General features: G+C 69.7%; 50 protein-coding genes and 1 pseudogene (1 of these 51 cut by a window edge). 25 read left to right on the top strand and 26 right to left on the bottom strand.

The window, feature by feature from the left end; translation table 11 throughout:
* Nucleotides 1-2,130 carry the 3' portion of an ATP-binding protein gene (locus ACX28W_RS27025; RefSeq protein ID WP_459002095.1) on the top strand. It extends 456 nt beyond the left edge of the window, so 2,130 of the gene's 2,586 nt are visible here — the last part of the coding sequence; its start codon lies off the left edge, out of view; the stop codon is at nt 2,128-2,130.
* 109 nt (nt 2,131-2,239) lie between these two features.
* Here the strand turns inward: ACX28W_RS27025 and nucS are convergent, their stop codons facing one another.
* Nucleotides 2,240-2,911, bottom strand: a complete 672-nt coding sequence (nucS, locus tag ACX28W_RS27020; RefSeq protein ID WP_459002093.1) for an endonuclease NucS — start codon at nt 2,909-2,911, stop codon at nt 2,240-2,242.
* Nucleotides 2,912-3,154: 243 nt separating this feature from the next.
* On the opposite strand from nucS, the gene ACX28W_RS27015 reads away from it, so the two are divergent.
* Nucleotides 3,155-3,547, top strand: a complete 393-nt coding sequence (locus ACX28W_RS27015) for an SCO5389 family protein (protein ID WP_459002092.1) — start codon at nt 3,155-3,157, stop codon at nt 3,545-3,547.
* 123 nt (nt 3,548-3,670) lie between these two features.
* On the opposite strand, the gene ACX28W_RS27010 is transcribed toward ACX28W_RS27015, so the two are convergent.
* Nucleotides 3,671-4,699, bottom strand: coding sequence for an LLM class flavin-dependent oxidoreductase (locus ACX28W_RS27010; protein WP_459002090.1), 1,029 nt, complete (start codon nt 4,697-4,699; stop codon nt 3,671-3,673).
* Nucleotides 4,700-4,919: 220 nt separating this feature from the next.
* Here ACX28W_RS27010 and ACX28W_RS27005 point away from each other — a divergent pair, with 220 nt between their 5' ends.
* Complete coding sequence (locus tag ACX28W_RS27005) at nt 4,920-5,261, top strand: ATP/GTP-binding protein (protein WP_459002088.1); 342 nt, start codon at nt 4,920-4,922, stop codon at nt 5,259-5,261.
* 28 nt (nt 5,262-5,289) lie between these two features.
* Here the strand turns inward: ACX28W_RS27005 and ACX28W_RS27000 are convergent, their stop codons facing one another.
* The 7 genes from ACX28W_RS27000 to mce form a co-directional block, all read right to left on the bottom strand.
* On the bottom strand, nt 5,290-6,135 hold the full coding sequence (locus ACX28W_RS27000; protein WP_459002086.1) for an ABC transporter permease: 846 nt from the start codon (nt 6,133-6,135) through the stop codon (nt 5,290-5,292).
* On the bottom strand, nt 6,132-7,415 hold the full coding sequence (locus tag ACX28W_RS26995) for an ABC transporter ATP-binding protein (RefSeq protein ID WP_459002084.1): 1,284 nt from the start codon (nt 7,413-7,415) through the stop codon (nt 6,132-6,134). The genes ACX28W_RS27000 and ACX28W_RS26995 overlap by 4 nt, the downstream gene beginning before the upstream one ends.
* A 209-nt stretch (nt 7,416-7,624) precedes the next feature.
* A complete protein-coding gene (locus tag ACX28W_RS26990; RefSeq protein WP_459002082.1) occupies nt 7,625-8,395 on the bottom strand; it encodes an ABC transporter permease in 771 nt (256 codons plus the stop codon).
* A gap of 2 nt (nt 8,396-8,397) precedes the next feature.
* Nucleotides 8,398-9,363 (bottom strand): ABC transporter ATP-binding protein, encoded by a 966-nt coding sequence (locus ACX28W_RS26985; protein WP_459002080.1) that lies wholly within the window; start codon nt 9,361-9,363, stop codon nt 8,398-8,400.
* Between the two features lie 217 nt (nt 9,364-9,580).
* Entirely contained in the window at nt 9,581-10,516 is a 936-nt protein-coding gene (locus ACX28W_RS26980) for a cellulose-binding protein (protein WP_459002079.1), read from the bottom strand.
* Nucleotides 10,517-10,699: 183 nt separating this feature from the next.
* On the bottom strand, nt 10,700-14,551 hold the full coding sequence (gene scy / locus ACX28W_RS26975) for a polarized growth protein Scy (RefSeq protein WP_459002078.1): 3,852 nt from the start codon (nt 14,549-14,551) through the stop codon (nt 10,700-10,702).
* A 266-nt stretch (nt 14,552-14,817) separates the two neighbouring features.
* Nucleotides 14,818-15,258, bottom strand: coding sequence for a methylmalonyl-CoA epimerase (gene mce, locus ACX28W_RS26970; protein WP_459002076.1), 441 nt, complete (start codon nt 15,256-15,258; stop codon nt 14,818-14,820).
* A 146-nt stretch (nt 15,259-15,404) separates the two neighbouring features.
* Here mce and ACX28W_RS26965 point away from each other — a divergent pair, with 146 nt between their 5' ends.
* From ACX28W_RS26965 to ACX28W_RS26955, 3 genes are all read left to right on the top strand, one after another.
* A complete protein-coding gene (locus ACX28W_RS26965; RefSeq protein ID WP_459002075.1) occupies nt 15,405-16,607 on the top strand; it encodes an acetyl-CoA C-acetyltransferase in 1,203 nt (400 codons plus the stop codon).
* 61 nt (nt 16,608-16,668) lie between these two features.
* Complete coding sequence (meaB, locus tag ACX28W_RS26960; protein WP_459002074.1) at nt 16,669-17,625, top strand: methylmalonyl Co-A mutase-associated GTPase MeaB; 957 nt, start codon at nt 16,669-16,671, stop codon at nt 17,623-17,625.
* A gap of 389 nt (nt 17,626-18,014) precedes the next feature.
* Nucleotides 18,015-19,382: an MFS transporter gene (locus tag ACX28W_RS26955; protein WP_459002072.1), complete on the top strand. Its 1,368-nt coding sequence runs from the start codon at nt 18,015-18,017 to the stop codon at nt 19,380-19,382.
* A gap of 359 nt (nt 19,383-19,741) precedes the next feature.
* Here ACX28W_RS26955 and ACX28W_RS26950 read toward each other — a convergent pair whose 3' ends face one another.
* The 4 genes from ACX28W_RS26950 to ACX28W_RS26935 form a co-directional block, all read right to left on the bottom strand.
* A complete protein-coding gene (locus ACX28W_RS26950) occupies nt 19,742-20,218 on the bottom strand; it encodes a MarR family winged helix-turn-helix transcriptional regulator (protein ID WP_362088608.1) in 477 nt (158 codons plus the stop codon).
* A gap of 92 nt (nt 20,219-20,310) precedes the next feature.
* Nucleotides 20,311-21,120, bottom strand: a complete 810-nt coding sequence (locus tag ACX28W_RS26945) for an AIM24 family protein (RefSeq protein WP_459002069.1) — start codon at nt 21,118-21,120, stop codon at nt 20,311-20,313.
* Nucleotides 21,117-21,767 (bottom strand): AIM24 family protein, encoded by a 651-nt coding sequence (locus ACX28W_RS26940; protein ID WP_459002177.1) that lies wholly within the window; start codon nt 21,765-21,767, stop codon nt 21,117-21,119. The genes ACX28W_RS26945 and ACX28W_RS26940 overlap by 4 nt, the downstream gene beginning before the upstream one ends.
* Before the next feature lies 1 nt (nt 21,768).
* Nucleotides 21,769-22,401 carry an AIM24 family protein gene (locus ACX28W_RS26935; RefSeq protein WP_459002176.1) on the bottom strand — a complete coding sequence of 211 codons (633 nt, stop codon included), beginning with the start codon at nt 22,399-22,401 and terminating at the stop codon, nt 21,769-21,771.
* 219 nt (nt 22,402-22,620) lie between these two features.
* Between ACX28W_RS26935 and ACX28W_RS26930 the strand changes: the two genes are divergently transcribed.
* The 5 genes from ACX28W_RS26930 (at nt 22,621) to ACX28W_RS26910 (ending at nt 26,155) form a co-directional block, all read left to right on the top strand.
* On the top strand, nt 22,621-22,968 hold the full coding sequence (locus tag ACX28W_RS26930) for a DUF3817 domain-containing protein (protein ID WP_459002068.1): 348 nt from the start codon (nt 22,621-22,623) through the stop codon (nt 22,966-22,968).
* Nucleotides 22,965-23,258 (top strand): MTH1187 family thiamine-binding protein, encoded by a 294-nt coding sequence (locus tag ACX28W_RS26925; protein ID WP_014176340.1) that lies wholly within the window; start codon nt 22,965-22,967, stop codon nt 23,256-23,258. Before ACX28W_RS26930 ends, ACX28W_RS26925 begins: the two co-directional genes overlap by 4 nt.
* A 177-nt stretch (nt 23,259-23,435) precedes the next feature.
* Nucleotides 23,436-23,945, top strand: a complete 510-nt coding sequence (locus tag ACX28W_RS26920; protein ID WP_459002066.1) for a MarR family winged helix-turn-helix transcriptional regulator — start codon at nt 23,436-23,438, stop codon at nt 23,943-23,945.
* 52 nt (nt 23,946-23,997) lie between these two features.
* Nucleotides 23,998-24,336, top strand: coding sequence for a DUF3817 domain-containing protein (locus ACX28W_RS26915; RefSeq protein WP_362088612.1), 339 nt, complete (start codon nt 23,998-24,000; stop codon nt 24,334-24,336).
* 118 nt (nt 24,337-24,454) lie between these two features.
* Nucleotides 24,455-26,155, top strand: a complete 1,701-nt coding sequence (locus ACX28W_RS26910) for an acyl-CoA mutase large subunit family protein (protein ID WP_459002064.1) — start codon at nt 24,455-24,457, stop codon at nt 26,153-26,155.
* 176 nt (nt 26,156-26,331) lie between these two features.
* Here the strand turns inward: ACX28W_RS26910 and ACX28W_RS26905 are convergent, their stop codons facing one another.
* Entirely contained in the window at nt 26,332-26,961 is a 630-nt protein-coding gene (locus ACX28W_RS26905; RefSeq protein ID WP_459002063.1) for a TetR/AcrR family transcriptional regulator, read from the bottom strand.
* Nucleotides 26,962-27,242: 281 nt separating this feature from the next.
* Here ACX28W_RS26905 and ACX28W_RS26900 point away from each other — a divergent pair, with 281 nt between their 5' ends.
* From ACX28W_RS26900 to ACX28W_RS26885, 4 genes are all read left to right on the top strand, one after another.
* Nucleotides 27,243-28,220 carry a tetratricopeptide repeat protein gene (locus ACX28W_RS26900; RefSeq protein ID WP_459002062.1) on the top strand — a complete coding sequence of 326 codons (978 nt, stop codon included), beginning with the start codon at nt 27,243-27,245 and terminating at the stop codon, nt 28,218-28,220.
* A 685-nt stretch (nt 28,221-28,905) separates the two neighbouring features.
* Entirely contained in the window at nt 28,906-29,487 is a 582-nt protein-coding gene (locus ACX28W_RS26895) for a DUF6230 family protein (protein WP_459002060.1), read from the top strand.
* 119 nt (nt 29,488-29,606) lie between these two features.
* Nucleotides 29,607-30,254, top strand: coding sequence for a DUF6114 domain-containing protein (locus ACX28W_RS26890; RefSeq protein ID WP_459002059.1), 648 nt, complete (start codon nt 29,607-29,609; stop codon nt 30,252-30,254).
* The gene (locus ACX28W_RS26885) at nt 30,244-31,557 is read left to right on the top strand and encodes a hypothetical protein (RefSeq protein ID WP_459002058.1); all 1,314 of its coding nucleotides are present in this window, start codon (nt 30,244-30,246) and stop codon (nt 31,555-31,557) included. The genes ACX28W_RS26890 and ACX28W_RS26885 overlap by 11 nt, the downstream gene beginning before the upstream one ends.
* A 348-nt stretch (nt 31,558-31,905) precedes the next feature.
* On the opposite strand, the gene pyk is transcribed toward ACX28W_RS26885, so the two are convergent.
* From pyk to pta, 3 genes are all read right to left on the bottom strand, one after another.
* On the bottom strand, nt 31,906-33,336 hold the full coding sequence (pyk, locus tag ACX28W_RS26880; protein WP_459002057.1) for a pyruvate kinase: 1,431 nt from the start codon (nt 33,334-33,336) through the stop codon (nt 31,906-31,908).
* A gap of 73 nt (nt 33,337-33,409) precedes the next feature.
* On the bottom strand, nt 33,410-34,639 hold the full coding sequence (locus tag ACX28W_RS26875) for an acetate kinase (RefSeq protein ID WP_459002056.1): 1,230 nt from the start codon (nt 34,637-34,639) through the stop codon (nt 33,410-33,412).
* A gap of 35 nt (nt 34,640-34,674) precedes the next feature.
* Nucleotides 34,675-36,789 (bottom strand): phosphate acetyltransferase, encoded by a 2,115-nt coding sequence (gene pta, locus ACX28W_RS26870; protein ID WP_459002055.1) that lies wholly within the window; start codon nt 36,787-36,789, stop codon nt 34,675-34,677.
* A 309-nt stretch (nt 36,790-37,098) separates the two neighbouring features.
* On the opposite strand from pta, the gene ACX28W_RS26865 reads away from it, so the two are divergent.
* A complete protein-coding gene (locus tag ACX28W_RS26865) occupies nt 37,099-38,124 on the top strand; it encodes an ATP-dependent 6-phosphofructokinase (protein ID WP_459002053.1) in 1,026 nt (341 codons plus the stop codon).
* A gap of 21 nt (nt 38,125-38,145) precedes the next feature.
* Here ACX28W_RS26865 and ACX28W_RS26860 read toward each other — a convergent pair whose 3' ends face one another.
* The 4 genes from ACX28W_RS26860 to ACX28W_RS26845 form a co-directional block, all read right to left on the bottom strand.
* The gene (locus tag ACX28W_RS26860; protein WP_459002175.1) at nt 38,146-38,775 is read right to left on the bottom strand and encodes a helix-turn-helix domain-containing protein; all 630 of its coding nucleotides are present in this window, start codon (nt 38,773-38,775) and stop codon (nt 38,146-38,148) included.
* 232 nt (nt 38,776-39,007) lie between these two features.
* Nucleotides 39,008-39,847 carry a carbohydrate ABC transporter permease gene (locus ACX28W_RS26855; RefSeq protein WP_459002051.1) on the bottom strand — a complete coding sequence of 280 codons (840 nt, stop codon included), beginning with the start codon at nt 39,845-39,847 and terminating at the stop codon, nt 39,008-39,010.
* Nucleotide 39,848: 1 nt separating this feature from the next.
* On the bottom strand, nt 39,849-40,694 hold the full coding sequence (locus ACX28W_RS26850) for a carbohydrate ABC transporter permease (RefSeq protein ID WP_459002173.1): 846 nt from the start codon (nt 40,692-40,694) through the stop codon (nt 39,849-39,851).
* Nucleotides 40,695-40,774: 80 nt separating this feature from the next.
* Entirely contained in the window at nt 40,775-42,145 is a 1,371-nt protein-coding gene (locus ACX28W_RS26845) for an extracellular solute-binding protein (RefSeq protein ID WP_459002050.1), read from the bottom strand.
* A 114-nt stretch (nt 42,146-42,259) separates the two neighbouring features.
* Between ACX28W_RS26845 and ACX28W_RS26840 the strand changes: the two are divergent.
* Nucleotides 42,260-42,530: pseudogene (locus tag ACX28W_RS26840) on the top strand (NAD(P)-dependent alcohol dehydrogenase); the annotation flags it as partial.
* 42 nt (nt 42,531-42,572) lie between these two features.
* On the opposite strand, the gene ACX28W_RS26835 reads toward ACX28W_RS26840, so the two are convergent.
* Both ACX28W_RS26835 and ACX28W_RS26830 read right to left on the bottom strand, forming a co-directional pair.
* Nucleotides 42,573-43,250 (bottom strand): response regulator, encoded by a 678-nt coding sequence (locus tag ACX28W_RS26835; protein ID WP_459002049.1) that lies wholly within the window; start codon nt 43,248-43,250, stop codon nt 42,573-42,575.
* Nucleotides 43,247-44,923, bottom strand: a complete 1,677-nt coding sequence (locus ACX28W_RS26830; protein WP_459002047.1) for an ATP-binding protein — start codon at nt 44,921-44,923, stop codon at nt 43,247-43,249. Before ACX28W_RS26830 ends, ACX28W_RS26835 begins: the two co-directional genes overlap by 4 nt.
* A 169-nt stretch (nt 44,924-45,092) precedes the next feature.
* Between ACX28W_RS26830 and ACX28W_RS26825 the strand changes: the two genes are divergently transcribed.
* Entirely contained in the window at nt 45,093-46,502 is a 1,410-nt protein-coding gene (locus ACX28W_RS26825; RefSeq protein ID WP_459002171.1) for a cation:dicarboxylate symporter family transporter, read from the top strand.
* A 212-nt stretch (nt 46,503-46,714) separates the two neighbouring features.
* Here the strand turns inward: ACX28W_RS26825 and ACX28W_RS26820 are convergent, their stop codons facing one another.
* Nucleotides 46,715-47,332 carry a TetR/AcrR family transcriptional regulator gene (locus tag ACX28W_RS26820; protein ID WP_459002045.1) on the bottom strand — a complete coding sequence of 206 codons (618 nt, stop codon included), beginning with the start codon at nt 47,330-47,332 and terminating at the stop codon, nt 46,715-46,717.
* A gap of 195 nt (nt 47,333-47,527) precedes the next feature.
* Between ACX28W_RS26820 and ACX28W_RS26815 the strand changes: the two genes are divergently transcribed.
* The 3 genes from ACX28W_RS26815 (at nt 47,528) to ACX28W_RS26805 (ending at nt 51,041) form a co-directional block, all read left to right on the top strand.
* The gene (locus tag ACX28W_RS26815; protein WP_459002170.1) at nt 47,528-49,228 is read left to right on the top strand and encodes an MFS transporter; all 1,701 of its coding nucleotides are present in this window, start codon (nt 47,528-47,530) and stop codon (nt 49,226-49,228) included.
* Nucleotides 49,229-49,359: 131 nt separating this feature from the next.
* Nucleotides 49,360-50,472, top strand: coding sequence for an RHS repeat-associated core domain-containing protein (locus tag ACX28W_RS26810; protein WP_459002044.1), 1,113 nt, complete (start codon nt 49,360-49,362; stop codon nt 50,470-50,472).
* Nucleotides 50,469-51,041, top strand: coding sequence for a suppressor of fused domain protein (locus ACX28W_RS26805; RefSeq protein ID WP_459002042.1), 573 nt, complete (start codon nt 50,469-50,471; stop codon nt 51,039-51,041). Before ACX28W_RS26810 ends, ACX28W_RS26805 begins: the two co-directional genes overlap by 4 nt.
* 126 nt (nt 51,042-51,167) lie before the next feature.
* Here ACX28W_RS26805 and ACX28W_RS26800 read toward each other — a convergent pair whose 3' ends face one another.
* Nucleotides 51,168-52,055 carry an aldo/keto reductase gene (locus ACX28W_RS26800; protein WP_459002041.1) on the bottom strand — a complete coding sequence of 296 codons (888 nt, stop codon included), beginning with the start codon at nt 52,053-52,055 and terminating at the stop codon, nt 51,168-51,170.
* 1 nt (nt 52,056) lies between these two features.
* The gene (locus tag ACX28W_RS26795) at nt 52,057-52,962 is read right to left on the bottom strand and encodes an NAD-dependent epimerase/dehydratase family protein (protein ID WP_459002039.1); all 906 of its coding nucleotides are present in this window, start codon (nt 52,960-52,962) and stop codon (nt 52,057-52,059) included.
* Nucleotides 52,963-53,070: 108 nt separating this feature from the next.
* Here ACX28W_RS26795 and ACX28W_RS26790 point away from each other — a divergent pair, with 108 nt between their 5' ends.
* The 4 genes from ACX28W_RS26790 (at nt 53,071) to ACX28W_RS26775 (ending at nt 56,902) form a co-directional block, all read left to right on the top strand.
* Nucleotides 53,071-53,586: an Lrp/AsnC family transcriptional regulator gene (locus ACX28W_RS26790; RefSeq protein WP_459002037.1), complete on the top strand. Its 516-nt coding sequence runs from the start codon at nt 53,071-53,073 to the stop codon at nt 53,584-53,586.
* A gap of 46 nt (nt 53,587-53,632) precedes the next feature.
* Nucleotides 53,633-54,136, top strand: coding sequence for a MerR family transcriptional regulator (locus tag ACX28W_RS26785; RefSeq protein ID WP_459002168.1), 504 nt, complete (start codon nt 53,633-53,635; stop codon nt 54,134-54,136).
* 23 nt (nt 54,137-54,159) lie between these two features.
* Nucleotides 54,160-54,474 carry a thioredoxin family protein gene (locus ACX28W_RS26780; protein WP_459002036.1) on the top strand — a complete coding sequence of 105 codons (315 nt, stop codon included), beginning with the start codon at nt 54,160-54,162 and terminating at the stop codon, nt 54,472-54,474.
* A gap of 154 nt (nt 54,475-54,628) precedes the next feature.
* The gene (locus ACX28W_RS26775; RefSeq protein WP_459002035.1) at nt 54,629-56,902 is read left to right on the top strand and encodes a HelD family protein; all 2,274 of its coding nucleotides are present in this window, start codon (nt 54,629-54,631) and stop codon (nt 56,900-56,902) included.
* Nucleotides 56,903-56,992 lie beyond the last annotated feature (90 nt).

Raw genomic sequence — 56,992 nt, 5'->3', positions numbered from 1 at the left:
GGTGTCGTACGCCTCAGCGGGTACCGGCGCACGGCGAGCGACCTGCTCCACGACCTCTTCGCCGCCGTCCACAACGCGCCGCTGTACCGGCCGGAACGGGACGAACTGCTCGAATTCGTCCACGGCATCGGCGCGGTGGTCGTCCTCGACGACGTGGAGATCGGCGGCAGCGCGCTCGACGAACTCCTCGACGCCACGCCCGAGTGCGCCTTCGTCATCGCCGCGACACCCGACGTGCCCGCCCCGTCGGCCGACTCGCTCCTCGAAGAGGTCCTCCTCGGCGGACTCGACCGCAGTGGTGGTCTCGAACTGCTCGAGCGGGCCGTCGGACGCGTCCTCACCGAGGAGGAGTCGAACTGGGCGGGCGACCTCTGGTTCGAGTCCGAGGGACTTCCGCTGCGCTTCGTACAGGCCGGGGCGCTGCTGCGGCAGCGCGACCAGCAGCGCGCCGAGCTGAGCGCCGTCGACGAGTACGGCCTCTTCGCCGACGCGCCCTTCGATGCGCCGGTGGACGCGCCCTTCGACACCGCGGACGGCCCCGAGGTGCCGCTGCCCTCGCTCGCCGAGGGCGCCGCACCCGCCTCCCTGCTCGCCTCCCGGCTCAGCGAGTCGGCCCGCGCCACCCTGCGATTCGCGGTCGCGCTGGGCGGCGAGGTGCCGCACCAGACCCATCTGCCCGCCCTCGTGGACGACACCCACGCCGATGCCGCGCTCGCCGAGCTGGCGAGCTGCGCGCTGGTCTCGCCGGTCGGCTCCCGCTACCGGCTCGCGGCCGGCGTGCAAGCCCAGCTGGAGGCCGACGGCTACGCCGACGGCCTGGCGGAACAGGCCCGCGCCGCGGCCCGGCACTACACCTGGTGGGCCGGACATCCCTCGGTCACCCCGGAGCGGGTCTGCGCCGAGGCCGACGCCGTGCTCGCCGCGCTCGCCGTCCTGGTCCCGCTCACCACGGCTCCGGTCGACGAGCAGGACGAGAGCCTCGCCGTGGAGCTGGCCCGCACGGCCGCGCCCGCGTTCGCCGGCGGCCTGAACTGGGGCGTCTGGGAGCGTGCGCTGCGCTTCGGCGCCGAGGCCTCCCGGCTCTCCGGTGAGGTCGGCGAACAGGCCTACTTCCACCACGAGTTGGGCATCCTCGCGCTCTGCGGCGGCCAGCTGGACCGGGCCCGCGCCGAGCTGGAGGCCTCCATCGGGCTGCGCGGCGCCCTCGCCGACAAGCGCGGCACCGTGGCGGGCCGCCGCGCCCTCGCGCTGGTCGCCGACCGCTCCGGAGCGGTGCTGCCCGGCGGGCTGCTGCCGGGCGGGCGTACGGCGGCGGGCGAGGAGGTGCCCGACGCGCGGCACGAGGAGTCGGCGTCGCCGCCCGGTGGCGTACCGTCCGCCTTCGCCCTTCAGGAGCCGGGCGGTGAGCCCTCGACGCTGGTCACCCACCGGGCCGAACCGGGTCCCGCGGCGAAGCGCGCGGGTGTCGCGGGCGTCGCGGGTCGGCTCGTCAGCGGCACCCGGCGCAACCTGGCAGCTGCGGGCGCGGGCGCGCTCCTGGCCGCCGTGCTCGGCACCGTGGTGACGCTCGGCGCGACCTCGAACAACAACACCGACGACCCGTCCGAGAAGGTCGGCGTCAACCCCTCGGCCAGCCAGGGCGCCGATGACGACAGCCTGGGCGCGGACAAGGCGAAGAACGACGACGGGGGCGGTGGTGGGGGGAGCGACACGGGCGCGGTGAGCGTGCCGACGGATCCGGGTCCTGACGGCACGTACGGGACGTCGGACGACCCGACGCCTCCGGTCAGCAGCGGTCAGCCGTCGGACGATCCGAGTGGGACGCAGGGGTCCGGCGATCCGTCGTCCCCGTCCACGACCAAGCCGCCGTCGACGTCGCCGACGACCAAGCCGCCGTCGTCCACGTCGAAGCCGCCGTCGCCGACGCCGACGACCAGTGAGCCGCCGTCGCCGACGACCAGTGAGCCGCCGTCGCCGACGCCGTCGACCGAGCCGTCCACCTCGGACTCCGCCAGCGGCCCCGCCTCCAGCGTCCCGGCGAGCACCACCGCCAGTGCCCCGGAGAGCAGTGCTGTCAGCGTTCCGGAGAGCAGCAGCGCCGCCGGTTCGCCCAGCGGCCCGGTGATCTGAGAGCACGGCAGAAAGGGAGGGAGGGCCGGGTCCGCCGACGGGACCCGGCCCTCCCTCTTTCTTGGCCGTTTGAGTCAGATTCGTGCGCGTCGGGACACGCGCCGGAACGTCAGAACAACCGCAGCTTGTCGTCCTCGATGCCGCGCATCGCGTTGTAGTCGAGGACGGTGCAGCCGATGCCGCGGTCCGTGGCGAGGACACGGGCCTGCGGCTTGATCTCCTGGGCGGCGAAGATCCCGCGGACCGGCGCGAGGTGCGGGTCGCGGTTCAGCAGCTCGAGATAGCGGGTGAGCTGCTCCACGCCGTCGATCTCGCCGCGCCGTTTGATCTCGATGGCGACGGTCTGGCCCTCCGCGTCACGGCACAGGATGTCGACGGGGCCGATGGCCGTCATGTACTCGCGGCGGATGAGCGTGTAGCCCTCGCCGAGGGTCTCGATGCGGTCGGCGAGGAGCTCCTGGAGGTGCGCTTCCACGCCGTCCTTGATCAGGCCGGGGTCCACGCCGAGTTCGTGCGAGGAGTCGTGGAGGATCTCCTCCATCGTGATGATGAGCTTCTCGCCCGCCTTGTTGATGACGGTCCAGACGCCTTCCTCGTCGCCCGAACCCTCCTTCAGGGTGCAGGGCGGAGACATCCAGTTGAGGGGCTTGTAGGCCCGGTCGTCCGCGTGGATCGAGACGCTGCCGTCCGCCTTCACGAGGATGAGGCGAGGGGCCGACGGGAGATGGGCGGTGAGCCGGCCCGCGTAGTCAACGGAACAGCGGGCAATGACGAGACGCATGGTCGGCAACGCTACTCGACGGGCACAGGTCCACGCGATTCGCCCTGGAAGACGCCTGTTCGGTGGTGGCTGATTGTGTGCCTACTGGGAGTCCACTGTGTGCGCATTCTCCTGGTGCCGTCACCGTCCGTTGCTTACCGTATAAACGGGTGGTCGCGATGCGTGTACTCATCGTGTTCGATATCGCGAATTCCCTGACCTGTCCGGCAACCCCCGAGGTCTGGGGGTGCGAGAGGAGAACCCATGTCGCTCGACGTCTCACCGGCCCTACTCGAACAGGCCGAGCGAGGCGAGGTCGACGAAGCTGAATTCGTCGACTGCGTCCGGACCTCCCTGCCCTACGCATGGGAGATGATCAGCTCCCTGGTGGCTCAGCTGAAGGTGGACGGCGGCAACTTCGCCGACAACCAGACGCCTCCGCCGGACGAGCAGGCACGTGGCCAGTTGCTGCGTGCGCTCGCGAGTGACGCGATACGCGGCGCGCTGCAGCGGCACTTCGGTGTCCGGCTGGCTTTCCAGAACTGCCACCGGGTGGCGGTGTTCCCACTGGACGCCTCAGTGGACGGCACGCTGACACGCTTCACCTCGGTCCGCAGTCAGGTGCTGAATCAGTCGCCGGAGTTCCGGGACTGCTGACGCCTTGATGCCGCATTGCTTGCCGCTCCGTACGCGGGAGGTGCATCTGTACCGGGGCGGCAAGCTCCCCGAGGGGCGGGGCGGGTCGCGAGGAGTGCTCGCGGCTGTGGACGGGCGCGTGGCTCAGTGGAGATGGGGGAGCACCTCGGTGCCGAGCCGTCGGACGTTCTCCTCCGTCGCCGCGAGGTCGCCCGAGCCCTCGACGAGGAGGGCGAAGTGGGAGATGCCGGTGCGTTCGGAGGTGGCCGCCAGACGGTCGGCGCACAGCCGTGGGGTGCCCACGGGGTGCAGCCCGCAGAGCAGTTCGGTGTACGCCAGCGGGTCCCGCATCGAGCGGGCGCGGCCGTCGACCGTCACATGGGCGTCCAGACCCTGCTTCAGCCAGCCCGGCATCGCCTTGGTGAGCGTCTCGACGGCGTCGCTGCGGCGGTCCGCGATCTGGCAGACGCCGGCCGAGACATGGGCGGCGGCGAAGATCTCGTCCGTCGGGTGGCCCGCCACACGCGCGTACTGCCGCCACAACGACACCATTTCAGCCTTCTCCTCGTCACCGACATGCATCCCGAGGAGCATCGGCAGCCCGCGCTCGGCCGCGAGCCGCACACTGGCCGGTGAGGTGCAGGCGACGACGACCTCGGGACCCGGCGCACCGCTCAGGGACTCCGACGGCCGTGGGACGACGGGGACTTCACGGAACGTGAACCGCTCGCCCCGGCCCTCGACGGACGGCTCGCGCAGCCAGCGCACCAGCAGATCGAGTGATTCCGGGAACCCCTTCTCGTACGCCTCGAGCCCCGAGCCGAAGACCTCCAGGTCGACCCACGGGCCGCCGCGCCCCACGCCCAGCGTGAAGCGGCCGCCGGAGGTCATGTGCAGCAGCGCGGCCTGTTCGCCGAGTGCGACGGGGTGGACGGTGGGCAGCACGCTCACCGCGGTGCCCACGCGGATGCGGTGGGTGCGGCCGAGCAGCAGCGCGGCCAGGGTGACGGCCGACGGGCATGTCCCGTACGGCACGAAGTGGTGCTCGGCCAGCCATACTGCGGCGAGGCCCGCTTCCTCGGTGAGTTCGGCGGTCCGCACCGCGCGGTGCAGTGCTTCTCCCTGGCCCTGTCCAGGGAATTGGGCCGCCAGTACAAAACTTCCAACGTGCATGGTGCTTCCTGCTTCCTCGGCTCCGACGTGGAGCTCCCCCACCGGCATAACCGTCCGACACGTGCCGAAGACACGGCTTGTCGGAGAGATTTGCGGATTGTCTGCAGAATGGGCCGACGGGAGGGCGATCTGTGAGGGTTGGCGGAGTACGCCTACCCTTGCGCGCGCCGCGTAGGCTGGACGAGGCCCCTGCTCCCTGTACAGCTCCGTGAGGTGTCCTGTGTCCCCGCGTCGCAACCGCCCCAAGGGTTCCGACTCGTCCGCCCGGGGCGCGTCCCCCGAAGACGGTGACCGCTCCGGGCGGTACGGCGGCTGGCAGTCCACGGAGAGCTGGCAGGGCGAGGCATGGAGCGTGCGCCACGTGGCGGGTGCCAGCGCCGAGGGCAAGACCTACCGATGCCCGGGGTGCGACCAGATGATCCCCTCCGGCGTCCCGCACGTGGTGGCCTGGCCGGAGCACTCGGGCGTCGACGAGCGCCGCCACTGGCACAAGGCCTGCTGGAACGCGAAGGACCGCCGCACCTCGAGGGTGCAGCGGTCCCGTAACGCGCCCAGGTTCTAGTTCCAGGCGACTTGTCTCTGCGGCGACTTCACACGTCCCGGCGCTCCAGCAGCAGGAACGCGCCGGCGATCGCCGCCGCCGTCACCCCGACGAGCAGGCCCAGTTGCGCGCCGCCGCCCCCGCTCTCACCGTCGAGCTGGAAGATCGTGGCGAGGGAACTGGGCGCGTTGTAGTCCAGCATCTTCTCGCCGATGCTGCGCATGCTGTCGGTCAGCAGCAGAAACTCGGGCAGGATCGCGGGCACCAGGACGACACCGAGCATCGCGGTGATCGCGCCCGCCGAGTGCCGCAGCATCGAGCCCACCGCGAGCGAGAGAACCCCGAGCAGCGAGACGTACAGCGCGCCCTTGATCACCGAGCCGCCCGATGAGACCGCCGCGGAGCCGTCGTGCAGTCCCGCGGTCACCAGGCCGACCAGGCCGATGGAGAACGCCGAGACGACATACGCGACCGCGAAGAAGATGATCAGCTTGGCGGCGAGTACCCGGTGCCGCTGCGGCGAGGCCGTGAACGTGGTCCGGATCATGCCCGTGCCGTACTCGGACGAGACCACGAGGACGCCCAGGGTGATCAGGCAGATCTGCCCGAGGATCAGCCCGAAGAAGGCCGGGACCGTGTACGGCACGTCGCTGAAGTCGGAGTCCTGGGTCTGCACCGCGACCAGGAACCCGATGCCGACCACCAGGAGCAGGAAGATGCCGAGCGTCCACATCGTGGAGCGCACCGACTTGATCTTCGTCCACTCGGAGCTGAGCGCGTGACCGAGGTGGGTGCGGGTGACCGGGATCGGCGAGGTGTACGAAGTGCCGGGCGCCGCCTGCCAGTTGGGGGCAGCGGCGGCCTGCTGCGGCATCGGGGGCTGGGGCGTGCTCATCGGGCGTCCTCGGGCTTGGTCAGGTCAGGGGCGGCAGGGGCGGCGGGTGCCGCGGAAGCCTGGGGGGCGGGCTGGGCGTACGGGTTGACGGCCGCGGCGCCGGGGGTGGTCGGAGCGGCCGGAGCACCGTACGGGCCGGGCTGAGCCGCACCCGGACCGCCCGGGCCACCCGGAGCCCCCGGGACGCCCGGAGCGCCGTACGGGCCCGCCTGGGGCCCTCCCTGCGGCATCGCGAACGGCTGCCCGCCCTGCTGGGGCGGCGGCGGGGCGTACCAGCCCGGCTGGCCCTGGCCCGGCACCGGCATGTGCGGCGGCGGCATGGCGCCCGGCGGCAGCTCCTGCTGGAGTCCGGCCCGCTGGTCGATCGTCGAGCGGTAGTCGACGGCGCTCTGCGTCATCCGCATGTACGCCTCCTCCAGCGAGGCCTGGTGCGGCGACAGCTCCCACAGGCGTACGTCGGAGGAGTGCGCGAGGTCGCTGATGCGCGCCAGCGGCAGGCCGGTGACACGGAGGGCGCCGTCCTGCTCGGGCAGCACCTGGCCGCCGGCCTCGGTCAGCGCGGCGGTGAGCTTCTCGCGCTGCTGCGGCTCGGTGTCCGGGGTGCGGACCCGGGCGAAGTCGGCCGAGTTGTGCGAGATGAAGTCCTTGATGTTCTGGTCGGCGAGCAGCTGCCCGCGGCCGATCACGATCAGGTGGTCGGCGGTCACCGCCATCTCGCTCATCAGGTGCGAGGAGACGAAGACCGTACGTCCCTCCGCCGCGAGTGCCTTCATCAGGTTGCGGACCCAGAGGATGCCCTCGGGGTCGAGGCCGTTGACCGGCTCGTCGAAGAGCAGCACCTGCGGGTCGCCGAGCAGCGCCGCCGCGATGCCGAGCCGCTGTCCCATGCCGAGCGAGAAGCCCTTGGAGCGCTTCTTGGCCACGTCCTGCAGGCCGACGACACCGAGGACCTCGTCCACGCGGCGGGCCGGGATGCCGGAGAGCTGGGCGAGGCAGAGCAGGTGGTTGCGGGCGTGCCGGCCGCCGTGCACGGCCTTGGCGTCGAGGAGGGCGCCGACCTGACGGGGCGCGTTGGGCAGCTTGCGGTACGGGAAGCCGCCGATCGTGACCTGCCCCGAGGTCGGGTTGTCGAGGCCGAGGATCATCCGCATCGTGGTCGACTTGCCCGAGCCGTTGGGCCCGAGGAAGCCGGTGACGGCGCCCGGCCGCACCTGGAAGGAAAGGTTGTACACGGCCGTCTTGGCGCCGTAGCGCTTCGTCAGGCCGACTGCCTCGATCATGCTCCGCACCCATCGAAAGGTTCAGGACGTCGGGGCACACGCCCCCGTAAGGCTTAGGAGGATATCGGGGCGCTGACGGTTCCACTCAAGAGAAAGTAAAAGAACGCAGGTCACGCCCATGCTTTGTCAGGTGCGCGTCGTGGCAGGTCCGAGGGTGAAACGGAATCCCGAGGGGCGAAAAATGGAAACCTGTCAGTCGCTCTCCGGCATCACGCGTCGCGCTTCTTGAGTACCGCGTACCCCCCGATGAGAGCCACGATCACCCAGAGCACCATGATCGCGAGACCGCCCCATGGCCCGTACGGAGTGTCGTCGTCGATCGGGGTCACCACCTGCATGATCTTGCTGCCGGCCTGGTCGGGCAGGTAACGGCCGACCTTCTTGGTCGCGGAAACGGCGCCGAGGATGTTGGAGATCAGGAAGAAGAACGGCATCAGGATGCCGAGCGAGAGCATCGGACTGCGCAACATCGCCGCGACGCCCATCGAGAAAACGGCGATGAGCGTCATATAGAGCCCGCCGCCGATCACCGCGCGCAGCACGCCGGGGTCACCGATCGACGCCTTGTGCGGGCCGAGCATGGCCTGGCCGAGGAAGAAGGCGACGAAGCTGGTGATGATGCCGACCACGAAGGCGAGGCCCGCCGCGACGGCGATCTTGCTGAAGAGGAAGCTGCCGCGCTGCGGAACCGCGGCGAGCGAGGTGCGGATCATTCCGGTGCTGTACTCGTTGCCGACGACGAGCACCCCGAAGACGATCATCGCCAGCTGACCGAGGCTCATCCCCGCGAAGCTGGTGAACGTCGGATCGAAGGAGAGCTGGTCGTTCACGGCCATGCTGTCGAACTCGTTCTTCGACAGCAGCGAGATCAGGATGCCCAGGGCGATCGTGACGACCGCGGCGAGACCGAGCGTCCAGACGGTGGACGCGACGGACCGGATCTTGGTCCACTCGGACCTGAGGACCTGCGTCGCGGCCATGGTCAGTCGCCCTTCTTCCAGTCGCTGCCCCAGGCCGGGCCGGGAGTCGGTCGGACGTGGGTGTCCGCGTGCGCGTGGTACTCCACCGACTCCGCTGTCAGCTGCATGAACGCCGCCTCCAGGGAGGCCTGTTGCGGACTGAGTTCGTGCAGCACGATCTGGTGCTGCGAGGCCAGCTCGCCGATGCGCTCGGACTTCGCGCCGTCCACTTCGAGCGTTTCGCCGCCCGCCTCGACGACCGTGATGCCCGCCCCGCGCAGCACGTCGAGCAGCCGTTCGCGCTGGGGGGAGCGGATACGGATGTACGACCGGGAGTTCTGCTGGATGAAGTCGGCCATGGACGTGTCCGCCAGCAGCCGTCCCTGGCCGATGACGACGATGTGGTCGGCGGTCAGCGCCATCTCGCTCATCAGATGGGAGGAGACGAAGACGGTACGGCCCTGGGCGGCAAGGGATTTCATGAGGTTGCGGATCCAGTGGATGCCCTCGGGGTCGAGGCCGTTGACCGGCTCGTCGAACATCAGGATCCGCGGGTCGCCGAGCAGCGCGCCCGCGATGCCCAGACGCTGGCCCATACCGAGCGAGAAGCCCTTGGCCTTCTGCCTCGCGACCGAGGTGAGGCCCACCGTGTCGAGGACCTCGTGCACCCGCGCCTTCGGGATGCCGTTGCTCTGGGCGAGGCAGAGCAGGTGGTTGAAGGCGCTGCGGCCGCCGTGCATGGCCTTGGCGTCGAGCAAAGCGCCGATGTACTTCAGCGGGTTCTTGAGGTGGTCGTAGTGCTGTCCGTCGATCCGTACGTCGCCGGTGGTGGGGTGGTCGAGACCGAGGATCATGCGCATGGTCGTGGACTTGCCGGCGCCGTTCGGTCCGAGGAAGCCGGTCACGATGCCGGGTCTGACGGCGAAGGTCAGATGGTTGACTGCCACCTTCTCGCCGTACCGCTTGGTCAGCCCCTCGAGCTCGATCATGCGGCAACGCTAAGACGGGCCCTTTGGCTGTGCCACTTGAACGGGTCTGCCCTGCCGCGTGTTCGCCGTTGCTGGGTGCCGCGCCGTCGGGGCTGGTCGCGCCCACGCGGCGGAGCCGGATGATGTCCCAGCCCCGCGCCCCTGGAAGCCTCGTATACATGGCAACGGCCCGCACCCCCGATGAAGAAGGGTGCGGGCCGGAGTCGATACCAGGAACTTACCGGGTCTGCTGGGCCGGAACCCCGCGGGAGATCGGCTCTTCCTCGGCCGGGGCGGTCGTGGCGGCCACCGCGGCGCCCGTGAGCGTGGCGAGCATCTCGCGGACGTTCGTCAGCTGGGCGTTGATCGAGTCGCGACGGTTCGTCAGCGCCGCCAGCTCGCGCTCGGATTCCGAGCGGATGCGGTCGGCCTTGGCGTTCGCGTCGGCCACGATGTCCTCGGCCTGGCGCTGAGCCGTCTCCACCGTCTGGCGAGCGCGACGCTCGGCGTCCGTGCGCAGCTTCTCGGCCTCCAGGCGCAGCTGCTCCGCGCGGTGCTCGATCTCCGCGAGGCGCTTCTCGGCCTTGGCCTGACGCGACGCCAGGTCGCGCTCGGACTGCTCGCGACGCTTGGCGAGGTTCGTCTCGAAGTCGGCGGCGGCCTGGGCGGCCTTCGCGCGGGTCTCCTCGAAGAGGGCGTCCGCCTCCTCGCGCTTGGACTGCGCGTCCTTCTGCGCCTCCTGGCGCAGCTGCGAGGCGTCGCTCTTGGCCTTCTCGACGATCCGGACGCCCTCGTCCTCCGCCTTGGCCTTGCGGTCCGACGCGAACGATTCTGCGTCGTTGCGCACCTGCTGGGCCGCCGACTCGGCGAGCTCACGGTGCTGCTCGGACGCGCGACGGGCCTCCTCGCGCAGGTCCTTCGCCTCCTCCTCGGCGAGGCGGAGGATCTTCTCGACGCGCGCGCCGAGACCCGCGTACGACGGCTCTGCGTCGCTGACCTGGGCCTGGGCGTTCTGCGTCTCGAGGTGGAGTTCCTCGATGCGCTTTTCCAGAGCAGTGATACGGGCCAGAGCGCTGTCACGGTCGGAGACGAGCTTCGAAATGCGTTCGTCCACCTGAGCGCGGTCGTACCCACGCCGCACAAGCTCGAAGCCGTAGGGGGAAGTGTCGCTCATGGGGTTCCTGTCGAATGAGACCGGTGAGGTGATAGGGGGAATCCTAGGGGTCAAAGCGGCGAGTCATCGAGCGGATGCGTGTTTGATCTGGAGAATGAGACTCCTTTTGGGTGGCTAACTGTCGGAGGACTTGCCAGAGCCTGTGTCAAAGACCCCTGCAAAGCACGGAATAGGCACTTCTGGCTAGCCCTCTGACGACTTGCCACTCGAACGAGTCGCACCGACGGCAGCGCCCGCCTTGACCCCACCGTCCTTGTTACCGGATGGGGCCTCAAAGGACTCCAAAGCCTCGAGGACGTCCTGGACACGGGAAATCTCGGCGTTGATGTCCTCGCGCCGGCGGACCAGCACTTCGAGTTCGCGCTTGCCCTCCTCGACCGCGCGCCGCGCCTCGCGGATGGCCTCGGCCTTGATCTCCGTCGCCTCGGCGACGAGCGAGGTCTTCTTCTGCTCGGCCTCCTTGAGGAGACCCTCGGCCTTCCTGACGGCGGCGATCCGGACCTTGCTCGCTTCGGAGTTGGCCTCCGAAACCAGGTCCTTCGCCTTCGCCTCGGCCTCGGCGAGCTGCTCCTCGGCAGCCTTCACGAGCGCGTCGCAGCGCTCGCCGGCGGTCTTCATCGTCTCCGCCGACTCACGGCGGGCCCGTTCGTGCAGTTCCTCGATCTCGCCGGTGATCCGGTCCCGCAGCTCCTCCGCGCGCTCCCTGATGGCCGTCGCGTCCCGGCGCGCGCCGACCAGCAGCTCGTCCGCGTCCGTACGGGACCGCTCCACCAGGGAGTTGCCTTCGATGGTTGCTTCGGAGACCAGCCGCTCGGCCTCGTTGCGCGCGGCGCCGACCATCGAGTCGGCCTGCGCCTCGGCGTCCGCCGTGGTCTTCTGCGCGGACTGCTGCGCCTCGGCGAGCAGCTTGTCGGCCTCGGACGCCGTCTCCGTGATGAGCGTGTCGACCTGCTCGGCCGCCTCGGAGCGCCGCTTGTTGGCCTCCTGGCGTGCCGCGTCCAGCGTCCGGTCCGCCTCCTCGCGCGCGGCCGACGTGAGCCGCTCGGCCTCCGACTCCGCCTGGGACTTGAGCCGCTCGGACTCGCTGCGGATCCGCTCGGCGTGCTGCTGTGCGGAACCGACCGTCTCGGCGGCCTCGGCACGCAGCCGCTCGGCCTCCCCGGTCGCGTCCGAGACCAACTGGTCCGCCGTGGCCACGGATTCCGCGCGGACCCGCTCGGCCTCCGCGTTCGTCTCCGTGGTGAGCCGCTCGGCCTCGGAACGCGCCTCGTTGATGAGTGTGTCCGCCTGCGTGGCCGCGTCCGAACGGATCCGGTTCGCGTCCTCCCGAGCCTCGGCGCGGCTGCGCGAGGCGTCCTGCTCGGCGCCGGCGATCGTGTCCGACGCCTCGGTCCGGACCCGCTGGGCGTGCTCGGCGGCGTCGGAGCGCAGCCGCTCGGACTCGGCGATCGCCTCCGAAACCGTGCGCTCCGCAAGCGACTTGGCGGCGTCCGTCTCCGCGGCGGCCTCGCGCCGGATGCGGCTCGCGTCCTCGGACGCCCGCTCCCGCTCCGCGTACGCGTCGGCGCGGACCCGGTCCGCCTCCTCCTGCGCCTCGGTGCGGGTACGGTCCGCGGCGTGCTCGGCGGCGCTGCGCAGGCCGGTGATCTCGTCCTGGGCCTGCTCGTGCAGCCCGGCCACGGAGTCACGCACCTGCTGCGCGGTCTGCTCGGCGTTCAAGACCATCTCGGTCGCGCGCCGGTCGGCCTCCTCGACCAGCCGTACGGCCTCGGTCTGGGCCTCCTCCACGCGGTTACGGGCGGACGCGAGGAGTTCCTCGCTCTGCTCGCGGGCCCGCTCGCGCTCCTGGCCGGCCTCCTGGCGTGCCGAACCGAGGAGCTCCTCGGCCTCGCGGCGGCGCCGGACGGCCTCCTCCTGGGCGGCGGCCAGCGTCTCGGCGCCCTCGGACGCCAGCCGCTCGGCCGCGGCCTGCGCCTCCGCCCGTACCCGATCGGCGCTGTCCTGGGCCTCCGACTTCAGCCGCTCGGCCTCCGCCGCGGCCTCCGAACGCAGTCGTACGGCGATGGACTCGCCCTCGGCCCGCGAGGCGGACGCGTCCGCGGCGGCCTCGTCGCGCAGCCGCTCGGCCTCCGCCTCGGCCTGCGCCTGGAGCGTACGCAGCCGCTCGGCGGCCTCGCCACGCAGCCGGTCCGTCTCCTCGGCGGCCTCGCGGCGGATCCGCTCGGCCTCCGCGCGCGCGTCGCTGAGCGCCTGCTCGGCCGAGGCGAGCCGCTGCTCGGCCTCGGTGTGCAGCCGGGTCAGCTCCTCGGCGGCATCCGCCCGACGGGCCGCTATGGCCCGCTCGGTCTCCTCGCGCATCCCCTCGGAGGCCCGCTCGGCCTCCGCCTTGATCGTGTCGGCCAGCTCGACGGCCTCGGCGCGATTGCGCTCGGCCTCCTTGCGGGTGCGCTCCAGGGTCTCCTCGGCCTGCCGGCGCAACGTGGTCGCCCGCTCGATGGCCTCGGTGCGAACGCGCTCGCTGTCGGTGGTGGCGGTGGCGCGCAGTTCGTCCGCGTCCGCCTTGGCCTTCGCGAGCAGTTCCTCAGCGGTCTTGGCCGCTTCCTCGATCTGCTGTACGGCCTCACGGCGGGCCTCGGCGCGAATGCGCTCGCCCTCGGCCACCGCGTCGGCGCGCAGCTGCTCGGCGTCGCCGCGCAGCCGGCGCGCCTCCTCCTGCAGCTCGACCGTCTTGGCCCGGTACTCCTTGGTGTCGTCCTTCGCCGTGCCCTTGAGCTGCTCGGCGATGTCGTGTGCCTCGGCGCGCAGCCGGTCCGCCTCGGTCTCCGCCTCGGTGCGGATCCGCTCGGCCTCCTCGGCCGCCGCCTTCGTGGTCGCCTTGGCCTCGTCGGACGCCTTGTTGAGTACGTCCTCGGCGGTACGGGCCGCCTTGGCCAGCTGGGACGCCGTCTCCTCGGCGGTGAGGCTGCGGGCGGTCTCCTCGGCCTCCGTGACGATCTGCTCGGCCTTGGTACGCGCGTCCGCGACGACCTGCTCGGCCTCCGACTTGGTGGTCTCGGCCTCCTGGTTGGCCTCGCTGACCAGCCGGGCGACCTGCTCCTTCGCCGTACGAGTGCGCTGCTCGTTCGCCGACTCCGCGCTGGAGAGGGCCTTGGCCGCGGCCTCCTTCGCCTCGGCCACGAGCTTGTCCGCCTCGGACCGCGCCTCGCGCAGCGCCGCCTCGGCCTCGGTCATGCGCTGCTCGGCGGCCCGGCTCAGCTCGGTGGCCTGGCGACGGGCGGAGTCCGACTCGCTCGCCGTGGAGCTGCGCAGTTGCTCGGCGTGGTCGGTGGCCTCCTGGGCCTGCGTGGACGCGGCGTTCAGCAGCCGCTCAGCGTCCGTGCGGGCCCGGCGCAGCAGCGCCTCGGCCTCCGCGCGGGCCGACTCGGCGTCGGTCGTGAGCCGCTGGCGGGCCTCGGCGGCGATCCGCTCGGCCTCGGCGCGGGCGGTGCTCAGCGCCTGGTCGGCCTCGGTGCGCGACTCCTCCAGGAGCCGGCGGGCCTGCTGCTCGCTCCGGGCGCGCAGCTGCTCGGCCCACGCCACGTTCTCGTTGACGTGCGACTCGACGGTCTGGCGGCGCTCGGCCAGCTCCTGATCGAGCTGCTGGCGCCGTGTGACCGCCTCGGCGTGCAGCTCGGCCTGCAGCCGGGCGGCCTGCTCGGCGTGCTCCTGCAGGATGCGCTGCGTCTGCGCACGGGCCTGACTCATCTCGCGCTCGGCATCGGCGCGCAGCTGGTCGGCCTGCATCTGGGCATTACGGAGCAGCTGCTCGGCCTGATAGCCGAGGTCGCCGCCGCTCTCGTAGGCAGGCCGGGTCGCCAGACTGCGCCGCGCCTCGTGCAGCTTGGCGCGCAGCACCTCGACCTGGTAGCCGAGGTCCTCGGCGTGCTGGATCGCCTTTTCCCGCTCGGTCTTCAGCCGCTCCATCTCGGCCTCGAACCGAGAGAGGTGGTCGACGTCAGCCGCCGGCTCTCGCTCCTGGCGTTCGTAGCCCCGCACTGCGCGGTCCCATCCGTCCCCTGGTCGCAAGTTTCTCCAAACGAGCCCCGTCCATCCGCCGAACGGTGCCCCCGGGGAATGGTGTCAGATCAGCAGCGGAGCACGGGCTGTCGCCCCGACGCTCGTCCCCCGAAACCTGGACCCCGGCCCTTGGTCAAGCCACCGCGAGGACGGCATGACCTCGGGGCCTGTCACCGGACAGGCCCCGGTGCCGCCCCGAAATGGCAGCGGCTGTCCCCAACCCTACCGGCCCCGATATACGGAGGTCAGTGCTCAGGTGACTCAACAGCCGCCGAAGTGACCAGTTCTGTCAGGACACCGTGGCAATCCTTTGGGTGAAGGAAGGTGATTCGGGAGCCCATGGAGCCGCGCCGGGGCTCGTCATAGAGGACTCGTACGCCTTTGCCCCTGATGTCGGTGGCATCGGCGTCGACGTCCGCCGTGCCGAAGGCGATGTGATGGACACCCTCACCGTTCTTCGCCAGCCACTTCCCGACGGCGGAATCCTCCCGCGTCGGCTCCAGGAGCTGGAGGTAGGAGGCGCCGCCGTCGGACGTCTCATTGATCTTGAGCATGGCCTCGCGCACGCCCTGCTCTTCGTTGACCTCGGAGTGGTGGACCTCGAAGCCGTATGTCGCCCGGTAGAACTCGACTGTCTTGTCGAGGTCGAAGCAGGCGATCCCGATGTGGTCGATTCGCGTCAGCATGGTGTCAGTGCAGCGCTCCCGCGGCGGTTACGCAACGTGCGCGCTGTCACACTGACCGCCGGATGACGGGTGGCCTACCGCTCAGTACATTCAAGTAAACCCTCGTTCACTCCTCAGCTGTGCAGGCTGAAAGGGGATCGCACCACATGTCTGGAACGAACAGCACGACCTCCGTGATCGTCGCGGGTGCTCGCACCCCGATGGGACGGTTGCTCGGCTCGCTGAAGAGCTTCTCCGGAGCCGACCTCGGTGGCTTCGCGATCAAGTCCGCCCTCGACCGTGCGGGTATCGGTGGCGACCAGGTGCAGTACGTGATCATGGGTCAGGTGCTGCAGGCCGGGGCAGGGCAGATCCCGGCACGACAGGCAGCCGTCAAGGCGGGCATCCCGATGAGCGTTCCGGCGCTCACCATCAACAAGGTGTGTCTGTCCGGCCTCGACGCGATCGCGCTGGCGGACCAGTTGATCCGAGCCGGTGAATTCGACGTCGTCGTCGCGGGCGGCCAGGAGTCCATGACGAACGCGCCGCACCTGCTCCCGAAATCCCGCGAGGGATTCAAGTACGGCGCCATCGAGATGCTCGACGCCATGGCGTACGACGGTCTCACGGACGCCTTCGAGAACATCGCCATGGGTGAGTCGACCGAGAAGCACAACACACGCCTCGGCCTCGCCCGCCCCGAGCAGGACGAGATCGCGGCCCTGTCGCACCAGCGTGCGGCCGCCGCGCAGAAGAACGGAATCTTCGAAGCGGAGATCACGCCGATCGAGATTCCGCAGCGGCGTGGTGAGCCGGTCGTCTTCAGCCAGGACGAGGGCATCCGCGCCGAGACCACGGTGGAGTCGCTCGGCAAACTGCGCCCCGCGTTCACCAAGGACGGCACCATCACGGCCGGTACGTCCTCGCAGATCTCGGACGGCGCCGCCGCCGTCGTGGTCATGAGCAAGGCGAAGGCGCAGGAACTCGGCCTCGACTGGATCGCCGAGATCGGCGCGCACGGCAACGTCGCCGGACCGGACAACTCCCTCCAGTCCCAGCCCTCGAACGCCATCCAGCACGCCCTGAAGAAGGAGGGACTCGAGGTCGAGGACCTCGACCTCATCGAGATCAACGAGGCGTTCGCCGCGGTTGCGGTGCAGTCAATGAAGGACCTCGGTGTATCCACGGAAAGGGTGAACGTCAACGGTGGCGCCATCGCCCTCGGTCACCCGATCGGAATGTCGGGCGCCCGGCTCGTACTGCACCTTGCCCTCGAGCTGAAGCGGCGCGGTGGGGGAGTCGGTGCGGCGGCGCTGTGTGGTGGCGGCGGGCAGGGTGACGCGCTGATCGTGCGGGTACCCAAGGCCTGAGTCCTTCTGTACGTCTGTTCTTCCGAACAGGTGTTACGTCTCTACTCGGAACGGAGCTGTGATGCAGGACGTCTCCTCGCTGGTGGCCCAGGCCAGGGAAGGCCGACCGCGGGCCGTGGCCCGGCTGATCTCCCTGGTGGAGGGGGCGTCCCCGCAGCTGCGCGAGGTCATGGCGGCGCTGGCTCCGCTGGCCGGCGGGGCGTACGTCGTCGGGCTCACCGGGTCGCCGGGTGTCGGCAAGTCGACGTCGACCTCGGGGCTGGTGACCGCGTACCGGCGGCAGGGGAAGCGGGTCGGCGTCCTGGCCGTCGACCCGTCGTCCCCGTTCTCCGGGGGCGCGCTGCTGGGCGACCGCGTCCGCATGTCCGAGCACGCGTCGGACCCCGGGGTGTACATCCGCTCGATGGCGACGCGCGGCCACCTCGGCGGACTCGCCTGGGCGGCACCCCAGGCCATCCGCGTCCTCGACGCGGCGGGCTGCGACGTGATCCTGGTGGAGACGGTGGGCGTGGGCCAGTCGGAGGTCGAGATCGCCTCCCAGGCCGACACCTCGGTCGTCCTCCTCGCCCCCGGCATGGGCGACGGCATCCAGGCAGCCAAGGCCGGAATCCTGGAGATCGGCGATGTGTACGTGGTCAACAAGGCCGACCGTGACGGCGCCGACGCCACCGCCCGCGAGTTGAACCACATGCTCGGCCTCGGCGAGTCCCGGGGCCCCGGCGACTGGCGTCCCCCCATCGTCAAGACGGTCGCCGCTCGGGGCGAGGGCATCGACGAGGTCGTCGAGGCCCTGGAGAAGCACCGGGCGTGGATGGAGGAGCACGGCGTCCTCGCCTCGCGCCGCCTCGCCCGCGCCTCCCAGGAGGTCGAGACGATCGCCGTCACGGCCCTACGGGAGCGGATCGGGGACCTGCATGGCGACCGCCGCCTCAGCGCACTCGCGCAGCGGATCGTGGCGGGCGAGCTGGACCCTTACCGGGCGGCCGACTCACTGGTGGAGGGGCTGACGGAGGGCTGACCGGTGGGCGGGTTCTGCTCGCCCCCGCCGCCCCTACCCTCCCCCAAGCTCTCGGCTTCGCTCGAGCGGGGGGGGACCCCCATGACGGGCTGGATATCCCCGGCCGGGGCTTGGTCCTTCAGCCCGTCCGGCGTTTGAGGACGAGGCTGTCCAGGCCGAACGGGGGTCTGGGGGCGGAGCCCCCGGGTAGGGATGGGACGGGTAGGGGCGGCGGGGGCGAGACTCCCTCCCTGGTCAACTCCCAACGCTCGCTGTTAAGTTAAGTCGCATGTTCCTCCTCGTGGCATAGGGCCCGCCCAGGCCCGCGACGAACTCGCAGCACTTCGGCTGCAGCCGTCGCGGCACTCAGGCGTCCCCCTTTCCCGCCTCGCTTTTGAGGAACACTCCACATGCTTACGTCACCTCCGCGGCCGTCGTACGCCGCCGTACTCCGCATCCCGTACGCCCGCCGTACCTTCACCACCGCCCTCCTCGGCCGGCTCTCCTACGGGATCGTCTCCCTCTCCGTGATGCTGACCGTGACCCGGGCCACCGGGTCGTATGCCGTGGCCGGCACGGTCATGGCGCTGTTCGGCGCCACGAGCGTGCTCCTGTCGCCGGGTCGGGCGGCCCTGGTCGACCGTTATGGCCCCCGCCGCGCTCTCGTCCCCATGGCCCTGACCTACGCCGGCCTCCTCACCGCCCTCGCGGCAGTCGGCTGGCGCCCGGGCGCACCCCCGGTGGTACTGGGCGCGGTCGCCGTCGCGGCGGGCGCCTGTACGCCCCCGCTCGGCCCCACCATGCGCACCGTCTGGGCCGAACTCGCCGGCGACCGGCCGCTGCTGTTGCAGCGTGCGTACAGCCTGGACGGCGTCGCCGAGGAGGTGCTGTTCGTCTCCGGGCCGCTGCTGGTCGGCGTGGTGGTGCAGTTCGCGCCCCCGGCGGCGGGTGTGGCGCTCAGCGCGCTGCTCGTGGCCGTCGGGACCCTCGCGTTCGTCACGTCCCCGGCGGTGCGGGACGTACCGCCCGCCGCCGTGAAAGCGGCGCACTCCGGGGCAGCCCGGCCGCATGGCGCGCGGGCCCTGGCGCGGCCCGTGGTCGTGGCCGCGACGGTCGGGCTCTCGCTGGGCGCCGTGGACCTGCTGGTCCTGGCCTTCGCCGAGCAACGGCACCAAGGTGACGGCGCCGTGGCCTGGGTGCTCGCCGCGCTGTCCGCGGGCAGCGCGGTCGGCGGCCTGCTCAACGGCGCCGTCAACTGGCGCGTCAGCGCCCGCGTACGCCTGCCGCTACTGGCCGCCGGTCTCGGGCTGGCCCTGGCCGCCGCGGGGCTGGCCCCGAGCCTCGGCACGCTCACGGTGGCGGTGGCGTGCGCCGGGTTCTTCGTCGCCCCCGCACTGACGACGTCGTACCTGATCGCCGACGAGTCGGTACCGCCCGGTCACCGCACCCAGGCCGGGGCGTGGGTCAACACGGCCGTGAACGCCGGCATTTCGGGCGGCACGGCGGCGACCGGCCTGCTGGTGGGGCGACTGCCGCTGAGCGCGTGCTTCGCGATCTCAGGGGGCGTGGCACTGCTCGCGGCGCTGGCCTCCTCCGCCAGGACCGCCGGCAGTGCCACGGCATCGCCCACGCCGGGTGACGGGCCGCAGCAGCTGTGCCGGAACACCCGCCCCGGGTCCGGCGCGGAACGGGACGCGGTACCAGTGGCCGGCGCCGACGCGTCGGCCACCGCGGGCGAATGCTCCGGCACGTCGACTTCTACCGGCGGACGTCTTTGACATCCTCGCCGCCCTGCGCATTGACGATTTCGGTCTCCGCAGGCGTGGCTACCCGTCCCCCCTAGGCCCGCCAACTATGTGGTCGGACAAGGTGAATTCACCAGTGGCTCGGCGGCCCTCAGGGCTGGGCAAGTGTCTGGTAGTCGGCCCTGGGCGCGGGCGGCCGGGGGTGGGTTCGACTCGCCTTCTTGGTCGCGACAGGCCGGGGAACGCTCACGGTCCGCTGCCCACCGATGGTGAAGCACTGCGAACTCCGCCTACCGAGCGCCCCGTAGGGAGCGCGAGGCCCTGACCTGTGTGGCTCCGCCGCGGGCCGCCGCACGCCGACCCGCAGGCCCCCCGCACACCCCAGCGGAGCGCTACGGCTTGCCGCGCTGCCCCCGCAGATGCTCCGCGATGGGCCGCAGCGACTTGTTGAGGTCCTCCAGGGCCTCGGGGGACAGCAGGTCCATGAAGTGCCTGCGCACGGATGCCACATGATGCGGGGCGACCTTCGTCATCGTCTCCCTGCCATGCTCGGTGAGGACGGCGAACAGGCCCCGGCGGTCGGACTCGCAGTTCTCGCGGCGGACCAGGTCCGCGTTCTCCATGCGGGTGATCTGGTGCGAGAGGCGGCTCTTGGACTGGAGGGTGGCGGCCGCGAGGTCGCTCATCCGCATCCGGTCGCCCTCCGACTCGGAGAGGTTCACCAGGATCTCGTAGTCGTTCATCGTCAGCCCGAACGGCTGCAGATCTCTCTCGAGCTGGTACGTCAACAGCCTGTTGACCTCCAGGTGGGTGCGCCAGGCGCACTGCTCCGCATCGGTCAGCCAGCGCGTGGCCGTCTCGGTCTCCATGAATGAAGTCTACCTAAAATGTTGAAAGGCGAACTAGTGAGGGTGGCGTGACGGCGCGCACACGTTCGACGTCACACTCCGCAGACTACCGCTCACAGCCCGAAGCGACGTTGGAGGTCTCCGAGCTGTCCGGGAAGACGCGGTGCGCCGGCCTGCTGTCCGTGTTGACCATGCTGGCCTGGTGTCCCGCCGCCGCCGGGTACTCCCGGCTCGTGCGGAACCGCCCCCGTGGCCTGCTCGGCCATGAGGACCTCGGTGGACTGGAGCAGCACGGTGCCGGCCCCTACGAACTCGAACTGATGCTCCTCTCCGGAGGCCCCGCCGAGGCCTGTCAGCGCACGTAGGCCGCCCATCACACCGGTCATGTACCCGTGGTCGTAGTGATGACACGGGGACGGGCAGTCGGCCCAGCCGACGAGCGCCTGCGGATCAACCCGGATCGGAGGTTCCATGAACACCACCGGACCATTGGAGGCCGCCACGAACTTGCCGGTTCCGATCAGCGTCAAAAAGCCCGGCACGATCGACTGCTTGAGCGCGAGGGTTGGCTGAAAAGCGAGGAGGTTGCCGGAGCGAATGGTCAGATTGCCGTTCTCGAGGTCGTACGAATTGACGTCGAAGGCCCGGTCGGCGAGGAGCATCTTGCCCGAGCCCTCGGCCACCACCCAGTCGCTCGCGTGCAGAGGCGAATGGAACGACGTACGGACGAGGCGGTCGAGGCGACCGTGCCCGATGCCGTTGAATTCCATCGTCCCGTAGTAGGCGATCATCTTGCCCTTCTGCAGGAACCACTGGCTCCCCTTGAGCTCCACGCAGAAGGTGTAGTTGTTGACGTTGTCGTCGACCGGCAGGGTCATGGGGTCGTAGACCGCCGGGCCGCCAGGAGTCCCGTACGCGCTCACAGCTTCTCCTCCGAGGCCTGGACGTACACCGCACCGCTGCCGCTCAGCTCCAGCTGGAACGCCTCGCCCGAGCCGCGGCCCACCATGTCGCGCCAGCCGAGCGCCGTGGACAGCTTGTTGCGTACGTCGCCGTGGTGCGCCACGTACGCCTGGGGGTCGACGTGGACGGGACGCTGGGGAGTGATCGGGACCTCGATGACCCCGCCGTGCGCCATCACGGCGACCGAGCCGTGCCCCTTGAGGGTGGTCGTGAAGAGCCCCTGGCCCGTCACCTGACCCCGGACCAGGCCCATGACACCGCCCTGCGAGCCCATGAACATCGTGCCCTGCTGGAGGGTGCCGTCGAAGGCGAGCAGTCGGTCCGCCTCGACGTACAAGGTGTCGCCCGCGAGGCTGATCACCTGGATGTGGTGGCCGCCGTGCCCGAAGAGGACGGTGCCGCTGCCCTCCACGGTCATCAGCGGGGTGGACTCATTGGCGACCCGGCGCCCGAGCATCGACATGACCCCGCCCTGGCCACCCTGCATATTGGGCGTGAAGGAAACCTCGCCCTTGTAGGCGAGCATCGCGCCGCGCTGGCTGAACAGGCGCTGGCCCGGCATGACGGTCGCCTCGATCATCTTGGCGTTCACTTCGCGGAACGGCATCTCACACATCACCCGCGATCGTGTTGCGCTCGCTGGGCTGTACGTAGACCAGGCCGTCGCCCTCGAAACGGATCTGGAACGCCTCGCCGCCGCCCTCGCCCATGAAGGTGCGGAACGTCACACCGGCCTGGAAGGACTGCCGGACATTGCCCTGGTGCGCGATGTACGCCCCCGGGTCGACCGTCAGCGGGTACTGGGAGCTGACGCGCAGCACCACCGCCGGACCGTCGGAGGTGATCGCCGCCTGGCCGTGCCCCTCGACGGTCGTGGTGAACAGCCCGTTGCCCTGCGAGGCGCCGCGCAGCCCGGTGAAGGACGTGCCCGTCCGCAGTCCCGCGTCCGTCGCGAGCAGATTGCTCGACTCGACGTACAGCTTGTCGCCCTGGAGGTTCACGAGGTTTATCTCGGAGGCCCGGTCCGCGAACCAGCAGGTCCCGTGCCCCTTCACCTCCATCACCGTCATCTGCTCGCCGGTGATCCGCCGGGTCACCATCCCGCGGATCCCCTCGCCGCCACCGCTCATCTTCTTGAAGGCCATCTGACCGTCGTACGCGACCATGGAGCCGTTCTTCGCCTTCACGGCGTCGCCGGTCATGTCGACGGCCAGCACCTTGCTGCCTTGGAGTCGGAACATCGCCACGTTGTGAAGGTAACCAACAGGTGGCGCTGTCAACCAGGGCCTACGGGATGATCCGGACCCTGAGGACACCCCGAGGACACCCCGAGCCCCCTGTCGGGGGCGGCGGGGCCTCAGATGCCACAATGGCCGGGACGTTTGTGCTTGCGTTCACAAAGCGTCGGCGACTCTCCCCGCCGAACCCACCAAGCCCACCAAACCCACCGAAGGTGAACCGTGGACATAAAGACCGCCTCCGCCCTCCGCCGCCTCCGCCTGGTCTCGGCCCCCGAGGCCGTCTCCTTCCTGCTGCTGCTCGTCTGCTCGGTACTGAAGCGGACCACGGACTTCAACGCGGTGCCCGTCATGGGCGCGATCCACGGCGTCCTCTTCATCCTGTACGTGATCTTCTGGGCGGACGCCTGGAACCGCACCAAGTGGAGCGCGGGCACCGGGATCCTCTACTTCGTCCTCTCCGTGCTGCCCACCGGCGGTTTCTTCGCCGAGCGCAAGCTCAAGCGCGAGGCCGAGGACGCGGTCATCGCCTCCCGCGCCCGCCGCGAGGGAGTGGTGAAGGCGTCATGATCGTCGCCTTCTCCGTGACACCGCTGGGTGTCGGCGAGGACGTGGGGGAGTACGTCGCCGACGCCGTCAGGGTCGTCCGCGAGTCGGGTCTGCCGAACCGCACGGACGCCATGTTCACCTCCATCGAAGGTGAGTGGGACGAGGTGATGGACGTGGTCAAGCGCGCCGTCGCCGCCGTCGAGGCGCGGGCGCCGCGCGTCTCCGTCGTCCTGAAGGCGGACATCCGCCCCGGTGTGACGGACGGCCTGACCTCCAAGGTGGAAACGGTGGAGCGGCACCTGTCCGCATAGCCCGCCGGCGGGCTGTGCGGCAACGAAGAACCCCGGTCCAGTGGGCCGGGGTTTTCGCTCGTGTGCGGACGCCCGCTTCCCCGGGGCGAGGGTGCGCGACTCTCCGGGGCGAGGGTGCGCGACCGAAACCCGAGACGATGCTGACCGCGATGTGACCGGCGGGTAAGGTCTTATGCCGTGCCGAAGCCGCTCAGCCTTGCCTTTGATCCCATCGCCCGCGCCGACGAACTCTGGAAGCAGCGCTGGGGCTCCGTGCCGTCCATGGCCGCGATCACCTCGATCATGCGCGCGCACCAGATCCTGCTGGCCGAGGTGGACGCGGTCGTCAAGCCGTACGGGCTGACCTTCGCACGCTACGAGGCGCTGGTGCTGCTCACCTTCTCCAAGGCGGGCGAGCTGACGATGTCCAAGATCGGCGAGCGGCTCATGGTGCACCCGACGTCGGTCACGAACACCGTGGACCGCCTGGTGAAGTCGGGGCTCGTCGACAAGCGGCCCAACCCCAACGACGGGCGCGGCACGCTCGCCTCCATCACCCCGAAGGGCCGCGAGGTCTGCGACGCGGCGACCCGTGACTTGATGGCGATGGACTTCGGGCTCGGGGTGTACGACGCCGAGGAGTGCGGGGAGATCTTCGCGATGCTTCGGCCGTTGCGCGTGGCGGCGCACGACTTCGACGGGGAGTAAAGGCGTAGGGGCGCCGGAAGATCGCGCATATGGGGTCGTTACGCTCGTCCTCATGAAGAAGAGCGTGCTGACCAGGTACCGCGTGATGGCCTACGTCACCGGTGTGCTGCTGGTCCTGCTGACCCTCGGTGTGATCGCCAAGTACCTGCTCGACATGGACGGTGCGGTGGACTTCACGCGCGTCGTCGCCATCGCGCACGGCTGGCTGTATGTCCTCTACCTGGTCTTCGCCTTCGACCTCGGCGCCAAGGCGAAGTGGCCGGTCGGCAAGCAGCTGTGGGTGCTGCTCGCCGGGACGATCCCCACGGCCGCGTTCTTCGTGGAGCGCAAGGTCTCCCAGGAGCTCGAGGCGAAGATCACGGACGACTCGCCCGCGGTCGCCAAGGCCTAGGCCGGACCTCGGGCGCCGCTTGATCGTCGCTCGAGGGGGATCGGTTTTCACCGCCGTGACAAGGCTCGCGGCGGTTTGCCGTCGACATTTACTAGGACGTCCTAGTAAATTCATTGGTATGGACGCTGACGCCATCGAAGAGGGCCGCCGTCGCTGGCAGGCCCGGTACGACGCCTCGCACAAGCGCGATGCCGACTTCACCACGCTCTCCGGTGATCCCGTGGACCCGGTGTACGGGCCGCGGCCCGGCGACAGGTACGACGGCTTCGAGCGGATCGGATGGCCCGGTGAGTACCCCTTCACCCGCGGGCTCTACGCGACCGGCTACCGAGGGCGTACCTGGACGATCCGCCAGTTCGCCGGCTTCGGGAACGCCGAGCAGACCAACGAGCGCTACAAGATGATCCTCGCCAACGGCGGCGGTGGACTGTCCGTGGCCTTCGACATGCCCACCCTCATGGGACGCGACTCCGACGAGCCGCGCTCGCTCGGCGAGGTCGGGCACTGCGGGGTCGCGATCGACTCGGCGGCCGACATGGAGGTCCTGTTCAAGGACATCCCGCTGGGTGACGTCACGACGTCGATGACGATCAGCGGACCCGCCGTGCCGGTCTTCTGCATGTACCTGGTCGCGGCGGAGCGGCAGGGCGTGGACCCGTCCGTCCTCAACGGCACGCTCCAGACCGACATCTTCAAGGAGTACATCGCGCAGAAGGAGTGGCTCTTCCAGCCCGAGCCGCACCTGCGCCTCATCGGCGACCTGATGGAGCACTGCGCGTCGAAGATCCCCGCCTACAAGCCGCTGTCCGTCTCCGGGTACCACATCCGGGAGGCGGGCTCCACGGCCGCGCAGGAGCTGGCGTACACGCTGGCGGACGGGTTCGGATACGTGGAGCTGGGGCTGAGCCGCGGCCTTGACGTGGACGTCTTCGCCCCCGGCCTCTCCTTCTTCTTCGACGCGCACGTCGATTTCTTCGAGGAGATCGCCAAGTTCCGGGCGGCGCGGCGCATCTGGGCGCGGTGGATGCGGGATGTGTACGGTGCCCGGTCCGAGAAGGCGCAGTGGCTCCGCTTCCACACGCAGACCGCCGGGGTCTCGCTGACCGCCCAGCAGCCGTACAACAACGTCGTCCGTACGGCGGTGGAGGCGCTCGCGGCGGTCCTGGGCGGCACGAACTCCCTCCACACCAACGCGCTGGACGAGACGCTGGCCCTCCCCTCCGAGCAGGCCGCCGAGATCGCCCTCCGTACGCAGCAGGTGCTGATGGAGGAGACCGGCGTCGCCAACGTGGCCGACCCGCTGGGTGGTTCCTGGTACGTGGAGCAGCTCACCGACCGGATCGAGGCCGACGCGGAGAAGATCTTCGAGCAGATCAGGGAGCGGGGGCTGCGGGCGCATCCCGACGGACTCCACCCGATCGGGCCGATCACCTCCGGCATTCTCCGGGGGATCGAGGACGGCTGGTTCACCGGGGAGATCGCCGAGTCCGCGTTCCAGTACCAGCGGGCGCTGGAGAAGGGCGACAAGCGGGTGGTGGGTGTGAACGTCCATCACGGGTCCGTGACCGGGGATCTGGAGATTCTGCGGGTCAGTCATGAGGTGGAGCGGGAGCAGGTGCGGGTGTTGGGGGCGCGGAAGGTCGGGCGGGATGACGCGCGGGTGCGGGCGTCCCTGGACGCGATGCTTGCCGCCGCCCGTGACGGGTCCAACATGATTGCGCCCATGCTGGACGCGGTGCGGGCGGAGGCCACGTTGGGTGAGATGTGCGATGCGCTCCGGGACGAGTGGGGGGTGTACACGGAGCCGGCGGGCTTCTGAGGGGTTTCTTCGCCCCCGCCGCCCCTACCCGTCCCCTCCCGTTCCTGGGGGCTCCGCCCCCAGGCCCCCGTTCGGCCTGGACGGCCTCGTCCTCAAACGCCGGACGGGCTGGGATGCCTGGCGGGGTCTGGGGCGGGTAGGGGCGGCGGGGGCGGGCAAAACCCGTGCCGCGCCGCTCAGGTCTCCGCCGCCGCCCCCGTGAGCCCCAGCAGAAGTACCCGGGTGAACCGGCGTACCCACTCCTCGTCCGCCGGCTCCGCGCTGACCAGCGTGCGGTGCAGGACCGCACCCGCGACCACGTCGAAGATGAGGTCGGCGGTGCGGGCGGCCGCGTCGGGGTCGGACTCCGGAGGGAGCTCGCCGCGGGCGGTGGCGCGGGCCCGGCCCTCCAGGACGAGACGTTTCTGCCGGTCGACGATCGACGTGCGGATGCGTTCGCGCAGGGGCTCGTCCCGGGTGGACTCGGCGATGACGGCCATGAGGGCCGTCTTGGTCTCCGGACGGTCCAGGATCGCCGCGAATTGGAGGACCACGCCCTCGATGTCCGTGGCGAGGCTGCCACGGTCGGGGAGTTCCAGTTCGTCGAAGAGGACGGCGACGGCGTCGACGACGAGTTCGTTCTTGCCCGCCCAGCGGCGGTAGAGGGTCGTCTTGGCGACCCCTGCCCGCGTCGCCACGTCCCCCAATGTCAGCTTGGACCAGCCCAGTTCGACCAGTGCCGCCCGCGTCGCCCGCAGGATGGCGGCGTCCGCGGCGGCGCTGCGCGGGCGCCCCGTACGAGGGGCGGCGGAAGTGCGACTGTGCATGTCGGTGACCCTATCCGCCGGGTCTGTGAGGTCGTATCGGGCGGTTGTGTGAAGCCGTGAGGGAGATCACCGGGGTGGGGCGGACAGGGGTGCCCTCGGACAGTTACGCTACGACTCGTAGCGAAAGCTCGAACGCGGGTGACAACCGCATCGGCGCCAGGTGGGGACCCGGCGCCCTGTAGTGCCGAACGCAGTGCCAGTGCGGTACCCGATCAGGGTGTGACCCGCCTGGGTTTCACAACGCTTTTCACACACGCGCGGGAACGGGGGAGGATAGACGCATGCAGCCACGGAACATGTCCATGAGCGGAGTCGTCGACCTCGCCGCGGTGAAGGCGGCCCAGGAGGCCAAGGCGAAGGCGGAGCAGGCGCGCGCCGAAGCGGCCAGGCAGGGCGGCGGAGGTGGGGCCGTATCCCCCACCAGTCTCGTCATCGACGTAGACGAGGCGGGGTTCGAGCGCGAGGTCCTGCAGCGATCCACCGAGGTCCCGGTCGTCATCGACTTCTGGGCCGAGTGGTGTGAGCCCTGCAAGCAACTGAGCCCGGTGCTGGAGCGGCTGGCCGCCGAGTACAACGGGCGGTTCCTCCTCGCCAAGATCGACGTAGATGCCAATCAGATGCTGATGCAGCAGTTCGGGATCCAGGGGATCCCGGCCGTCTTCGCGGTGGTCGCGGGGCAGGCGCTGCCGCTCTTCCAGGGCGCCGCGGGTGAGCAGCAGATCCGCGAGACGCTCGACCAGCTCGTCGAGGTCGCCGAGCAGCGCTTCGGCCTCACCGGCCTGACGGTGGACCCCGATGCCGAGCCGGGCAGCGCCCCCGCTGCCCAAGAGGTGCCGGCCGGACCGTACGACGCGCTTCTCGAGGCCGCCGTACAGGCTCTGGACGCGGGCGACTTGGGCGGTGCCGTACAGGCGTACAAGAACGTGCTCAATGACGACCCGGGCAACACGGAAGCCAAGCTGGGCCTCGCCCAGGCGGAGTTGCTGCAGCGCGTGCAGGGCGCCGATCCGCTTCAGGTGCGCAAGGACGCCGCGGAGAAGCCTGGTGACGTGGCGGCACAGATCGCGGCCGCCGACCTGGACCTGGTCGGCGGGCATGTCGACGACGCGTTCGGGCGGCTCATCGGCACGGTGCAGCGCACGGCGGGCGACGACCGTGACGCCGTACGGGTGCGACTGCTCGAACTGTTCGAGGTGGTCGGCGCCGACGACCCGCGGGTGATCGCGGCGCGCCGGGCACTGGCCAGGGCTTTGTTCTAACCGGTGCGCTGACCTGTTCCTAAACGCCGGGACCTGTGATGCCCAGGTGAAAGGTTGGCCGAGAGAGCGACATGTGGCCGCGCTTTACCAAATCTTGGTAAACGCGGCCGCTGTTACTGGGAGTAAGTCGGGGGCGTCGATCTGCCGGATTCCGTCCAGGGATCAACAGTTTTGTCACCACCCCTGACACCACCCTGTGTCGCCGACCGATACCGACGGGTCGTTGTTCGGTTATCCGGCCGTTACTAGCCAGTAACGAACCCCCTTGTGCGGGCGGCGAGAATGCACCACGATCGGCGACGCTCGGTCCATTCCCCCTACCCCGACAGCCAATCGGGTCAAGGCGTTTCGTGGGTCCCCACCGGGTGGAGGCGGCGGCAGTGGAGCCGCCTCGTGGACAGGGGGGTCTCTGCCGTTCGGCGGAGCCTGTCCAGCAGGTTGTGCGTGATGTGTGTCAGGCGCGACCAGTGGTTGTCGCTCGGGGGTGATCGCCAGTGATTCGGGCACGGTTCGCGCCTGAAGAGTACGGGCGCTCTCCTTCCCGAGGACGTAGCACTTCTCCCATCCCTGCCCGGCTGAGCCGCCGATGTGGGTCAGTCAGGGCCAGGAGATGTACGTCCGAGAAGGAGGAAATATGGAGTCCCAGGTGCGTGGCGGGACCAGATGGAAGCGGTTCGCTGTGGTCATGGTGCCCAGCGTGGCCGCCACAGCAGCGATAGGTGTCGCCCTCGCGCAGGGTGCTCTCGCGGCGTCGTTCAGCGTTTCCGGTCAGTCGTTCAAGGTGACGGCGGACCAGCTTGTCGGTACGGGCTTCTCGCAGTACGGAGCCATCGACTCGGGGTACACCCTCGACGGCAAGAAGACGGCTCACCCCGTCGCGGTCTCCGCGTTCAAGAACGCGACGATCACCAACATGTGCCAGTCGGTGGTCACCCCGAACATCCCGCTCATCGGTTCCGTCAGCCTGCAGCTGAAGGCCGGCGGGGACGGTAAGCCGGTCGAGGCCGACAACCTGTACATCGACGTCGAGGACCTTCAGGCCAACGCGACGTTCACCAACATCGACATCGGTGTTGCGGCCAAGGACGCCAGCAAGGGTCCGGGCATCAAGAGCGGTGACACGGCCAACCCGTATGGCTTCGCTCAGCAGGCCGAGAAGGCCGTGCTGACCGACGTCAAGCAGACGGCGTGGGCGACCACCGCCGGTACGTTCAAGCTCAGCGGCCTCAAGATGTCGCTGTCCACGGGCGTCAAGGAGTGCTACTAGGCACTCCATGGGGCGGGCGAGGGGGCCCCGGCTGTCTCGCCCGCCCCGCTCCTTATCGCCGTACGCGGAACACTCGCGCGTACTTTTCACAGTAAAGCCGTTCCAGGGAGCTGTTTTCCATGAGCGCCGAGACTCCTGCCGCGCCCGGCCAGAACGAGCACTACCTCCGGGTCTTCCGGCGGCACTTCCGTATCTGGAGGGGGCAACGCCCGTTCTGGGCCGGCCTGTTCGTGCTGCTCGGCGGTTTCCCCATCGCCTACTTCCCGTACGCGAACCTCCAGATCGGCCACTTGACGCTGGCGATGGCCACCACCGCCGGCGCCGGCTCTCTGATCATCGGCGTGCTTCTCGGGGTGCTGGGCGTGAGCCTCTGGTTCCAGAAGCACGTACGGACCTTCGCCGGAGTCGCGGCGATTCTGCTGGCGCTCGTCTCCATCCCGGTGTCCAACCTCGGCGGCTTCCTCATCGGCTTCCTGTTCGCCATGATCGGCGGCGCGATGGCGGTCTCCTGGGTCCCGGGCGAGCCCGGCGAGGAGCAGGGCGCCGTGGCGCACAAGACCGAGGGCGGCACCCCGAGCGCCCCGAGCAACCCGAACACCCCGATCACCCCGCACCTCCCGGAAACCCCGGCATCCCCGGTATTCCCGGACAGCGCGAACGGCGTGAACAGCGACGCCCCTGCGGTCGCCGACGAGGTGGGCGAGCCGAAGGATCTGTCAGGTACGAGCCCCGCCATTGGGGCGAACGGGAGGCACAGTGCCGGCTGACGAGGTGACCCACGGGACTGATGTGGACGAGTCCCGTGTGAGAACCGGGCCGCGCCACGCGGCCCCCAGGAAGCCGCTGTTCACCAGGTTCCACATGCCTGCCGGGAAGGCCGTGGCGCTCGCGGCGATGCCGACCGCGGTCCTCATGGGGATGGGTTTCACGCCGACGCTCGCACAGGCCGACGACCAGGCGTCGACGTCGAAGACCCTGACGGCCGACGAGTACCAGGCGTGCGTGGAGGCCGTGGACGGCTCCACGGACGGCGAGGACGCGTCGGTGAGCGCCACCCCCAACCCGTCCGCCTCCGCCTCGGCGAGCGCCACCGCGTCCCCCGACGAGGCCGAGCCGACCCCTTCGGACACGGCGTCCTCGGGCGAGAGCTCTTCGCCGGATTCAGGTTCCGACGACGAGGCCGAGCCCACGCCCACGCCGTCCGCGAGCAAGACGGCCCAGAGCGGCGGCAGCGACGACACGGCCACGGCGACCCCCTCGGCCTCCGCGAGCAGCGACAACGTGCTGGAGACCATCGGCGACGCGATCACCGACGCCTTCACGGGCGACGAGGACGCCGCGGCGAGCGCCACCCCCACGCCGTCCGCGTCCGCCTTGGCGAGCGCGAGCGAGGGCGAGGACACGTCCGACACGGCCACCACCGACACCGTGAAGGACACGACCGACAAGGTCACCACGACGGTCGACGACACCGTGAAGGACGCGACCGACACGGCGTCCGAGGTGGCCGAGGACGCCACGGAGACGGTCACGGAGGCGGCCGACGAGGCCGCTACGTCGTCCCCCAGCCCGTCCGAGAGCTCCGCCGTGGACCCGGACGACTGCCCGGTCGCCACGGACGAGGAGGGCGGCGTCGACAACCCCGTGACGCTGCCCGACGACCCCTGGTACCTGAACGCCAGTTCGCTGCTGCTCAAGGGTGCGGACTACCAGGGCATCGTGAAGGTGAAGACCGCCAACGGCACGGTCAAGAAGGTCCTGAAGTACGTGATCTCCGACGGCACCGACATAGGCGATCTGCACCAGACGGTGGACGACAAGCAGGCGGGCAAGACCTACCACGTGCAGGCGGGCAGTGGCACGACGTCCACCATCCGCGACGGCAAGACCGTCATGTACACGGAGAGCATCTCCGGCAACCTGCTCGGCCTGATCCCGGTCGAGTTCAGCCCGGAGAACCCTCCGCCGCTGAACATCCCGCTGATCTACTTCACCAAGGTGAAGGTCGTGCAGGCGGGCCAGTTCGGCGGAACGCTGACCATACCCGGGCTGCACCAGTACACCACCTGACCGTCACGCACACAGACCCGTTCGGGAGCCGCGCACAAGCACTGTGGCCCGGTACTTCACCATCAGGTGAGGGACCGGGCCACAGTGCTTGACCGAGCCACAGTGCTTGTCACGTGACGGCCTTTTCGCGCTGGAGGCAGCGATGCGCGGCTTGTTCGAGGACCTGGGCCTGCTCGGTGTGATGGGCCCGCGCGGGGACGAGCCCCTGTTCGATCCCGGACCCGTGCTCGAACGAGTCCTGGACGCCATGCCGATGAGCCCGGAGGCGGCCGCCGCGCTCGCCCTGACGCAGCGAGGGCGCCCCCTGTCGCAAGGGGCGCCCTCGGCGGCGTACGGAAAGTGCGCGGGTCAGGCGCGGCCGCCCTCGCCCAGGTGGTGGACGCGGACCATGTTGGTGGTGCCGGGGACGCCGGGGGGCGAGCCGGCGGTCATGACGACGACGTCGCCCTCGTTGAAGACCTTGAGCTTCTGCAGCTCGCGGTCGACGAGGTCGACCATCTCGTCGGTGCTCTTCACGAACGGCACGACGTGGGACTCGACGCCCCAGCTCAGCGCGAGCTGGTTGCGGGTGCCCTCGTCCGTGGTGAAGGCCAGGATGGGCTGGGAGGCGCGGTAGCGGGAGAGGCGTCGGGCCGTGTCACCGGACTTGGTGAAGGCGACCAGGCCCTTGCCGCCGAGGAAGTCGGCGATCTCGCAGGCGGCACGGGCGACCGAACCACCCTGCGTACGCGGCTTCTTGCCCGGGACCAGGGGCTGCAGGCCCTTGGAGAGGAGCTCCTGCTCGGCCGCGACGACGATCTTCGACATCGTCTTGACCGTCTCGATCGGGTACGCGCCCACGCTCGACTCGGCGGACAGCATGACCGCGTCGGCGCCGTCCAGGATCGCGTTGGCGACGTCGGAGGCCTCGGCGCGGGTCGGGCGGGAGTTGGTGATCATCGACTCCATCATCTGGGTCGCGACGATCACCGGCTTGGCGTTGCGGCGGCAGAGCTCCACGAGGCGCTTCTGCACCATCGGGACCTTCTCGAGCGGGTACTCGACGGCCAGGTCGCCACGGGCCACCATGACGGCGTCGAACGCCGCGACGACGGCCTCCATGTTCTCGACCGCCTGCGGCTTCTCCACCTTGGCGATGACGGGGACCCGGCGGCCCTCCTCGTCCATCACCTTGTGGACGTCGTTCACGTCGTGGGCGTCGCGCACGAAGGACAGGGCGACCATGTCGCAGCCCATCTTCAGGGCGAAGCGCAGGTCCTCGATGTCCTTCTCGGACAGCGCGGGCACGTTCACCGCCGCGCCGGGCAGGTTGATGCCCTTGTGGTCCGAGATCACACCGCCCTCGATGACGACCGACTTGACCCGGGAACCGTCGACCTCGACGACCTTCAGCTCGACATTGCCGTCGTTGATGAGGATCGGGTCGCCCTTGGAGACGTCGCCGGGCAGGCCCTTGTAGGTCGTGCCGCAGATGTGCTTGTCGCCGGGCACGTCCTCGATGGTGATGGTGAACTCGTCACCGCGCACCAGCTCGACGGGTCCCTCGGCGAAGGTCTCCAGGCGGATCTTCGGACCCTGCAGGTCGGCGAGTACACCGATGGCCTTGCCGGTCTCGGCGGCGGCGGCCCGGACGCGGTCGTACCGCCCCTGGTGCTCGGCGTGCGTGCCGTGGCTGAAGTTGAAGCGGGCCACATTCATGCCGGCCTCGATCAGCGCGACCAGCTGCTCGTGGGAGTCGACCGCGGGGCCGAGAGTACAGACGATTTTCGAACGGCGCATAGGGCGATCCTATCGGTTTGTTTCGCTACGGAATATTCCGACTGGTGGAAGATACAAAGGGGCGGGGCGCCGCTCAGGTGAGGTTCTGGCCATCGCTCACGCCATCGCTCACCAGGGCGTACGTCTGCGTGGCGATCTCCAGTTCCTCGTCGGTCGGCACCACGGCGACCGCCACCCGCGCACCCTCGGGCGAGATGAGCCTGGGCCCGTCCGCTCGTACGGCGTTCAGGTCGGCGTCGACCGCCAGACCGAGCTCCTCCAGACCGGCGACCGCGGCCTCGCGCACCGGCGCGGCGTTCTCGCCCACTCCGGCGGTGAAGGCGATCGCGTCCACCCGGCCCAGTACCGCGTAGTACGCGCCGATGTATTTCTTCAGGCGGTGGATGTAGATGTCGAAGGCGAGCTGCGCCTGCTCGTCACCTTCGTCGATACGGCGGCGGATCTCCCGCATGTCGTTGTCGCCGCACAGACCGATCAGGCCGCTCTTCTTGTTGAGCAAAGTGTCGATCTCGTCGGTGGACATCCCGCCAACCCGCATCAAATGGAAGATGACCGCCGGATCCATGTCGCCCGACCGGGTCCCCATGACCAGTCCCTCCAAGGGCGTGAGCCCCATGGAGGTGTCCACGCACCGGCCGTTTTTGACCGCCGACGCCGAGGCGCCGTTGCCGAGGTGCAGCACGATGACGTTCACGTCCTCCGGCGCCTTGCCGAGGAGCCGCGCCGTCTCCCGGGACACGTACGCGTGCGAGGTGCCGTGGAACCCGTACCGCTGGATGCGGTGCTCGTCGGCGGTCTTCACGTCGATCGCGTAGCGCGCCGCCGACTCCGGCATCGTCGTGTGGAACGCGGTGTCGAAGACGGCGACCTGGGGCAGGTCCGGGCGCAGTGCCTGGGCGGTACGGATGCCGGTCAGGTTCGCCGGGTTGTGCAGCGGCGCCACCGGGATCAGCCGTTCGATCTCGGCGAGCACGGTGTCGTCGACGACGGTCGGGTCGGAGAAGAACTTGCCGCCGTGCACGACCCGGTGGCCGATCGCGGCCAGTTCGGGGGAGTCCAGGCCGAGCCCGTCCTTGGCCAGCTCCTCGGCGACGGCCTTCAGGGCGGCGGCGTGGTCGGGGATGGGGCCGTTCGCCTCGCGGGACTCACCGGTGGTGAGCGCGGTGTGCTTCAGGCGGGAGGTTCCCTCGCCGATGCGCTCGACGAGGCCCATGGCGAGGCGGCTGCTGTCGCGCATGTCGAGCAGCTGGTACTTCACCGACGAGGAGCCGGAGTTGAGGACGAGGACGCGGGTGGCGGTCACTGCGGGGGTGCTTTCTGGGTTGGGGACGGTGGCGGTCATGCGGTGCCGGCGGTCTGGACCTGATGGGCAGACTCGGCCTTATGGGGAGTCTGGGCCTGGATCGCGGTGATGGCGACCGTGTTGACGATGTCCTGTACCAGCGCGCCGCGGGACAGGTCGTTGACGGGCTTGCGCAGGCCCTGCAGGACCGGGCCGACGGCGATCGCGCCGGCCGAGCGCTGCACGGCCTTGTAGGTGTTGTTGCCGGTGTTGAGGTCGGGGAAGATCAACACGCTGGCCTGACCGGCGACTTCGGAGTCGGGCAGCTTGGTGGCGGCGACCGTCGGCTCGACCGCGGCGTCGTACTGGATCGGCCCCTCGATCCTCAGATCGTCGCGCCGCAGCCGCACCAGGTCGGTGGCCTCGCGCACCTTGTCGACGTCCGCGCCCGACCCGGACGTACCCGTCGAGTACGACAGCATCGCGATCCGCGGTTCGACGCCGAACTGCCGGGCGGTGGCGGCCGACTGGATGGCGATGTCGCAGAGCTGCTCGGCGTTCGGGTCGGGGTTCACGGCGCAGTCGCCGTAGACGAGGACCTTGTCGGCGAGGCACATGAAGAAGACGGACGACACGATCTTCGCGTCCGGCTTGGTCTTGATGATCTCGAAGGCGGGCCGGATGGTCGCGGCGGTGGAGTGCACCGCGCCCGACACCATGCCGTCGGCGAGCCCCTCCTGCACCATCAGCGTCCCGAAGTAGTTCACGTCGGCGACCACGTCGTAGGCCAGCTCGACCGTGACCCCCTTGTGGGCGCGCAGCGCGGCGTACTTCTCGGCGAACGCGTCGCGCAGCTCGGAGGTCGCCGGGTCGATCAGCTGGCAGTCGCCCAGGTCGATGCCGAGGTCGGCGGCCTTCTTGCGGATCTGGTCGACCGGGCCGAGCAGCGTCAGATCGCACACGCCGCGGCGCAGCAGCACCTCGGCAGCGTGCAGGACGCGTGCCTCGGTGCCCTCGGGCAGGACGACCCGCCGCTTGTCGGAGCGCGCCTGTTCGAGCAGCTTGTGCTCGAACATCATCGGCGTGAGCCGGTCGCTGCTCGGCGCGGAGACGCGCCCCAGCAGGTCGCTCGTGGCCACGTGCCGCTCGAAGAGGCCGAGGGCGATCTCCGCCTTGCGGGGCGTGGCGGCGTTCAGCTTCCCCTCCAGGGAGAAGAGCTCGGCCGCGGTGGGGAAGGAGTTCCCGGCCACGGAGACCACCGGGGTGCCCGGCGCGAGGCGTGCGGCGAGGGTGAGGATCTCGTCGCTGGGCCGCTCGCCCAGGGTGAGCAGCATGCCGGCGATCGGCGGAGTGCCCGCGCTGTGCGCGGCCAGCGCGCCCACGACGAGGTCGGCGCGGTCGCCGGGGGTGACGACCATGCAGCCCGGGGTGAGGGCCTTCAGGAAATTCGGCAGCATGGCGCCGCCGAAGACGAAGTCGAGGGCGTCACGCGCGAGCCCCGCGTCGTCGCCGAGGAGCACGCTGCCGTCGAGGGAGTGGGTGATCTGCGCGACGGTGGGCGCGGCGAGCGCGGGCTCGTCGGGAAGGACGTAGCAGGGCACGGGGAGCTGGGAGTCGAGCCGCTCGTTGATCCTGGCGCGGTCGGCCGGGGCCACCCGGTTCACCACCATCGCGAGGACGTCGCAGCCGAGACCGTCGTACGCGCGATAGGCGTTGCGTGTCTCCGCGCGCACGGACTCGGCGGTCTGCCCGCGGCCGCCGACGACCGGGATGACGGAGGCGGCGAACTCGTTCGCGAGGCGGGCGTTGAGCGCCAGCTCGTCGGGGAGCTGGGTGGCGGCGAAGTCGGTGCCGAGGACGAGGACCATGTCGTAGTCGCGGGCGACGCGGTGGAAACGGTCGACGAGGGTGGAGACCAGCTCGTCCGTCCCCTGCTCGGCCTGGAGCGCGGACGCCTCGCGGTAGTCCATGCCGTACACGGTGGCCGGGTCCTGGGTCAGCCGGTAGCGGGCGCGCAGCAGCTCGAAGAGCCGGTCCGGGCCGTCGTGGACGAGCGGGCGGAACACGCCCACCCGGTCGACCTGACGGGTCAGGAGTTCCATGACCCCCAGTTCGACGACCTGGCGGCCGTCGCCGCGGTCGATCCCGGTCACGTACACGCTGCGGGTCACGCGTGCTCTCCATCCGTTTCGTCGCTGGGGTGAGCCGCGTGGCACACCGTGATGTTCGGGGCTGATTTTTGGGGCTGTTTTTTGAGGCTCGGGAAAATAGCCCACCAGGGTGAGCAGAACCCTCTTGACAATACCTGTGTGGGTGGTTAAGGCGCTCGCCAGGACAAACGTCCTGGTGAGGCCGGGATGGGGGGTCGGCGCGGGGGGTGTTCCCCGGCTGTTCTCCGGGCGGAATCGGCGATGGTCCAGCTGCCGTGAAACAATCAGACCGGCTCACACGTACCAGCAGCGAGCAGGAGACACAGCACGATGCGTATCGGAGTTCTCACCGCAGGCGGCGACTGCCCGGGCCTGAACGCCGTGATCCGGTCGGTCGTGCACCGAGCGGTCACCAACTTCGGCGACGAGGTCATCGGCTTCGAGGACGGCTACGCGGGCCTGCTCGACGGCCACTACCGCAGCCTCGACCTCAACGCGGTCAGCGGCATCCTCGCCCGCGGCGGCACCATACTCGGCTCCTCGCGGCTGCAGCGCGACCGGCTCCGCGAGGCCTGCGAGAACGCGCAGGACATGGCCCGCGAGTTCGGTATCGATGTGCTGATCCCGATCGGCGGCGAGGGCACGCTGACCGCCGCCCGGATGCTGTCGGACGCGGGCCTGCCCGTGGTCGGCGTCCCGAAGACGATCGACAACGACATCTCGTCGACCGACCGTACGTTCGGTTTCGATACGGCGGTGGGTGTGGCGTCGGAGGCGATGGACCGCCTCAAGACCACGGCCGAATCCCATCAGCGCGTGATGGTCGTCGAGGTCATGGGCCGGCACGCGGGCTGGATCGCCCTGGAGTCCGGCATGGCGGCCGGCGCCCACGGCATCTGCCTGCCCGAGCGCCCCTTCGACCCGGCCGACCTGGTGGCGATGGTCGAGGAGCGCTTCGCCCGCGGCAAGAAGTTCGCGGTCATCTGTGTCGCCGAGGGCGCCCACCCCGCCGAGGGCACCATGGACTACGGCCACGGCGAGATCGACCAGTTCGGCCACGAGCGCTTCCAGGGCATCGGTACGGCACTGGCGTACGAGCTGGAGCGCCGCCTCGGCAAGGAGGCCAAGCCGGTCATTCTCGGCCATGTGCAGCGCGGAGGCACGCCGACGGCGTACGACCGCGTGCTCGCCACCCGGTTCGGCTGGCACGCGGTCGAGGCCGCGCATCGGGGGGACTTCGGCCGGATGACGGCGCTGCGCGGTACGGACGTGCTGATGGTGCCGCTCGCGGAGGCGGTCACGGAGCTGAAGACGGTGCCGAAGGATCGGATGGACGAGGCGGAGTCGGTGTTCTAGTAGGTACTCCTCTGGACTGTTTCAGTACGTACTCCTCTGGATCGTCGACCAGAAGTGGTCGACGATCCGGTCGAGGAAGTCCCGGCCCGAGTCGCCGGCGTCGGCGGCGGCCGAGCCGGCGCCCCAGCTGAGCGTGGCGACCATCTGCCCCTGATACTCCGAGTGCATCTCCTGGAGGGCACCCTCCAGGAGGCGCCGGTCCAGCGGCACCATCTTCCCGAGTGGCCGCACGTACGCCTGCCAGCGCGTCGTGACCGCGCTGCGCAGCAGCTCCGCGAGCTTGCCGTCGCGTCCCGTGACGGTGATGAAGTCGGGCAGCGACAGCTCGAGCACGTCGGCGAGCATGGCCGACTGTCGCTCGTTGCCGCGCCACTCGCCGGCCTCCTCCATCCGCTGGTACGCCAGGAGTTCGAGGCCGACGGCGCGGGCGACGTCCTCCTGGGCGAGGCCGCGCGCGACGCGGTGCTCACGCAACGTTCGTGGCGCGCCGATGAGTTCGCTCGGAGAGCACCACAACACCGCCGCGAGCGCGGTGAGTTCGGGTCCGCTCGGCTCGGTGGTCCCGCGCTCCCAGGCGGTGACGAGATCGGGTGTGACATACGGCAGCCCGTACGAGGCTCTCATCCCGTACGCGACATGCTCGGGCCCCATGCCGAGCGCCGTCCTGATTCGGCGGGCGGCCGGAGCGTTGAAGGGCGGGGTGGGCCGGTGGGCCTGCGGTGGTTGCACGCGCACAAAATATGGGGCTGGGGCCAGCGGGGACTACGTTCTGTTCGGCCACAATCACAGATTGTAGGAACATACGGTTTCGGATGTGGGCGAGCTTCGTCAGCGCGGCGGAAGCCGGTCGTACGCCTTGAAGGTGTAATGCGCGGCTCCGCGCTCACCCCTTGACCGCCCCGCCCAAAGCGAACCCCCCACCCAGCCGCCGGGCAACCGCCACGTACAGCACCAGCACCGGCGTCGAATAGATCACCGAGAACGCCGCCAGTTGCCCGTACACCACCATCCCCCGATTCCCGAAGAACTCGTTGATGCTCACCGACGCCGGCATCTGGTCCGGTGTGAGCAGCAGCATGAACGGAACGAAGAAGTTCCCCCACATCATCACGAAGGAGAAGACCGTCACCACCGCCACCCCCGGGCCCATCAGCGGCAGCACGATGCGGACCAGTGACTGGAGCGACGACGCGCCGTCCGTCCAGGCCGCCTCCTCCAACTCCTTCGGTACTCCGTCCATGAAGTTCTTCATCAGCCAGATGGCGAAGGGGAGTTGGGAGGCGGCGAAGAAGAAGATCGTGCCCTGCATCGTGTCGATCAGATTCACCTGTACGAACAGCGCGTACACCGGCACCATGATCGCCGTGATCGGCAGGCTCGTCGCGAAGAGGATCGTCAGCAGGAACGGGCGGTTCAGCCGTGAACGGAAGCGGGACAGGGGGTAGGCCGCCAGCGCCGCGCAGACCACCGTCAGCAGTGTGCCGCCGCCGCACAGGATCAGGCTGTTGAGCAGCGGGGTGAACGTGATGTCCGGCTTCAGGACGGCGTCGAAGTTGTCGAGGGTCAGGCTGCCCGGAGTCTTCAGCCGGAGGTCCGCCTGCGCGTCCAGGGACGACAGGATCACCCAGGCCAGGGGGAGGGCGAACGTCGCCGCGACGACGAGGAGCCCGGCGTCCGCCGCGAGTCGGCGGGTGGTGCGGCGGGACACAGGAGTCTGCGGCATGTCAGACCTCCGTCCGCAGCAGCCGCATGTACACCAGCGAGAACAGTGAGCCCACCACCAGGAGCAGCAGCGCCACCGCCGTCCCGTACCCGATCATGCTTTTCTGGAAGGCCTGTTCGTACATGAAGAGGGGCAGCGTCTGACTCCTGTCGCCCGGCCCGCCCCTCGTCATCACCCAGATCAGCCCGAACACCGACAGCGTCTGCAGGGTGTTCAGCATCAGATTCGTGCCGATCGAGCGACGGATCATCGGCAACGTGATGTGCCACATGCGGCGCCAGCCGCCCGCTCCATCCACCTCGGCCGCCTCCGTGATCTCCTTCGGGATCTCGTTCAGGGCCGCCGAGTACACCAGCATCGAGAACGCCGTCCCCCGCCATACGTTGGCGAACGACACCGCGAGGATCGGCAGTGTGAACAGCCAGTTCTGGGAGGGGAGATGGAGCCAGTCGAGAAGGGCGTTCAAGGTTCCCTCCCGGCGGAAGAACGCGTACAGCAGGAAGCCCGCCACCACCTCCGGCAGTACCCACGCCGTGATCACGATCCCGCCCACCAGCGTCCGCACCGGCTTCGACGCCCGCTGCATCAGCGCGGCCAGCGCCAGGCCCAGCGTGTTCTGGCCGACCAGCGACGACAGCACCGTGAACACCAGCGTCAGCCAGACCGCGTTCAGGAACGCCTCGTCCTTGAAAGCCGCCCCGAAGTTCTCGAAGCCTACGAAGGACGAATGGGCCTGGCCCGTCAACTGCAGGTCCGTGAAGGCGATGTAGGCGCAGTAGGCGATCGGGCCCGCCAGGAAAAGGAGCAGCAGGATCACGGCCGGGGTGAGCGGGAGCGCTCGGGTCAGGGAGCGGCGGAGGCCTCCCCGGTGCGGGGAGGCGACCTTCGTAGCCGCCGGGACTGCCGACGCCGCGCCCGTGCCGACGCTCACTTCTTGATCACTTGGTCGTCGGTGGCCGTCTTCAACTCCTCGTCATAGCCGCTCGCCGCCTCGTCGACCGAGTTGTCGCCCGTCGTCACACCCTCCATGGCCTCCTGGATGGCGGTCGAGACCTTCGGGTACGCCGGATACGCGGGCCGGTAGTGGGTGCTCGCGACCAGATCCGTGAAGAACTTGATGCCGGGCTGCGCCGCCACGTACGCCGGGTCTGCCGCGACGTCCTTGCGTACCGCGATACCGGAGTTGGCGATGTACCACTTCTGGGCGTTCTCCTTCGTCATCATCGTCTCGATGAAGTCGAAGGCCAGGTCCGGGTTGGCCGCCTTGGCGGGTATCGCCCAGGTCCAGCCGCCGGACATGCTCACCTTGCCGGGAGCCTGGCCGTGCTGGGTGGGCATGTGGGCGAGGCCGAGTTTCTGCGACCACTCGGGCCATTCGTGACCCGAGCCCTCCAGCCAGTCCTGCGGGAGCCAGCTGCCGTCCAGGTCGATCCCCAGCTTGCCCTGGGGGAGCAGCTCACCGCGGACGCGCGTACTGAAGTTCGGGTCCAGGGCGTCCGAGACGTCGGGGCCCAGCTTCTCCTTGTAGACCGTCTCCACGAAGGTGAGGGCGTCCTTGAAGGCCTGGCTGCCCGCGATCCACTTCTTCGACGTCGTGTCGTACAGGGGGTCCGACGTGCCGTCGCCCGTCCCGTACAGCAGCATCTCGAAGCCCTGCATGGTGGCGGCCTCGCCCGCCGGCTTGCCGGTGTACACGTTCAGCGGCGTGACGTCGGGGACCTTCGCCTTGATGGTGCGGGCGGCGCTGAGGACGTCGGCCCACGTCTTCGGCTGCCAATCGGCGGGCAGGCCCGCCTTCTTGAAGATGCCCTTGTCGAACCAGAGCCCGCGGGTGTCCGTCCCGTCCGGGATGCCGTACGTCTTCCCGTCCTGCGCCTTGGCCGCCGACTTCGCCGAGTCGATGAACTGGTCCCAGTCCTTCCAGCCGCTCAGGTAGGTGTCGAGGGGCTTCAAGTACCCGCTGGTGATGTCCGAGTTGATGAGGAAGGTGTCCTCGTAGACCAGATCGGGGGCCGTCTTGGGAGACCTCAGCATCTGCTGGAGCTTCGTGTAGTACTCGGAGTCCGCCGCCTTGATCGGCACGAGTTCGACCTTCTTGCCGGGGTTCGCCTTCTCGAACTCCTTCTTCATGTCGCCCAAGTAGGTGTCCATGACGCGGATGGAGTTGTCCGTGGACTGTTTGAAGGAGACCTTGACGGTGTCCGGATCGCTTCCGGATCCCGATCCGCAGGCGCTGAGCGCGGTGGCGGTGAGCAGGGTGGCGAGGAGCAGTGGGGCGGCGGTGGGGCGCACGGGCACGACCTCCTACTGGCCGACGTCGTTGTGGGCCGGGTTGTCTGCCCGGTGAACCTAGGAGAGTGGACTAGTCCAGGTCAATGACCTTGCACGCGATGGCACGCACTCGTTCTTCCGGCCGTCGCCGCGGTGGAGGGCGACATCAGCATCGTCGGCATCTGCGGGGGCGCGCTGCCCGTCGGCTTCGGCGCGCTGCCCTTCGAGGTGTCGGTCGCCGCGCCCTACCGGGGCTCCCGCGGCGAGCTGATCGAGATCCTCGATCTCGCCCGAGCCGGTGCCGGCTCCGTCCACACCCGAGACGTACTCGCTCGACGAGGCGCCCCTCGCCCACGAGCGTCTGCACGCGGGGAAGGTGAACGGGCGGGCCGTCATCCTGCCCAACGGCTGACCCCGTCCCCGCCCCCGTCCCCGCCCCCGCCTCCGAGGAACGTCAGCCTTTCACCCACCGGTACTGCAGCTCCGGCCGCCCCACCTGCCCGTACTGCGGAGCGCGCGCCGCGCGCCCCGAGTCGACCAGGTGTTCCAGGTACCGCCGGGCCGTGATCCGGGAGATGCCGACCGCCTCGGCGACACCGGCTGCCGTCAGGCCCTCGGTGGAGTCCCGGAGCGTCAGGGTGACCCGCTCCAGCGTCGGCGCGCTCAGCCCTTTGGGGAGGGCCGCCGGGCCCGGTGCGCGCAGGGTGGCCAGGGCGCGGTCCACCTCGTCCTGGCCGCTGGCCTCGCCCACCGACGCGTGGAACTCGGCGTACCGGACGAGGCGGTCGCGGAGCGTGGCGAAGGTGAACGGCTTCAGGACGTACTGCACGACCCCGAGCGAGACCCCTTCCCGTACCACCGCGAGGTCCCGCGCGGACGTCACCGCGATCACGTCGGCGTGGTAGCCGGCGGCGCGCAGCGAGCGGGCGAGTTGCAGGCCGTGCACATCCGGCAGGTGCAGGTCGAGCAGCAGCAGGTCCACCGGCGTGCGGTCCAGGGCGCGGCGCGCCTCCGCGCCCGTGTGGGCCTTGCCGACCGCCGTGAACCCGGGCACACGGCCGACGTACATGACGTGGGCGTCGGCGGCGACCGGGTCGTCCTCGACCACGAGTACGCGGATGGGCTCGGTCATACGTCGCCTCCAGGCACGACGGGCTGGGCGGTCTTGGGCTCGGCAGAGGCCCTTTCAACGGTGTTCGGAGCCGCATCCACCGTAGGCAACGGCAGTCGGACCTCGAACTCCGCCCCGCCCCCGGCCGCCTCCGCCACCGTCAGCGTGCCCTGGTGACGGCTCACTGCCTGGCGTACGAGGGCCAGTCCGAACCCCCGGCCCCCGGGCCCCGCCGGTTTCGTCGACCAGCCGCGCTGGAACACCTCCTCCGCGTGGGCCGGGTCGACCCCCGCCCCCGTGTCGGCGACCCGCAGCACCAGGCCGGTGGCGTCCGTGAACACCGTCACCGTGACCTGGGCCCGCGCCGTGCCCTGCGCCGCGTCCATGGCGTTGTCGATCAGATTGCCCAGCACCGTCACCAGGTCCCGGGACGGAAGGCCGGCCGGCAGCAGCTCGTCGTCGATGCCGCTGTCCTGCGATACGACCAGCTCCACGCCCCGCTCGTTCGCCTGGGCCGCCTTGCCCAGCAGCAGTGCGGCGAGGACCGGTTCGCTGACCGCCGAGACGACCTCGTCGGTGAGTGTCTGGGCCAGTTCCAGCTCGGCCGTGGCGAAGTCGACCGCCTCGTCGGCGCGGCCCAGTTCGATCAGCGAGACCACCGTGTGGAGTCGGTTCGCGGCCTCGTGCGCCTGTGAGCGCAGCGCCTGGGTGAAGCCGCGTTCGGAGTTCAACTCGCCCATCAGGGACTGGAGTTCGGTCACATCGCGCAGGGTGACGACCGTGCCCCGGTGTTCGCCGCCGGACACCGGGGAGGTGTTGACGACCAGGACGCGCGACGCCGTCAGATGTACCTCGTCCACCCGCGGCTGCGCCGACAGCAGCGCGCCCGTCAGCGGTGCGGGCAGCCCGAGTTCGGCGACGGAGTGGCCGACCACCTCGTCCGTCACGCCCAGCAGCTCCCGCCCGCCGTCGTTCATCAGCGCCACCCTGTACTGCCCGTCCAGCATCAGCAGACCCTCGCGTACGGCGTGCAGCGCGGCCTGATGGTAGTCGTGCATACGGCTGAGCTCGGCCGCGTTCATGCCGTGGGTGGAGCGGCGCAGCCGGGCGTTGATGACGTACGTGCCCATGCCGCCGAGGGCGAGGGCGCCCGTCGCCACCCCGATGAGGGCCGTCACCTGATCCTGCACCCGCTTGGTGATCGCCTCGACCTTGATGCCCGCGCTGACCAGCCCGACGGTGCGGCCGTTGTCCACGATCGGGGTGACGGCGCGTACGGACGGGCCGAGGGTGCCCGTGTACGTCTCTGTAAAGGACGTGCCGTTCAGGGCGGGGCCGATATGGCCGAGGAAGTGCTTGCCTATCAGCGCCTCGTCGGGATGGGTCCAGCGGATGCCCCGCTTGTCCATGATCGTGACGAAGTCGACGCCGGTGTCCCGCTGCACCTGAAGGGCGTACGGCTGGAGATCCTTCGTGGGGTCGGCGGTGCGGATGGCGTCGTGGACGGACGGGGCGTCCGCGACCGAACGGGCGACGGCCATGGCCTGGCGGCCCGCCGCCTCCTCGGCCTGGCTGCGGTCGCTGACGTACGTGAACAGCGCGTATCCGGCGACGAGCACCGCGATCAGCACGGCCTGCATGGCGAAGAGCTGGCCGGCCAGGCTGCGGGGTCTCGGGACGCGGGGAAGGCGCATGTCGTCAGTCTGCCTCTCCTTGTAAGTGTGAACTAAATGAACGGAAGGGTGACCGCCCTCACAGGGCGGGAGATAGTCACCGCATCCCCCGGGAGTCCACGCCTCCCGGATCCCCCGGACGTGAGCCGCACGCCGGGTTCCGCCGGTCGTGAGCCGCACGCCGGAAATGATGCCGACGACGTCGTCAAGGAGGGCAGCCGTGGCCAGCACCCCAACCGCACCTGCCGCACCCGCAGCCAAGCGGGACCGTACGCACTATCTGTACATCGCCGTGATCGTCGCCGTGATCCTCGGTATCACCGTGGGCCTGGTCGCTCCCGACTTCGCGGTCGAGCTGAAGCCCATCGGCACCGGCTTCGTGAACCTCATCAAGATGATGATCTCCCCGATCATCTTCTGCACGATCGTGCTGGGCATCGGCTCCGTACGGAAGGCAGCGAAGGTCGGCGCCGTCGGCGGTATCGCGCTCGGCTACTTCCTGGCCATGTCGCTGGTCGCGCTCGCCATCGGTCTGGTCGTCGGCAACATCCTGGACCCGGGTACGGGCCTGCAGGTGACCGACGCGGTCAAGGAGGCCGGTCAGGGCCAGGTGTCGGCCGAGGCGCTGCCGCCGGTCGAGTTCGTGCTCTCGATCATCCCGACCACGATGGTCTCCGCCTTCACCGAGGGCCAGGTCCTGCAGACCCTGCTCGTGGCGCTGCTCTCCGGGTTCGCGCTCCAGGCCATGGGGTCCGCCGGTCAGCCCATCCTGCGCGGGGTGGAGCACATTCAGCGGCTCGTCTTCCGCATCCTCGGGATGGTGATGTGGCTGGCCCCGGTCGGTGCCTTCGGCGCCATCGCCGCCGTCACCGGTTCGGCCGGTCTGGACGCGCTCAAGAGCCTCGCCGTTCTGATGCTGGGCTTCTACGTCACCTGCTTCCTCTTCGTCTTCATCGTGCTCGGCGTGATGCTGCGCGTCATCACGGGCCTGAACATCCTCACGTTCTTCAAGTACCTGGGCCGTGAGTTCCTGCTCATCCTGTCCACCTCCTCCTCCGAGTCCGCCCTGCCGCGGCTCATCGCGAAGATGGAGCACCTGGGTGTGAGCAAGCCGGTGGTCGGCATCACGGTCCCGACCGGCTACTCCTTCAACCTCGACGGCACCATGATCTACATGACCATGGCGTCGCTCTACATCGCGGACGCGCTGGGCACCCCGATGGCCATCGGGGAGCAGATCCCGCTCCTGCTCTTCCTGCTCGTCGCGTCGAAGGGCGCGGCCGGTGTCAGCGGGGCGGGCCTGGCCACTCTGGCGGGCGGTCTGCAGTCGCACAAGCCCGCGCTGGTCGACGGCGTCGGCCTGATCGTCGGCATCGACCGGTTCATGAGCGAGGCTCGCGCCCTGACGAACTTCGCGGGCAACGCGGTGGCCACGGTGCTGATCGGGACGTGGACGAAGGAGATCGACAAGGAGCGGGTGAACCGGGTTCTTGCCGGGGAGCTGCCGTTCGATGAGAAGACGCTGCTGGACGACGACGAAGAGGGTGCTGTTGCGGAGGTACCCGAGCAGGGCGGCGAGAAGGAACTCGTGAAGGCGTAGGCGCTCCGCTGGAAGGGGGGCTGCGGGTTGTTTTTTGGCTGCGGGTTCGTCGTGGCTGGTCGCGCCCCGCGGCGGAGCCGCTGATGTCACGGCCCCGCGCCCCTTAGGGGGCGCCTCCGCCTGGGGCGTTGACAAGGTGCCCCCCCATATACGCCGAGCGGCTGGGTCCTCCCCCGTAGACCTGGCCGCTCGGTGCATCACTGTAAAAAAACTCAGTCGCTTGGCTTGGCCGCCAGTTCGGTGGCTCGGGAGGCGGGTACGCCCGCCGCGGTCAGTATGGTGACCGCGGCGGAGCGGCCCGCCTCTTCGGCTGCCAGCAGGCCGTCGTTCACGGCCTCCATGAGCGCGAACAGCATCTGCTCATGCACGTACGCCAGGGCCGGCGCCGGCAGCGGGGACGCGAAGACGCCTTGGTCCAGGCCGCGCTGGAGTACCTCCACGCAGGCCTCGCGCACGGGTGTGAGGCGCTCGCGGATGCCCTGCACGGTGACGCTGCGCTGGGCGAGGGCGACCAGCAGCCGGTAGCGGTCGGCGATCTCCCAGACCGCGAGCGTCGAGCGGACCAGCGACTCCGCGGGGTCCTCGATGCCCTCCCGGCCGGCGGCGTGCGCGGCCTCCACCGCCTGCGCCGCGCCTTCGAACAGTGTCCCGATCAACGCCTCACGGCTCGGGAAATGCCCGTACACCGTGCGCCGTACGACGCCCGCGGCCCGCGCGATCTGGTCCATGGACGCGTCGGGGTCGCGCAACAGCTCCGCGAGCGCGACATCGAGGATGCGGCGGCGGTTCACGTCGGCGCGGCTGGCGTTACCCATGGTCATGGCTGCCATTCTGCACGCCTCGCGGGGTGATCCCGCGCTCCCTCCACAAGGGCTCCGTCAAGGGCTTCATCAAGGGCTCCGGCAAGGGCTCCACCTCCGCCATTTGCACAGTGCTGTGCATCGGCCGTACATTGCACAGGGTCGTGCAATTGCACGTCGCTGTGCAAGTCGAGTGAGGAAGGGGCGACCGTACCCATGCGACCCATGCGTCTCGTCATGAACGAACCGGTCGAGAGGATGGACCGGCCCTATGCCAGGCGCTGGTGGGCGCTGCTGGTGCTCTGTCTGAGCCTGCTGATCATCGTGATGGCGAACACCGCCCTCACCGTCGCGGCCCCCGACATGACCCAGGACCTGGGCCTGTCCAGCGCCGACCTCCAGTGGGTCATCGACGGCTACACCGTCCCGTACGCCGCGCTGATGCTGCTGCTCGGCGCGCTCGGCGACAAGTACAGCCGGCGCGGCGCGCTCGTCCTCGGGCTGGTCGTCTTCGGCGGCGGGGCGGTCGCCGGCTCGCTCGTGGACAGTTCTACGGGGGTCATCGCGGCCCGTGCCGTGATGGGCGTGGGCGCCGCCCTGATCATGCCGGCCACGCTCTCCCTCCTCGCCGCGACCTTCCCGCGCGCGGAACGGGCGAAGGCGATCACCCTGTGGACCGCGACGGCCGGACTGGCGATCGCCGCCGGTCCGCTGGTCGCGGGCGCGCTGTTGCGGCAGCACGGCTGGTCGTCCACCTTCCTGATCAACGTGCCGATCGCCGCCCTCGCCATCATCGGCGCCCTCGTCCTCGTACCGCCGTCCAAGGCCGGCCACCACCACCGCATCGACTACGTCGGCGGCCTGCTGTCGGTGGTCTGGATCGGCTCGCTGATCTACATGATCATCGAAGGGCCGCACTTCGGCTGGGGCGTGAAGGCCGTGACCGCGGCGGTCGTCGCGGGCGCCGGCCTGGTGGCCTTCGTGGCCTGGGAGCTGCGGCACCCGCATCCGGTCGTCGACGTACGCCGCTTCGCCGGCCGCCGGTTCGCGGGCTCGAACCTCGCCGTCGCGCTCTTCTTCCTGGCCGTCTTCGGCGCCTTCTACTTCCTCACCCAGCACCTCCAGTTCGTCCTCGGCTACGACGCCTTGGACACCGGAGTGCGGATGCTGCCGCTCGCCGGAGCCGTCTTCGTCGGCTCGGCGCTCACCGCGTACCTCACTCCGCGCCTCGGCATGAAGGTCACGGTGACCGCGGGCATGGTCGGCGGCACGGCGGCGCTGGCGCTGCTCACCCAGGTGGACGCGGCGTCGTCGTACGGCGACTTCGTGCTGCCCCTCGCCGTCCTGGGCCTCGCGATCGGGCTCGCGCTCTCGCCCTGCACGGACGCCATCATGGGCGCGTTCCCGGAATCCGAACTCGGCGTCGGCGGCGCCGTGAACGACACCTCGCTGGAGCTCGGCGGCTCGCTCGGGATCGCCATCCTCGGCTCGGTCCTGGCGAGTTCCTACTCCTCGCACCTCTCGGACGCGACCGCGGGCAGCGAGCTCCCGGCGGGCGCCCTGTCCACGGCGCAGGACTCCGTGGGCGCCGGATACGCGGTAGCCGACGGCATCGGCGACAAGGCCCGGCAGCTCGGCGAGCAGGCCGCACAGGCGGCGAACCCGGAGCAGGCGGCACAGTTGAAGGCACAGGCCAACCAACTCACCGACGGCGCCCGACAGATGGCCGACGCGGTCGGTTCGTCCTTCGCCGACTCGGTCGCCCACACGAGCCTGATCGGCGCGGTGATCCTGGGGGCGGGGACGGTAGTCGTGGCGGCGCTGCTGTCGTGGAAGGAGCGGACGGCCGACATCGCCGCGGTCACGTGTGAACCTTCGGCGGACGCCGAGCGCGAGGAGAAGGAGGAGAGCGTCGCGGCGCACTGACCGCCCTGAGTGTTTCCCGTCCGGGAGGTGTACGGACGCCGGTGTATGGGGGCGGGGGAAGGGCTCCGGCCTTGCGCGGCACAAGGCCGGAGCCCCTCAGCGATCAGCCGAGGGCCAGACTGGCGAGCCAGGTGGTGTTCGCGCGCCTGATCACCACCACCGCAGGCAGCCACACCCTCTACCTCGACGGCCAGGAACTGTCCACGGACGCCAACGGCGCCGTTGCCTACTCCCAGCGGTCGTACTCCCAGGCCGGCGCGCCGACAGTCCTGCGCCACTCCTCCCGCGGCTCCGCCACCTCCACCCTCCTGGCGCTGATCCCCGACCACCAGGGCACCACCCTGTTCACCATCGCCCTGGCCTTGGGACAGGAGGTCAAGCGAACCAAGACCGACCCGTTCGGCGTGGAGCGCTCCACCAGCGACACCTGGGCCCTGCACCGCGCCTACATCGGCGGCACCGACGAGAACACCACCGGTCTCATCCACCTCGGCGCCCGCGAGTACGACCCGGAGACCGGCCGTTTCATCTCGGCGGACCCCTTGCTGGACATCGCCGACCCGCTGTCGATGAACGGGTACGCGTACAGCAACAACAGCCCCGTCTCACACTCGGACCCGAGCGGCCTGAAGACGGTATTCGACGGCGGCGGCGGTGGTGGTAGTGGAACCACCTGCTACTACGTTCTCCTGGACCCCTGCGGTACGGGTTCCGGCGGTGGCGGAGACAAGTCGGGATCCGGTACTGGCTCCAGTTCCGGCTCCCAGACCGTCACTGTCACCGTCACCAAGACCGTCACGGTCACCAAGCCCGCCCCCGAGTGCAACTGGTGGTGCACGGGCGACCAACTGGCTCGAAGAACACACCACCGAGATCATCACGTTCACGGTCGAGGTCACGGTCGGCGCGGCCTGCTACGGCGCGGCCGGTGCAGCAGGCGCCGCCACTCTCAGACAAATGGCCCTGGCGGACGTGCGGCGCGAGCGGCGGGTGAGGGGCAACCGTGCCCGGAATTCGGCACGACGATGACAACAGGAACTGCCCACGCCCCCGTTCCCGAGCATGACCCGCCGCTGGTTCTTCACTACTATCGCGGCGGAGGGTCAGCGATGACGAACGCAGAGCGAAGAGCCTACGCAAAGAATGACGGCATCAATGGGGCTGCATGTCAGGTCTGCCAGCGATCACAAGGGGCTGAAATGGCGAAGGTCTCCAAGGCAATAAAAAGGAGTCTGGGGCTATGACCGAAGAAGGCGAACGACTGTCGGCTCTTGAGCGGCACGTTCGGGAATTCTGGGATGGTCATATTGTGGAATCTGCCTCCTGGGATCGGGGGCCGATCCTGGAGCGAGTTCCGCATTTTGCCACCTACCGAATCTTTCCCCAGCGTGCTGGCGAGGCTTGGGTTTACGTGACGGCGGGGTCCTCGGTACATGGATCCACAGTCGGCGGAATTGAGTTCTTTGTCATGTCGCCCGTGGCTACCGACATTCACTCAGAAACGTTGGCGATGGTGAGTCACTATCACTCGTTCGGGGCCCACCGGCTGGACGTAGGATCGGTCATCAATATTGGCCGTCCATGGATGCCGGATTCGCGCATGGATCACCTCCTGGTGAGTCTGCCTTATCCCTACGGGCCTGAACTTGAATGGGCTCCGGCGGAGGCAGGGGGTGCGCGATTCTTGTGGCTGCTGCCGATCCATCAGAGTGAGGCCGATTTTATTAAGCGTGAGACCCTTGATGAATTCGAATCCATGCTGGATGCGGAAGGCGCGAACGTGCTGGATCCCAATCGAAATCCAATTGTCTGATAAAAGCCTTTCCGCTTCATGGTTCGTATAAAGGAGGGCGTTGACGCGGGGCGTCGGCAACCGACGACAACGCCGCAGGTGGGCGTGCCAGGCCCCGCGTCTGCGGCATGATCCGCCGGACAGGCCCTAGCGTCCCGCCGCCCCGTCGAGCCTCGCCATGTCGTCCGGTGTCAGTGTCAGATCAGCCGCCCCGGCGGAGTCCCGGATCGTCTCCGGGCGGCTGGCTCCCGGGATCGGGATCACGGTGGGGGAGCGGGTCAACAGCCAGGCGAGGCAGATCTGTTGGGGGCTGACGCCGTGCTCGCGGGCCACCGAGTGGAAGGCGGTGAAGCCGTCGGGCTTCAGCCGCGACGGGCCGTCCAGGGAGCTGCGGGAGATGCCGCCCAGCGGACTCCACGGCAGGAAGGCGATGCCCAGCTCGGCGCAGAGCCGTAGCTCGGGGTCGCTGTCCCGCACCGCGGGGGAGTACTGGTTCTGGACCGAGACCAGGCGGTCGCCGAGGATCGCGCGGGCTCGGCGGATCTGGTCGGTGGTGGTGTTGGAGATACCGGCCAGGCGGATCTTGCCCTCGTCGAGGAGTTCGCGCAGGGCGCCGAGCGAGTCCTCGAAGGGGACGGCGGGGTCGGGCTTGTGGAGCTGGTAGAGGCCGATCGCGTCCACGCCGAGCCGCTTCAGGGAGGCCTCGGCCGCCGACTTCAGGTGGCGGGGAGATCCGGTCACCGTCCAGCTGCCGTCGGCCGGTCTGCCGCGCCCGCCCTTCGTGGTCACCAGGATGTCCGCCGTGTCGCCGCCGTACGTCGCCAGGGCTCGGGCCACGAGCCGTTCGTTGTGGCCGGGCTCGGCACCGGGCAGGTGGTAGGAGTCCGCCGTGTCCAGGAGTGTCACGCCCGCGTCGAGGGCGGCATGCACCGTGGCCAGGGCCCGCGTCTCGTCCGGGTGGCCCTCGATGGACAGCGGCATCGCGCCGAGTCCGATCGCGCCGACGCGGAGGTCTCCGAGAAGCCTGTGGTGCACGTCAGTCGTCCTTTCCAAGAGTTTCGGCGACCGCGCGCGGCAGCCAGTCCCTCGCCTCGCCGAAGCTGAAACCGAGCCGTGTGGCCCGGGAGTTGTCCATCCCGTACGAGCGGGCGAAGGAGAACGGCGAGACCTCCCCGGCCTCCACGCCGTGGAGCAAGGTCTTCCCGCCCAGAACATGGGCGGCCACGGCCTCGCACAACTCCTCGGTGGTCAGCACTCCGTGGGACGCGGCGTTCACCGGCCCGGTGAATTCGGCGCCCACGGTCCAGGCCAGGAAGTCGGCGATCTCCTCGACGTGGATGTACGTCGCCGGATGGTTCACGGCGGGGACGGCGATCGGCTCACCGGTGCGGATGCGCTCGGCGTAATGGCTCAGACGGCCGGTGAAGTCGTCCGCCCCGCCCAGTACATGGGCGACGCGTACGGCCACGTACGGGAACGAGGGGCCGGCCGCCGCGAAGACCGCCTCGGCCTGGCGCTTGCCCTCGCCGTAGTGCGTGTCGCGGAACTCCTGGTCGTCCCAGGGGAGTTCGAGGTCGACCGTGACCGTACGGGGGTCCACGGCGTCCTCCCGTACTAGGTCCGCCGAGTCCTCGTACTCGTACACCTCGACGGTGGACGTCATGACGTACCGCCGTGTGCGGCCCGCGAAGACCCGTCGGGCGATAGCCGCCTGTCGCGGCGTGTAGCAGACCTGGTCGACGACGACGTCGAAGGTGCTCGAACCCAGCGCCTCTTCCAGGGAGTTCTCGACATCGCGGTCGGCGACGACGTGAAGGGCGCCGGTGGGTGGTGCGGCCGAACCTCGATTGACGACCGTGACCCGGTCACCGGCCGCCAGCAGCCGACCGATGAGGCGCTTGCCGAAATACCGGTTTCCCCCGATGACACATACCTCGCGCACGCCGTGCCTCCCGAATGCCATTCCCGTACTCATGTCCCGTACCCATGCCTACTCGCATCCTGTGGCCATAATTCTCCCGGCGCACGAGGAAGCTCTGAAGGGGGAGTCATGGGAGATCCGGCCGCTGCACCGAAGGAACCACGGCAGCTGCGCGCCGCCGCCCACGAAACGTCGGTGGCCTTCGACGCGCTGGACCGGCAGATCCTGGAGCTGTTGCAGGGCGACGGCCGGATCAAGCTCAGCGAGCTGGGCCGCCGGGTCCGGCTGAGCCCCGCGGCCGTCGCGGAGCGGGTGCGACGGCTGGAGGCGGCGGGTGTGATCACCGGGTACGGCGCCCATGTCTCGCCGCCCCGGCTGGGCTACGGCGTCCAGGCCTTCATCCGCGTGAACCCGCACGGCGGCTACAACCTGAAGCACCCCAGGACCCTGGAGCTGATCGCCCGCCCGGAGATCATCGAGGTCCACCACGTCGTCGGCGAGGACTGCTGGATCCTCAAAGTCGCCGTCGCGGACACCCTCCACCTGGAGGAGATCCTCGAGCAGACCTCGGCCCTGGGCCGCACCACGACGTCGATCGTGTTGTCCTCGCCGGTGCGGCGGAAGTCGCTGCTCCCGCCGGCCTGACGTTCCCGTTGCCTTGACGTCGGCGTCAAGGACTACGTTCGTGGACATGCGAATCGGCGAGCTGGCAGCGCGGGCCGGGACCACCACGCGGACTCTTCGGTACTACGAGTCGCGGGGACTGTTGCCCGCGCGGCGCACCCACAACGGGTACCGCATGTACGACGAGGACGACCTGAAGCTGCTGCGGCAGATCAGGACGCTGCAGGACTTCGGGTTCGACCTGGAGGAGACGCGGCCCTTCGTGGAGTGTCTGCGGGCCGGGCACCCGGAGGGTGACTCGTGCCCCGCGTCGCTCGCCGTCTACCGCCGCAAGCTCGGCGAGCTCGACGCGCTGATCGGCGAGTTGCAGGCCGTGCGCGCGCAGGTCGGCGAGCAGCTGGCGCGGGCCGAGCAGGCGCGGGACGAGCTGGCGGCCGAGGCGGAGGTTCCGGGCGGTCCGGAGCCTGTATGCGCTGTGTTTTCCCGGGGGACGACCCCCGGACCCCCAGCAGGAGCTGTGTTTTCCCGGGGGACGACCCCCGGACCCCCAGCAGGAAAAACAGGAGGGTGACCGGAGTGATCAAGGTGGCAGGCGTGGCTGCGGTGACGGACGCGGACTTCGAGGCGGAGGTGATCGGCGCGGAGCTGCCCGTACTCGTGGAGTTCACGGCCGACTGGTGCCCGCCGTGCCGGCAGATGGGGCCGGTGCTGAGCGCCCTCGCGGCGGAGGAGGGCGACCGGATCAAGGTCGTCCAGCTGGACGTCGACACGAACCCGCTGACGACGAACGCCTACCGGGTGCTGTCCATGCCCACGTTCATGGTGTTCCGCGGCGGTGAGCCGGTGAAGTCGATGGTGGGTGCCCGGCCCAAGCGGCGGCTGCTGGAGGAGCTGTCCGACGTGCTGTGATCACCTACCGGAACCACCATCGGTCTCACCGGTGACACAAGAAATCCCCCGAGCAATTGCGCTCGGGGGATTTCTTGGCGTATATTGAATGATTCGCGACTTCAGGGAATTGAGTCGCGAAGAAGTTCGTTGAGCAGAGTATATCCGGGCGGGAGTGGAATTGTCAAACAGGGGCTCACACACAGAATTTCCCGACGACGAATTCAGGCGTGAGCAGGAATTCATCGACGGGTTGTACGCGCGCGTGGACGTCCTGCGTGGCGACACCGAGGCCTCCGTCGGCGACGCGCTCGCGCAGGGCAACACGCCCATGCAGGCCCGGCTCGAACGGGACGTGCTGGTCGCCGAGCGCTCCGGCCTGCTCGCCGCGCTGAACGCCGTGGACGGTTCGCTCTGCTTCGGCCGGATCGACCTCATCTCCGGCGTCAGCCACCACATCGGCCGCATCGGTATCCGCGCGGGAGACGCCGAACACACCCCCATCCTCATCGACTGGCGGGCTCCGGTCGCCCGTCCCTTCTACCTCGCCACCGGCCACACACCGATGGACCTGCGCCGCCGCCGGCACATCACCACCGACGGCCGCCGCGTCACCGACCTGCACGACGAGATCCTCGACCTCGGCGACCGTGAGCGCACCGGCCACGAGGACCCGACCGGCGACGCGGTACTCCTCGCCGCGCTCAACTCCGCCCGCACCGGCCGCATGGGCGACATCGTGCAGACCATCCAGGCCGAGCAGGACCAGATCATCCGCGCCCCGCACCGGGGCATCCTGGTCGTCGAGGGCGGCCCCGGCACCGGCAAGACGGCCGTGGCGCTGCACCGGGCCGCGTATCTGCTGTACGAATACCGGGAGCTGCTCGCCAAGCGTGCCGTCCTGATCGTCGGCCCGAACCCCGCCTTCCTCGGCTACATCGGCGAGGTGCTGCCCTCGCTCGGCGAGACCGGCGTGCTGCTCGCGACCGTCGGCGAGCTGTTCCCGGGTGTACGGGCGACGGCCACCGACACCCCCGAGGCGGCCGCTGTGAAGGGCCGCGCCGACATGGCCGAGGTGCTGGACGCGGTGATCCGGGACCGGCAGGCGCTGCCCGACCCGGTGATCGCCATCGAGCACGACCGGGACATCCTGATGCTCGACGCCGGGCTCGTGCAGATGGCCCGCGAACGCACCCGCGAGGCGAAACTGCCGCACAACGTCGCCCGCGAGTACTTCGAGGGCCACATCCTCAACACGCTCACCGACATGCTGGCCGAGCGCATCGGAACCGACCCCTTCGACGGCTCGAACCTCCTCGACGCCAGCGACATCACCCAGATCCGCGACGACCTGGCCGAGAACCCCGAAGTCTGGTCGGCCATCGACCAGTTGTGGCCCCGGCTGACCCCACAGCGAGTCATCGCCGACTTCCTCGCCGAGCCCGGCGGGTACGTCTCCGACGCGGACGCCGCCGCGATCCACCGCCCGGTCACCCGGGCCTGGACCACCTCCGACGTCCCCCTCCTCGACGAGGCCGCCGAGCTGCTGGGCGAGGACGACCGGGTCGCGCGAGCCCTCGCCGACCAGGAGCGCCGCACCCAAGTCGCCTACGCGCAGGGCGTGTTGGACGTCTCCTACGCCTCCCGTACCTACGAGTTCGAGGACAAGGACGAGGAGGACTCCGAAGTCCTCTCCGCGCACAACATCATCGACGCCGAGCGGATGGCCGAGCGGCACGAGGAGGATGACCACCGCAGCGCCGCCGAGCGGGCGGCGGCCGACCGCACCTGGGCGTTCGGCCACATCATCGTCGACGAGGCGCAGGAGCTGTCGCCGATGGCCTGGCGGCTGCTGATGCGGCGCAGTCCGACCCGTTCGATGACTCTCGTCGGCGACCCGGCGCAGACCGCCGAGGCGGCGGGCGTCGGTTCCTGGTCCAAGATCCTCTCCCCCTACGTCGAGGACCGCTGGGAGCACACGCGTCTCGCCGTCAACTACCGCACCCCGTCCGAGATCATGGACGTCGCGGCGGGTGTCCTGCGCGCCGAGCACCCCGACTTCGAGCCGCCTCGTTCCGTGCGATCCACTGGCGTACGGCCATGGGTGCGGGACGCCGGCGACGACCTGCCCGGCGCCGTCGCGAAGGCCGTCGCCGAGCTGACTCCCGCCGAGGGGCGGCTCGCGGTGATCGCGCCGCGCGAGCTGCACGGGTCGCTGGCCGCTCGGCTGGACGGGGTGACGGCGGGCGAGGAACCCGACCTGACCCGTGCGGTTGTCCTGCTCCATCCGCGCCAGGCCAAGGGGCTCGAGTTCGACTCCGTGCTGGTGGTGGAGCCGGGGCGGTACGGGACGAGTGATCTGTATGTCGCGCTGACCCGGGCCACTCAGGCGCTGGGGATCGTGTACGCGGAGGAGTTGCCGGAGGTGCTGGCGACGACGGGCTCCTGACCGGGGGGGGGGCTCGCCCCCGCCGCCCCTACCCGTCCCATCCCGTTCCTGGGGGCTCCGCCCCCAGACCCCCGCCAGGGGCGCTGCGCC

This window comes from Streptomyces sp. SD15 (assembly GCF_054462255.1).
This window is presented reverse-complemented; position numbering and strand designations above follow the sequence as displayed.

Bases quoted from the DNA above. Each gene is read 5' to 3' on its own strand.
- nucS (WP_459002093.1), bottom strand. From the start codon at position 2,911: ATGCGTCTCGTCATTGCCCGCTGTTCCGTTGACTACGCGGGCCGGCTC.
- ACX28W_RS27015 (WP_459002092.1), top strand. From the start codon at position 3,155: ATGTCGCTCGACGTCTCACCGGCCCTACTCGAACAGGCCGAGCGAGGC.
- ACX28W_RS27010 (WP_459002090.1), bottom strand. From the start codon at position 4,699: ATGCACGTTGGAAGTTTTGTACTGGCGGCCCAATTCCCTGGACAGGGC.
- ACX28W_RS27000 (WP_459002086.1), bottom strand. From the start codon at position 6,135: ATGAGCACGCCCCAGCCCCCGATGCCGCAGCAGGCCGCCGCTGCCCCC.
- ACX28W_RS26995 (WP_459002084.1), bottom strand. From the start codon at position 7,415: ATGATCGAGGCAGTCGGCCTGACGAAGCGCTACGGCGCCAAGACGGCC.
- ACX28W_RS26990 (WP_459002082.1), bottom strand. From the start codon at position 8,395: ATGGCCGCGACGCAGGTCCTCAGGTCCGAGTGGACCAAGATCCGGTCC.
- ACX28W_RS26985 (WP_459002080.1), bottom strand. From the start codon at position 9,363: ATGATCGAGCTCGAGGGGCTGACCAAGCGGTACGGCGAGAAGGTGGCA.
- ACX28W_RS26980 (WP_459002079.1), bottom strand. From the start codon at position 10,516: ATGAGCGACACTTCCCCCTACGGCTTCGAGCTTGTGCGGCGTGGGTAC.
- mce (WP_459002076.1), bottom strand. From the start codon at position 15,258: ATGCTGACGCGAATCGACCACATCGGGATCGCCTGCTTCGACCTCGAC.
- ACX28W_RS26965 (WP_459002075.1), top strand. From the start codon at position 15,405: ATGTCTGGAACGAACAGCACGACCTCCGTGATCGTCGCGGGTGCTCGC.
- meaB (WP_459002074.1), top strand. From the start codon at position 16,669: ATGCAGGACGTCTCCTCGCTGGTGGCCCAGGCCAGGGAAGGCCGACCG.
- ACX28W_RS26955 (WP_459002072.1), top strand. From the start codon at position 18,015: ATGCTTACGTCACCTCCGCGGCCGTCGTACGCCGCCGTACTCCGCATC.
- ACX28W_RS26950 (WP_362088608.1), bottom strand. From the start codon at position 20,218: ATGGAGACCGAGACGGCCACGCGCTGGCTGACCGATGCGGAGCAGTGC.
- ACX28W_RS26940 (WP_459002177.1), bottom strand. From the start codon at position 21,767: ATGCCGTTCCGCGAAGTGAACGCCAAGATGATCGAGGCGACCGTCATG.
- ACX28W_RS26935 (WP_459002176.1), bottom strand. From the start codon at position 22,401: ATGTTCCGACTCCAAGGCAGCAAGGTGCTGGCCGTCGACATGACCGGC.
- ACX28W_RS26925 (WP_014176340.1), top strand. From the start codon at position 22,965: ATGATCGTCGCCTTCTCCGTGACACCGCTGGGTGTCGGCGAGGACGTG.
- ACX28W_RS26915 (WP_362088612.1), top strand. From the start codon at position 23,998: ATGAAGAAGAGCGTGCTGACCAGGTACCGCGTGATGGCCTACGTCACC.
- ACX28W_RS26910 (WP_459002064.1), top strand. From the start codon at position 24,455: ATGGACGCTGACGCCATCGAAGAGGGCCGCCGTCGCTGGCAGGCCCGG.
- ACX28W_RS26905 (WP_459002063.1), bottom strand. From the start codon at position 26,961: ATGCACAGTCGCACTTCCGCCGCCCCTCGTACGGGGCGCCCGCGCAGC.
- ACX28W_RS26900 (WP_459002062.1), top strand. From the start codon at position 27,243: ATGCAGCCACGGAACATGTCCATGAGCGGAGTCGTCGACCTCGCCGCG.
- ACX28W_RS26895 (WP_459002060.1), top strand. From the start codon at position 28,906: ATGGTGCCCAGCGTGGCCGCCACAGCAGCGATAGGTGTCGCCCTCGCG.
- ACX28W_RS26890 (WP_459002059.1), top strand. From the start codon at position 29,607: ATGAGCGCCGAGACTCCTGCCGCGCCCGGCCAGAACGAGCACTACCTC.
- pyk (WP_459002057.1), bottom strand. From the start codon at position 33,336: ATGCGCCGTTCGAAAATCGTCTGTACTCTCGGCCCCGCGGTCGACTCC.
- ACX28W_RS26865 (WP_459002053.1), top strand. From the start codon at position 37,099: ATGCGTATCGGAGTTCTCACCGCAGGCGGCGACTGCCCGGGCCTGAAC.
- ACX28W_RS26860 (WP_459002175.1), bottom strand. From the start codon at position 38,775: ATGGGGCCCGAGCATGTCGCGTACGGGATGAGAGCCTCGTACGGGCTG.
- ACX28W_RS26855 (WP_459002051.1), bottom strand. From the start codon at position 39,847: ATGCCGCAGACTCCTGTGTCCCGCCGCACCACCCGCCGACTCGCGGCG.
- ACX28W_RS26835 (WP_459002049.1), bottom strand. From the start codon at position 43,250: ATGACCGAGCCCATCCGCGTACTCGTGGTCGAGGACGACCCGGTCGCC.
- ACX28W_RS26830 (WP_459002047.1), bottom strand. From the start codon at position 44,923: ATGCGCCTTCCCCGCGTCCCGAGACCCCGCAGCCTGGCCGGCCAGCTC.
- ACX28W_RS26825 (WP_459002171.1), top strand. From the start codon at position 45,093: ATGCCGACGACGTCGTCAAGGAGGGCAGCCGTGGCCAGCACCCCAACC.
- ACX28W_RS26820 (WP_459002045.1), bottom strand. From the start codon at position 47,332: ATGGCAGCCATGACCATGGGTAACGCCAGCCGCGCCGACGTGAACCGC.
- ACX28W_RS26815 (WP_459002170.1), top strand. From the start codon at position 47,528: ATGCGTCTCGTCATGAACGAACCGGTCGAGAGGATGGACCGGCCCTAT.
- ACX28W_RS26805 (WP_459002042.1), top strand. From the start codon at position 50,469: ATGACCGAAGAAGGCGAACGACTGTCGGCTCTTGAGCGGCACGTTCGG.
- ACX28W_RS26790 (WP_459002037.1), top strand. From the start codon at position 53,071: ATGGGAGATCCGGCCGCTGCACCGAAGGAACCACGGCAGCTGCGCGCC.
- ACX28W_RS26785 (WP_459002168.1), top strand. From the start codon at position 53,633: ATGCGAATCGGCGAGCTGGCAGCGCGGGCCGGGACCACCACGCGGACT.